At 55.9% G+C, this 57,671-nt stretch carries 51 protein-coding genes (1 of these 51 running past the window's edge); 33 read left to right on the top strand and 18 right to left on the bottom strand.

Annotated features, from left to right (window positions below):
• The 8 genes from ACTRXA_RS08300 to ACTRXA_RS08265 form a co-directional block, all read left to right on the top strand.
• Nucleotides 1–1,351, top strand: partial view of a hypothetical protein gene (locus ACTRXA_RS08300; protein WP_442426744.1) — the 3' portion only. It extends 386 nt beyond the left edge of the window; 1,351 of the gene's 1,737 nt are visible here — the last part of the coding sequence; its start codon lies off the left edge, out of view; its stop codon occupies nt 1,349–1,351.
• A gap of 14 nt (nt 1,352–1,365) precedes the next feature.
• The gene (locus ACTRXA_RS08295) at nt 1,366–3,645 is read left to right on the top strand and encodes a YfhO family protein (protein ID WP_442426743.1); all 2,280 of its coding nucleotides are present in this window, start codon (nt 1,366–1,368) and stop codon (nt 3,643–3,645) included.
• Between the two features lie 125 nt (nt 3,646–3,770).
• Nucleotides 3,771–5,981, top strand: a complete 2,211-nt coding sequence (locus tag ACTRXA_RS08290) for a YfhO family protein (protein ID WP_442426742.1) — start codon at nt 3,771–3,773, stop codon at nt 5,979–5,981.
• Between the two features lie 48 nt (nt 5,982–6,029).
• Nucleotides 6,030–7,694 carry an L-aspartate oxidase gene (gene nadB, locus ACTRXA_RS08285; protein WP_442426741.1) on the top strand — a complete coding sequence of 555 codons (1,665 nt, stop codon included), beginning with the start codon at nt 6,030–6,032 and terminating at the stop codon, nt 7,692–7,694.
• Nucleotides 7,691–10,156, top strand: coding sequence for a DNA translocase FtsK (locus ACTRXA_RS08280; protein ID WP_442426740.1), 2,466 nt, complete (start codon nt 7,691–7,693; stop codon nt 10,154–10,156). Before nadB ends, ACTRXA_RS08280 begins: the two co-directional genes overlap by 4 nt.
• Nucleotides 10,089–11,042 carry an aspartyl protease family protein gene (locus ACTRXA_RS08275; RefSeq protein ID WP_442426739.1) on the top strand — a complete coding sequence of 318 codons (954 nt, stop codon included), beginning with the start codon at nt 10,089–10,091 and terminating at the stop codon, nt 11,040–11,042. Before ACTRXA_RS08280 ends, ACTRXA_RS08275 begins: the two co-directional genes overlap by 68 nt.
• 2 nt (nt 11,043–11,044) lie before the next feature.
• On the top strand, nt 11,045–11,845 hold the full coding sequence (locus ACTRXA_RS08270) for a hypothetical protein (protein ID WP_442426738.1): 801 nt from the start codon (nt 11,045–11,047) through the stop codon (nt 11,843–11,845).
• Nucleotides 11,846–11,977: 132 nt separating this feature from the next.
• Nucleotides 11,978–12,646: a lysophospholipid acyltransferase family protein gene (locus ACTRXA_RS08265; RefSeq protein WP_442426737.1), complete on the top strand. Its 669-nt coding sequence runs from the start codon at nt 11,978–11,980 to the stop codon at nt 12,644–12,646.
• Here the strand turns inward: ACTRXA_RS08265 and ACTRXA_RS08260 are convergent.
• The 5 genes from ACTRXA_RS08260 to ACTRXA_RS08240 form a co-directional block, all read right to left on the bottom strand.
• Complete coding sequence (locus ACTRXA_RS08260; protein WP_442426736.1) at nt 12,615–14,513, bottom strand: hypothetical protein; 1,899 nt, start codon at nt 14,511–14,513, stop codon at nt 12,615–12,617. The genes ACTRXA_RS08265 and ACTRXA_RS08260 overlap by 32 nt on opposite strands.
• A 4-nt stretch (nt 14,514–14,517) precedes the next feature.
• Nucleotides 14,518–16,356 carry a glycosyltransferase family 39 protein gene (locus ACTRXA_RS08255; RefSeq protein ID WP_442426735.1) on the bottom strand — a complete coding sequence of 613 codons (1,839 nt, stop codon included), beginning with the start codon at nt 16,354–16,356 and terminating at the stop codon, nt 14,518–14,520.
• A gap of 7 nt (nt 16,357–16,363) precedes the next feature.
• Entirely contained in the window at nt 16,364–18,262 is a 1,899-nt protein-coding gene (locus ACTRXA_RS08250; protein WP_442426734.1) for a hypothetical protein, read from the bottom strand.
• Nucleotides 18,259–19,815, bottom strand: a complete 1,557-nt coding sequence (locus ACTRXA_RS08245) for a hypothetical protein (RefSeq protein ID WP_442426733.1) — start codon at nt 19,813–19,815, stop codon at nt 18,259–18,261. Before ACTRXA_RS08245 ends, ACTRXA_RS08250 begins: the two co-directional genes overlap by 4 nt.
• A gap of 329 nt (nt 19,816–20,144) precedes the next feature.
• The gene (locus ACTRXA_RS08240) at nt 20,145–21,722 is read right to left on the bottom strand and encodes a hypothetical protein (RefSeq protein WP_442426732.1); all 1,578 of its coding nucleotides are present in this window, start codon (nt 21,720–21,722) and stop codon (nt 20,145–20,147) included.
• Nucleotides 21,723–22,312: 590 nt separating this feature from the next.
• On the opposite strand from ACTRXA_RS08240, the gene ACTRXA_RS08235 reads away from it, so the two are divergent.
• Both ACTRXA_RS08235 and ACTRXA_RS08230 read left to right on the top strand, forming a co-directional pair.
• Nucleotides 22,313–22,819, top strand: coding sequence for a gamma carbonic anhydrase family protein (locus ACTRXA_RS08235; RefSeq protein WP_442426731.1), 507 nt, complete (start codon nt 22,313–22,315; stop codon nt 22,817–22,819).
• 25 nt (nt 22,820–22,844) lie between these two features.
• A complete protein-coding gene (locus ACTRXA_RS08230; RefSeq protein WP_442426730.1) occupies nt 22,845–23,720 on the top strand; it encodes an MTAP family purine nucleoside phosphorylase in 876 nt (291 codons plus the stop codon).
• 16 nt (nt 23,721–23,736) lie between these two features.
• Here ACTRXA_RS08230 and ACTRXA_RS08225 read toward each other — a convergent pair whose 3' ends face one another.
• Nucleotides 23,737–25,305 carry a hypothetical protein gene (locus ACTRXA_RS08225; protein WP_442426729.1) on the bottom strand — a complete coding sequence of 523 codons (1,569 nt, stop codon included), beginning with the start codon at nt 25,303–25,305 and terminating at the stop codon, nt 23,737–23,739.
• A 164-nt stretch (nt 25,306–25,469) separates the two neighbouring features.
• Here ACTRXA_RS08225 and ACTRXA_RS08220 point away from each other — a divergent pair, with 164 nt between their 5' ends.
• Together ACTRXA_RS08220 and ACTRXA_RS08215 are read left to right on the top strand one after the other, a co-directional pair.
• Nucleotides 25,470–26,006, top strand: coding sequence for a YchJ family metal-binding protein (locus ACTRXA_RS08220; RefSeq protein WP_442426728.1), 537 nt, complete (start codon nt 25,470–25,472; stop codon nt 26,004–26,006).
• A gap of 17 nt (nt 26,007–26,023) precedes the next feature.
• Nucleotides 26,024–26,221: a hypothetical protein gene (locus ACTRXA_RS08215; protein WP_442426727.1), complete on the top strand. Its 198-nt coding sequence runs from the start codon at nt 26,024–26,026 to the stop codon at nt 26,219–26,221.
• Between the two features lie 32 nt (nt 26,222–26,253).
• On the opposite strand, the gene ACTRXA_RS08210 is transcribed toward ACTRXA_RS08215, so the two are convergent.
• Nucleotides 26,254–26,427 (bottom strand): hypothetical protein, encoded by a 174-nt coding sequence (locus tag ACTRXA_RS08210; protein ID WP_442426726.1) that lies wholly within the window; start codon nt 26,425–26,427, stop codon nt 26,254–26,256.
• A 456-nt stretch (nt 26,428–26,883) separates the two neighbouring features.
• Here ACTRXA_RS08210 and ACTRXA_RS08205 point away from each other — a divergent pair, with 456 nt between their 5' ends.
• From ACTRXA_RS08205 to ACTRXA_RS08185, 5 genes are all read left to right on the top strand, one after another.
• On the top strand, nt 26,884–27,819 hold the full coding sequence (locus tag ACTRXA_RS08205; RefSeq protein ID WP_442426725.1) for a hypothetical protein: 936 nt from the start codon (nt 26,884–26,886) through the stop codon (nt 27,817–27,819).
• 161 nt (nt 27,820–27,980) lie between these two features.
• Nucleotides 27,981–28,382, top strand: a complete 402-nt coding sequence (bamE, locus tag ACTRXA_RS08200) for an outer membrane protein assembly factor BamE domain-containing protein (protein WP_442426724.1) — start codon at nt 27,981–27,983, stop codon at nt 28,380–28,382.
• Nucleotides 28,357–28,977 carry a hypothetical protein gene (locus ACTRXA_RS08195; RefSeq protein WP_442426723.1) on the top strand — a complete coding sequence of 207 codons (621 nt, stop codon included), beginning with the start codon at nt 28,357–28,359 and terminating at the stop codon, nt 28,975–28,977. Before bamE ends, ACTRXA_RS08195 begins: the two co-directional genes overlap by 26 nt.
• 13 nt (nt 28,978–28,990) lie before the next feature.
• Nucleotides 28,991–29,425 carry a hypothetical protein gene (locus ACTRXA_RS08190; RefSeq protein ID WP_442426722.1) on the top strand — a complete coding sequence of 145 codons (435 nt, stop codon included), beginning with the start codon at nt 28,991–28,993 and terminating at the stop codon, nt 29,423–29,425.
• A gap of 10 nt (nt 29,426–29,435) precedes the next feature.
• Nucleotides 29,436–29,990: a hypothetical protein gene (locus ACTRXA_RS08185; RefSeq protein ID WP_442426721.1), complete on the top strand. Its 555-nt coding sequence runs from the start codon at nt 29,436–29,438 to the stop codon at nt 29,988–29,990.
• 40 nt (nt 29,991–30,030) lie between these two features.
• Here the strand turns inward: ACTRXA_RS08185 and ACTRXA_RS08180 are convergent, their stop codons facing one another.
• Nucleotides 30,031–30,870 (bottom strand): formylglycine-generating enzyme family protein, encoded by an 840-nt coding sequence (locus ACTRXA_RS08180; protein ID WP_442426720.1) that lies wholly within the window; start codon nt 30,868–30,870, stop codon nt 30,031–30,033.
• A gap of 187 nt (nt 30,871–31,057) precedes the next feature.
• Here ACTRXA_RS08180 and ACTRXA_RS08175 point away from each other — a divergent pair, with 187 nt between their 5' ends.
• Both ACTRXA_RS08175 and ACTRXA_RS08170 read left to right on the top strand, forming a co-directional pair.
• Nucleotides 31,058–31,426, top strand: coding sequence for an STAS/SEC14 domain-containing protein (locus ACTRXA_RS08175; RefSeq protein ID WP_442426719.1), 369 nt, complete (start codon nt 31,058–31,060; stop codon nt 31,424–31,426).
• Nucleotides 31,427–31,448: 22 nt separating this feature from the next.
• Nucleotides 31,449–31,655: a DUF2905 domain-containing protein gene (locus tag ACTRXA_RS08170; RefSeq protein ID WP_442426718.1), complete on the top strand. Its 207-nt coding sequence runs from the start codon at nt 31,449–31,451 to the stop codon at nt 31,653–31,655.
• A gap of 42 nt (nt 31,656–31,697) precedes the next feature.
• Here ACTRXA_RS08170 and ACTRXA_RS08165 read toward each other — a convergent pair whose 3' ends face one another.
• The gene (locus ACTRXA_RS08165) at nt 31,698–31,988 is read right to left on the bottom strand and encodes a coiled coil domain-containing protein (RefSeq protein ID WP_442426717.1); all 291 of its coding nucleotides are present in this window, start codon (nt 31,986–31,988) and stop codon (nt 31,698–31,700) included.
• A 261-nt stretch (nt 31,989–32,249) separates the two neighbouring features.
• Between ACTRXA_RS08165 and ACTRXA_RS08160 the strand changes: the two genes are divergently transcribed.
• A complete protein-coding gene (locus ACTRXA_RS08160; protein WP_442426716.1) occupies nt 32,250–32,843 on the top strand; it encodes a class I SAM-dependent methyltransferase in 594 nt (197 codons plus the stop codon).
• Between the two features lie 660 nt (nt 32,844–33,503).
• Here the strand turns inward: ACTRXA_RS08160 and ACTRXA_RS08155 are convergent.
• Complete coding sequence (locus ACTRXA_RS08155) at nt 33,504–34,493, bottom strand: amidoligase family protein (protein ID WP_442426715.1); 990 nt, start codon at nt 34,491–34,493, stop codon at nt 33,504–33,506.
• Nucleotides 34,494–34,776: 283 nt separating this feature from the next.
• Between ACTRXA_RS08155 and ACTRXA_RS08150 the strand changes: the two genes are divergently transcribed.
• On the top strand, nt 34,777–35,154 hold the full coding sequence (locus ACTRXA_RS08150; RefSeq protein ID WP_442426714.1) for a hypothetical protein: 378 nt from the start codon (nt 34,777–34,779) through the stop codon (nt 35,152–35,154).
• A gap of 23 nt (nt 35,155–35,177) precedes the next feature.
• Here ACTRXA_RS08150 and ACTRXA_RS08145 read toward each other — a convergent pair whose 3' ends face one another.
• Complete coding sequence (locus ACTRXA_RS08145) at nt 35,178–36,026, bottom strand: chlorite dismutase family protein (RefSeq protein ID WP_442426713.1); 849 nt, start codon at nt 36,024–36,026, stop codon at nt 35,178–35,180.
• Nucleotides 36,027–36,056: 30 nt separating this feature from the next.
• Entirely contained in the window at nt 36,057–36,386 is a 330-nt protein-coding gene (locus ACTRXA_RS08140) for a YnfA family protein (RefSeq protein WP_442426712.1), read from the bottom strand.
• Nucleotides 36,387–36,509: 123 nt separating this feature from the next.
• On the opposite strand from ACTRXA_RS08140, the gene ACTRXA_RS08135 reads away from it, so the two are divergent.
• Entirely contained in the window at nt 36,510–38,318 is a 1,809-nt protein-coding gene (locus tag ACTRXA_RS08135; RefSeq protein WP_442426711.1) for an OPT family oligopeptide transporter, read from the top strand.
• Between the two features lie 205 nt (nt 38,319–38,523).
• Nucleotides 38,524–40,221: a sensor domain-containing protein gene (locus tag ACTRXA_RS08130; protein ID WP_442426710.1), complete on the top strand. Its 1,698-nt coding sequence runs from the start codon at nt 38,524–38,526 to the stop codon at nt 40,219–40,221.
• Between the two features lie 9 nt (nt 40,222–40,230).
• On the opposite strand, the gene nhaA is transcribed toward ACTRXA_RS08130, so the two are convergent.
• Entirely contained in the window at nt 40,231–41,454 is a 1,224-nt protein-coding gene (gene nhaA / locus ACTRXA_RS08125) for a Na+/H+ antiporter NhaA (protein ID WP_442426709.1), read from the bottom strand.
• Between the two features lie 253 nt (nt 41,455–41,707).
• Here nhaA and ACTRXA_RS08120 point away from each other — a divergent pair, with 253 nt between their 5' ends.
• From ACTRXA_RS08120 to ACTRXA_RS08110, 3 genes are all read left to right on the top strand, one after another.
• Entirely contained in the window at nt 41,708–42,427 is a 720-nt protein-coding gene (locus ACTRXA_RS08120; protein WP_442426708.1) for a tetratricopeptide repeat protein, read from the top strand.
• Nucleotides 42,428–42,478: 51 nt separating this feature from the next.
• Nucleotides 42,479–42,676: a hypothetical protein gene (locus tag ACTRXA_RS08115; protein ID WP_442426707.1), complete on the top strand. Its 198-nt coding sequence runs from the start codon at nt 42,479–42,481 to the stop codon at nt 42,674–42,676.
• Nucleotides 42,677–42,831: 155 nt separating this feature from the next.
• Nucleotides 42,832–44,016 (top strand): TerC/Alx family metal homeostasis membrane protein, encoded by a 1,185-nt coding sequence (locus ACTRXA_RS08110; protein WP_442426706.1) that lies wholly within the window; start codon nt 42,832–42,834, stop codon nt 44,014–44,016.
• Between the two features lie 138 nt (nt 44,017–44,154).
• On the opposite strand, the gene ACTRXA_RS08105 is transcribed toward ACTRXA_RS08110, so the two are convergent.
• On the bottom strand, nt 44,155–44,370 hold the full coding sequence (locus ACTRXA_RS08105) for a dodecin family protein (RefSeq protein ID WP_442426974.1): 216 nt from the start codon (nt 44,368–44,370) through the stop codon (nt 44,155–44,157).
• A gap of 35 nt (nt 44,371–44,405) precedes the next feature.
• A complete protein-coding gene (locus ACTRXA_RS08100) occupies nt 44,406–44,882 on the bottom strand; it encodes a hypothetical protein (protein WP_442426705.1) in 477 nt (158 codons plus the stop codon).
• 418 nt (nt 44,883–45,300) lie between these two features.
• Here ACTRXA_RS08100 and ACTRXA_RS08095 point away from each other — a divergent pair, with 418 nt between their 5' ends.
• The 3 genes from ACTRXA_RS08095 (at nt 45,301) to ACTRXA_RS08085 (ending at nt 48,928) form a co-directional block, all read left to right on the top strand.
• On the top strand, nt 45,301–48,165 hold the full coding sequence (locus ACTRXA_RS08095; protein WP_442426704.1) for a cbb3-type cytochrome c oxidase subunit I: 2,865 nt from the start codon (nt 45,301–45,303) through the stop codon (nt 48,163–48,165).
• A 60-nt stretch (nt 48,166–48,225) separates the two neighbouring features.
• On the top strand, nt 48,226–48,426 hold the full coding sequence (locus tag ACTRXA_RS08090) for a hypothetical protein (RefSeq protein WP_442426703.1): 201 nt from the start codon (nt 48,226–48,228) through the stop codon (nt 48,424–48,426).
• 307 nt (nt 48,427–48,733) lie between these two features.
• Nucleotides 48,734–48,928: a hypothetical protein gene (locus ACTRXA_RS08085; protein WP_442426702.1), complete on the top strand. Its 195-nt coding sequence runs from the start codon at nt 48,734–48,736 to the stop codon at nt 48,926–48,928.
• A gap of 66 nt (nt 48,929–48,994) precedes the next feature.
• Here ACTRXA_RS08085 and ACTRXA_RS08080 read toward each other — a convergent pair whose 3' ends face one another.
• On the bottom strand, nt 48,995–50,644 hold the full coding sequence (locus tag ACTRXA_RS08080; RefSeq protein WP_442426701.1) for an acetolactate synthase large subunit: 1,650 nt from the start codon (nt 50,642–50,644) through the stop codon (nt 48,995–48,997).
• Nucleotides 50,645–50,829: 185 nt separating this feature from the next.
• Nucleotides 50,830–51,600, bottom strand: coding sequence for a tetratricopeptide repeat protein (locus ACTRXA_RS08075; RefSeq protein ID WP_442426700.1), 771 nt, complete (start codon nt 51,598–51,600; stop codon nt 50,830–50,832).
• Between the two features lie 392 nt (nt 51,601–51,992).
• On the opposite strand from ACTRXA_RS08075, the gene ACTRXA_RS08070 reads away from it, so the two are divergent.
• Entirely contained in the window at nt 51,993–52,598 is a 606-nt protein-coding gene (locus ACTRXA_RS08070; protein WP_442426699.1) for a class I SAM-dependent methyltransferase, read from the top strand.
• Nucleotides 52,599–52,879: 281 nt separating this feature from the next.
• A complete protein-coding gene (locus ACTRXA_RS08065) occupies nt 52,880–53,080 on the top strand; it encodes a cold-shock protein (protein ID WP_442426698.1) in 201 nt (66 codons plus the stop codon).
• A 57-nt stretch (nt 53,081–53,137) separates the two neighbouring features.
• Here the strand turns inward: ACTRXA_RS08065 and ACTRXA_RS08060 are convergent, their stop codons facing one another.
• A complete protein-coding gene (locus ACTRXA_RS08060; RefSeq protein WP_442426697.1) occupies nt 53,138–53,704 on the bottom strand; it encodes a heme-binding beta-barrel domain-containing protein in 567 nt (188 codons plus the stop codon).
• A 375-nt stretch (nt 53,705–54,079) separates the two neighbouring features.
• On the opposite strand from ACTRXA_RS08060, the gene ACTRXA_RS08055 reads away from it, so the two are divergent.
• Entirely contained in the window at nt 54,080–56,770 is a 2,691-nt protein-coding gene (locus ACTRXA_RS08055) for a cation-translocating P-type ATPase (RefSeq protein ID WP_442426696.1), read from the top strand.
• A gap of 54 nt (nt 56,771–56,824) precedes the next feature.
• The coding region (locus ACTRXA_RS08050; RefSeq protein ID WP_442426695.1) for a hypothetical protein at nt 56,825–57,671 on the top strand (847 nt) is incomplete at its 3' end.

The following is a 57,671-nucleotide window of genomic DNA, read 5'->3' as shown; positions in this document are numbered from 1 at the left end:
TTTGTTCGCGGTCCATCCGGTGCACGTGGAGTCGGTGGCGTGGGCCACCAGCCGCAAGGACACGCTGTCCCTTTTCCTGGCGCTGCTATCCATGCTGGTTTACTGGATCGGGGCAGGGAAGGGCGCCCGAAAGTATGCGGTTTGCGCTGCGGGATCGATTGTCTTTTTGATGCTGGGCATGATGACCAAGCCAACGGTGGCGGTGGTCCCCGGGATGATCCTGTTTGCGGATCTGCTTTTGGGGCGCCGTCCGTTTCCCCGGAAACGCATCGTCGGGTTTCAAACCGTCGCATGGGGTGCGGTTCTGGTTTTCGTTGCCGCGACGTATTCGATGACCGTCGGCATCGCCGTCAAGGAAACCATCCACTTCACACCCCTTCAACACGTCAGCCTGTTTTTCGATTTGTATGCTTATTTTATTAAAATCATTCTTTTCCCGGTGAACCTGTGCGCCCTGTACCTGATCGAAGTGAAAGACCGTTTCGATCCATTGACTCTGGTGTTGTTCATTCCCGGGTTGCTGTTTCTGGTCGGTTGGATGCTGGTGGAAATCAAACGGTGCGTTGTGGACGCCGACCGGGCCCGGCGGTATGGCCCGGAAGTGTGGGGGGCGGTGGTGTTTTTTGCCGGACTCCTGCCCTACACCAACATCATGCCGCGCACCATTTATCTGGCCGACCGCTACCTGTATCTGCCGTCCATCGGCTTCTGTTTGATTGCGGCGTCCATTCTGCTTCGCATCCCTGTGGTGCGGTTGCGCCTGGCAGGCATTATAATGGTGGTGGTGCTGTACGGCGCGTTGACCGTGGAACGCGTCCCGGTGTGGCAAAACAGCGTCACCCTTTGGTCAGACGTCACGAAAAAGACGGATATGGGGGCAGACCGCCAGCACGTCCTCATGGCGCGGGCTTATGGGTTCGAAGGGCAGTGGGACAAGGCGGTTCTGGAATACGCACAGGTGAACCTGTCGGCAGAACCGGATCCCGGGTTGTGGATGGACGTGGCGAAAGCCTACGTCACCGTCAACCGGCTTGAATCTGCGCGGGACGTACTCGACCGGCTGGCGCGGGCCTGCCCGCATTACCCCATCCCGGGTTTGCGCCTTGTCGCACTCGACATCGAACAAAACCGGCTGCAGGCGGCAAGGCAACGCATGCGGGCTTTGACCGAACGTTTGATCGGGGAGGAACGCGCTCTTTTGCATTCCGTCTTTCGCTTGCGTGCAGAAGGGCGAACGGAACCCATGTGGCATGCGTTCTCGCGGCTGGACCAACGTATTGAACAACGCATCGCTCCTCGAAAACCTGTATTGTTGAGCCAATGCGGCAAGCGGCTTCTGCAAAGTGATTGAAGAGGACTCATTGCATGGACGATAAAAATAACGAAGGGTTCCGGAGACACGCTCTCCCCCTCCTGCTGCTTGCGGGCGTGATGGTCTGGTATTTCCTGCCGGTGTTGTCCCTGGGCCATACGTTTTTTTTTCGCGATGTGATGAAATTTGGGTTGCCTGAGAAATGGTTTCAATGGCACACCTATCTGCAGGGCGCCATGCCCTACTGGAATCCCACCATCTTCAACGGCGTGCCATTCTTTCCGCTGTTGCATCCCAACGCCGCGTACCCGCTGAATATTCTGTTGTTCACGGGTGACTTTCCTTACGGGTTCAACCTGTTCGTCGTGGTGCACCACGCTGTTCTGGTGTTTTCCGTGTACGCGTTGATGCGCTTCTGGGGGATGTCGGCGGCGGCCGCCACGGCCTCGGCGTTTGTGGCGGGACTGGGTGGCTACTTCCTTTCCATCGTTTCCCTGGGCAATCAGCTGGTGTCCACCGTATGGACACCGCTGGTTCTGCTGGCGGTGCAGAAATACCTTATGCGGCCGCACTGGGGATGGCTGACGGCGGCGGTGATTTTTGTGGTTATGCAGATCCTGGGCGGCAGTCCGGAAAGTTGCGTGATGTCCACACTGATGGTGTATTTCGCCTGCGTCTTCATCACTCCCGGGCGTGGCACGCACTGGAAACGTCCCACGCTCACGGTGGCGGGGTTGTCATTGACGGCGATTGCGCTCACGGCGTTTCAACTGGTTCCAACGTACCGCGTCATTCAGCGATCCGTTCGCGCATGGGACCTGGACCCGGCGTTCAACACGAAGTGGTCGCTGGAACCGGAAACCCTGCGTCACCTTTTCGCCGCGCGGGATTTCGACACGTTCATGACGGCATCGTCGCTGGAGGCGGTGCCGTACTTTCCCTCGGTGTACATGGGTGTCATTCCGGCTCTGGCCCTGGTGTCGGCGGCGGTCCTGGTCCGCCGACGGGAAGTGATTTTCTGGACAGCCGTGTTTTTCACGGGACTTTTCTTTGCTCTCGGCGGAAACAATCCGGTTTACACACAACTGTTGCCTTTCAATCCGCTTCTGCAGATGTTCCGGTACCCGGAGAAATTTTTCTTTTTCTCCGCGTTCGCGATGACGTTCCTGACCGGGTATTTCATCGATCACCTGTTCCAGGCCAGGGCGCGCCATCGTTTGTCTCCTTTCATCCTTGCCTGTGTGATCTTCGGCACGGTGCTTGCCTCTGTGGCGGTGTATGCGGACGACGACCGCACCGTTCTTTCCGCAGGCGTGTTTGCGGCGGTGGTGGCGCTTGCGGTGATGGTGTTTACGGGGCGCATGGAACCTCGCTGGGGCCGGGCCTTGCTGGTGCTCGTGGTGTTCATCGACTTATGGACGGCACACAGCCGGCTGGTGCCTTTTATCGACAAAAAGCTCGTCACTCAACTGCCCGAAGTGATGGCGGGTCTGCCGGAACCGCCGCCTCTTTACCGGGTGTACACCGGGGCTCTGGACCGCGAACGGTTCCGTTCCAAGAACCTGTTCCCGCAGGCACCCAACCTTGTATTGAGCCATATCCTCGAAAAAGAAACCGCCAGTCCCAATCTCGGTACCGTGTTCGGCCTGCAATACGCTGATGGATTGATGGCCATCGAACTGGAGAACGTGTGGTTGTGGACGCAGATGTTCCGAAAGTCTTCCATGGAAAAGAAGCAACGCATGCTGGAGCGGAACAACGTGCGCTACTGGGTCGCCGGGGGGGACCTGTTTGGACCGGAAAGCCGGTCACGCCGTTTTGGTTCGGATTCCGTCCGTGAATTTCAAAATGCCCTGCCGCGCGCCTTTCTCGTGCCTGCCATGCGGCAGGGGCCGGAAATCAAACTCATCAACACGTTTTTCGCGAAAGACTTCGATCCACGCAAGGAAGTTCTGCTCGACCAGCCCGTGGATTTTCAGCCGTCGGAACGATTCGACGGCACGGTGCAGTCGATCGAGTATTCACCCAACCACGTCACCGTACGCACACGGCAGGAGGGCAACGGGTTCCTGGTCCTGCTCGATTCGTACTTTCCCGGCTGGACGGTGCACGTGGATGGCAAACCCGCACCCCTTCTCCGCGCCTACCATTTCTTTCGAGCGGTGCCATTGGAATCGGGCATGCATCTTCTGCAATTCAAGTACGTACCTGAAGGGTTGGTTGAAGGACAGGCCGTTACCTTTCTCATGATTGTGATTTCCCTTGCGGTTTTGCTGGTGCGAGCATTTGCACGCCTTCCGGTCAACCGATGGGATTCCCTTAAAACTTCCTGAGCCCAAAGGGTTCGATGACGACTCCAAACTCATCACTCCTGTCCCGGATACAAAGCGGCCTCGGGTTGTTGTTGCTCGGGGGCGGGCTACTGCTTTTTTTCTGGCCCATGTTGTTTCAGGGGAAGATGCCGTTCGACCGCGACTTCACCCTGGTGACCTATCCCGTCAAGCATCACTTGCATCAGGCGTACCAGCAGGGAACGCTTCCGTTCTGGAATCCCAACGTACACATGGGCACACCCTACTTTGCGGAATTGCATCCGGGGGTGTTCTATCCACCCAGCCTTTTTTTCTTTATTGAAGATTTTTCCATCGCCCTCAATCTGTACTACATTTTCCATTTCGTCATACTGGCCGTGGGGACGTACCTGCTGCTGCGCCGGTGGGGAGTCTCGCGGACGGGTGCCGTGGCATCGGCGTGGACTGCGGCACTCAGCGGATTCATTTTTTCTTCGACCTATCTGAGCAACCTGTTTCTCGGGGCGGTGTGGTTGCCCATTCTGTTCTGGGCATTTGAAAAATTCCGTGCCACGTGCCGGGCGCGCTGGTTTGTGCTCACTGCGTTTCTGGTTGCCTGCCAGACGCTTGCCGCCTGCCCGGAAATCAACATTTTCACCTGCGGTCTTTTGGGATTGTGGACGTTATTTGTGCCCGCAGAACGGGGACATCCCGGTTCCGGGTGGCGCCTGCCGGCTTTAAGGCACATGGGCATGCTGTTGCTGGCGGTGGTTTTGGGGCTTGGCATCATTGCCGTCCAGCTTCTGCCGACGTACCAGTTGATGCAGCACAGCCACCGCACCGACGGCATCGATTACACCTTTCATACGGAATGGTCCCTGAGTCCGGCCACGTTCGAGACGTTTTTCCTGCCGCACGCGGCGCAGGCGAACATGACCCGGAACGTGATTCCCGTGGAGCAGAGCGGGTTTCTGGAAAGCGTGTACCTGGGTGTCTTCGCACCCGTGTTCATTCTGGTGGGCATTGGGTTCTGGCGGGACAGGCGCGTCTTGTTCTGGCTGGTGATGTTTGCGGTGGGACTGTTTCTCGCTTTCGGCAAATACAACCCGTTGTATGCGTGGGTGTATCAAGGGGTGCCGGGCCTGGACCGGTTCCGTTACCCGGAAAAGTATTTTTATGTTTCCGCCATGGCTTCGGTGTTTCTGGTGGGGCTGGTCTGGGACCGGTTGGTGGCCGCCACCACGAAACGCAGCCTGGGCGAAAAATTCGTTCCCGGCGCGGTGCTGATCTCTGCCGCGGCAGTGGTCAATACGGCGCTGGCGCCGGAGGTGCGGGATGCAGCGCCCTCCCTGCTCATCCTGTTCGCCTTTGGCATCACGCACACGCTGTTCTATTTTCGCAAGGTCGGCATCGGGTTGTTCAGGGCGGTTTTTCTTGGTTCGCTGTTCCTCGATCTGGTAGTGCGAAATTTCGGCCTCTTCCCGCTGATCGACAAAGAATATTATTTGAACCAACCGGTGATGGCTTCCACCATCCAGTCCGATCCGGAACCGTACCGCCTGTATTCGGGGCGGGTGATGGAAAACCCGGACCGATTCCGCCTGCCCAACGGACCCACCCGCCTTGCGGCGCTCATTGCCATGAAGGAATACATGTACCCGTTTCTCGGCACCGTGTATGGCATGCAGTACGCCGACGGCATGCCGGGACTGGCGATGGGACTGAAGGACCACTTCCTGTGGTACCGGGCGCTCCTGCACGCCAAACCGGAAACACGGTTCCGCATTCTCAAGCGCAGCAACGTGAAGTACTGGATCGACGTCGATCGGCTCACGGCCTACGTCGATGGCATTCCGCTGATTCTGCCGGACCGTCTGCACGTGTTCGATGACTCCCTGCCGCGTGCCTTCTGGGTGCCGCGTGCCCGGCAGGTGTCGGATGAACGTTTGCTGGGTCTTTATTACGACCCGGGATTCGATCCGTTGCGTGAGGTGCTGTTGACCCAGGCGCCTCCGCTGAAAAATGTTCCCGCCTCCACCGGCTGGGTGAAGTCCCTGAAGTATGCCCCCAACCGCGTCACCGTGCGCACCCAGCAGACGGGCAACGGTTACCTGGTCCTGCTCGATTCGTGGATGCCCGGCTGGCGGGTGACGGTCGACGGCGAACCGGGAATCGTGATTCGAGCGAACCGGTTTTACCGCGCCGTGCCGCTGGGCCCGGGGCCGCACCGGGTCGAATTCACGTTCACGCCCGCCGGGTGGCGGGAGGGACTCGTCGTCAGCGCCGTTTCCACAGCAATCCTCGTTCTGGGGGCACTCTGGCTGCGCCGCCGGAACCGGTCGGTTTCAACCCAGCAACAAGTCCAAAAGCCACTGTAAAATCAACATCTTATTGATTTTTCGGGGTTTTGGCGGTACAATTTCTCCATGAGAATCACGCGCGATTTCATCGTCGTGGGCAGTGGCCTTGCCGGGCTCACTTTCGCCCTCAAAATTTCCGAGTTCGGTTCGGTGGCGCTCATCACCAAGGACGCGCTGGACGAATCGGCGACCAAGTACGCGCAGGGCGGCATTGCGTCCGTCATGGCGGCGGATGACTCGGTTGACCTGCACGTCGCCGACACGCTGGAAGCGGGGCGCGGCCTGTGCCGCAAGGACGTGGTGCGCTGCATCGTGCAGGAAGGCCCCACTTTGGTGCGCGAACTGGTGAATCTGGGTGCGCGTTTCACCCGCACGCCGGAAGATGCCTATCATCTCACGCGTGAAGGCGGCCACTCCAAGCACCGTATCCTGCACGCCGATGACATGACCGGCTGGGAAATCGAGCGTACGCTGATCGAAGCCATCAAGGGCCGGAAGAACATCGACGTCTATACCTACCACATGGCGGTGGACCTGATCACCCGCGCCAACCTGGACGCGTCCGTCAACCCCGGCAGCGCGGAGGACGAAGCGCTGGGTCTGTACGCTCTCAACGAGCACACGGGCGAGGTGAATACGTTTCTCGGCAAGGGTGTTCTGCTTGCCACCGGCGGGGCGGGGAAGGTGTATCTCTACACTTCCAACCCGGATACGGCGACCGGCGACGGCGTGGCGGTGGCCTACCGAGCGGGGGCGAAGGTCGCCAACATGGAGTTCTTCCAGTTCCACCCCACGTGCCTGTTTCACCCGCAGGCGAAATCGTTTTTGATTTCCGAGGCGGTGCGCGGGGAAGGCGGCATCCTGCGCCTCAAGAACGGTGAGACTTTCATGGAAAAGTATCACCCGCTTGGATGCCTTGCGCCACGCGATGTGGTGGCGCGCGCCATCGACTACGAAATGAAAAAGAGCGGCGACGACTGTGTGTACCTCGACGTAACGCACCTCGAGGGTTACCTGACGCGCGAGCGCTTTCCGAACATTTACAAGACCTGCATGGATTTCGGGTTCGACATGACACACGAACCCCTGCCGGTGGTGCCGGCGGCGCATTACATGTGCGGCGGGGTGATCGCCGACCTCAACGGCCAGACCAACATCCGCCGCCTGTTCGTCTCGGGCGAGGTCGGGTATTCCGGCCTGCACGGTGCCAACCGGCTGGCGAGCAATTCGTTGCTGGAAGGGCTGGTGCTGTCGCACCGTGCGGTTTTCAAGGCGCGGGAGTTGCTCGCGGAGTCGCAGGAGAGGAACGCGTTGCAGGAAGAGATTCCGGAGTGGGACCCGGGCGACGCCGTTGAGAGCGACGAGTCGGTCGTGGTGTCGCACAACTGGGATGAAATCCGCCGCCTCATGTGGAACTACGTCGGCATCGTGCGCACGGACAAGCGCCTGCACCGGGCGCACCGCCGCATCTCCATGTTGCTGGAGGAGATTCAGGAATATTACTGGAGTTTCAATATCACCAGGGACACGCTGGAGTTGCGCAACATCGCCATCACCGCGCGCCTGATCATTGAAGGCGCGTTGAAGCGCAAGGAAAGCAGGGGCCTGCATTACAACCTGGATTACCCCGAACCGGACGAGACCCGGTTGCCGGTGGAGACGTTGTTGCAGGACACGACCCAGCGTCTGTTGAGCCAAACACGAACCCGGAAACGAGCCAACCCGTCATGAGTGGAACCCAAAACAACAAACCCGAATCGAAAATTCTGTCGCAGGAAGCGGCCGCGTCCACGCGCCTGCACCCCTTGCGCGATGTGTTCGGCGTGATGCTGATCGGATTCACCGTCTTCGCGCTGTATTCGCTGCTCACTTACACGCCGAAGGACCCGTCTCTTCACAGCCAGGTGATCCAGGCGGTGGAGGTGGAGAACAACGGTGGGATCGTCGGTGCGTACCTGGCCGACCTTTTGGTGCAAACCTTCGGCACCGGGGCCTTCGTGTTTCCGTTGATCACGTTCATCGTGAGCTGGGGGCTCATCCGCGGCAGGGAGTTTTCCCGCTGGCCCGCCATGTTGAGCTTCGGCTTCCTGTTCTGGGTGGTGTTGTGCGGCCTGCTCACCATGAGTTTCGATCCTGATCCTTATTTCGGTCATGCTACCGTATCGGGCGGCGTGGCGGGAGGATACATTTCTTCCTACCTGGTCTTGTGGCTGAATGCGTGGGGCGCGCGTCTGGTGCTGGTAACGATGATGTTCATCGCGATCATGGGAATGGTGGGCGTGCCGATGGACACGATGATTCGTGGCACCGGCAACCTGTTCCGCTTTGCGGTCCGCATGGCGCTGAAAGGATGCACGCAACTGCTGGCGCTGGGCGGGACCTTGATTGCGCTGGTGCAGGAAGGTGCGAAAGGATTATGGCGGTTCCTGAAAATGATCCGCAAAACCATGCGCGACAACCGGCCGAAACTGAGTGAGCCGGTCATTGTGTCCAGCGATGCTTTTGTGCCAAACGAAATCATGACCCCGATCTCCAAACAGCCGGAGCCATCGCCGACCCGCTCCAAAAAGAAAAAGAATGAGGAGCCGGAAGAAAAATCCGCGTTCGCGATGCAGGAGGATTTTCCCTTCGTTCATGAGACAGGCGATTACCGTGTGCCGCCGGTGGATCTTCTGGACGAGCCCGTCCACATCAAGAACGTGGAAAAACTGCGCGAAGAGATCATGCTGAATTCGACCATCCTCGAGCGCAAGCTTTCGGACTTCGGCATCGCGGGAAAGGTGGTGCAGGTTCTGCCGGGCCCGGTGATCACGCTTTACGAATACGAACCCGCGCCGGGGGTGAAGGTGAGCCGCATCCTGTCCTTGACCGACGACCTTGCACTCGCCATGCGCGCACCCAGTGTCCGCATTCTTGCCCCGGTACCCGGAAAGTCGGTGGTGGGGATTGAACTGCCGAACCCGAAACGCGACACGGTGCCCATAAAAGAGATCATTCAGTCGGACGCGTTCCAGAATTCGCCGTCGAAGCTCACCCTGGCGGTGGGCAAGGACAATATTGGTGTGCCCATGGTGCAGGACCTGGCACAGGTACCGCACCTGTTGATTGCGGGTTCGACCGGGTCCGGCAAGTCTGTCGGCATCAACTCCATGATCATCAGCCTCCTTCTCAATGCCAATCCGGAGGAAGTGAAGATGATCATGATTGATCCGAAGATGCTGGAGCTTTCCATGTATGACGGTATCCCGCATCTCATAGCGCCGGTGGTGACCAATCCGAAAAAGGCCGCGGCGGCCCTGCAGTGGGCGGTGGCAGAGATGGAGCGACGCTACAAGATGATGGCGGAAAAAGGCGTGCGCAACATCACCGGCTACAACGAACTTGTTGCGAAACTGGAGCGCCAGCGCGAGGAAGAGGAGCGAAAAAATAAAAAAGCGAAAAAGAAAACGGCCCCGGTGGAAGAAGCGTTTCTCGAAGAGAATATGGATGAGAATGCGGAAACCGAAAAGGAAGCCGAACCGGAGGTGCTCCAGAAGCTGCCTTATGTCGTGATCATCATTGATGAGCTGGCGGACCTCATGATGGTGGCGTCGAAAGGGGTGGAGGATTCGCTGACGCGCCTGGCCCAGATGGCGCGCGCCGCGGGCATTCATTTGATCGTGGCGACGCAACGGCCATCGGTGGACGTGCTGACAGGCATCATCAAGGCCAACTTTCCGGCGCGTATTTCGTTTCAGGTGACGTCGCGTGTCGACTCACGCACCATTCTGGACAGTGTCGGCGCGGAGAAACTGCTGGGTAAGGGAGACATGCTGTTTCTGCCTCCGGGGACATCGCGGCTCAAGCGCATACACGGTTGCATGGTGAGCGATGAAGAGATCAATCGCATCCTGAAATTCATCAAGGACCAGCCGAAGGAAGCGGAGTTGCGCGAAGACGTGTTCGAGGAAGTGGTGGAAGCGGAGAAACAGCGCGCCGAAGAGGAAGAGGAATTTGACGAGCTGTATGACGATGCAGTGGCGATCGTAGCCAAGGAAAAGCAGGCGTCGATTTCCATGCTCCAGCGGCGCCTTCGGGTGGGCTACAACCGTGCGGCGCGAATGATTGAGATAATGGAGCGCGAAGGTGTGGTGGGACCCTCCGACGGCATCAAACCCCGGGAAGTGTATGTCAAACCAATTCCTTTCGATTAAGCCCAGAACAGGCGTCGTGCTGGCAACTGTCCTGGCTTTGGCCGGATGGCTGGCCATGAGTTTTTCTCCACCTGATGCGGTTGCCAAGATTTACAAATGGCGCGACGATAAAGGCAAACTGCACTTCACCGACAACCCTTCAAAAATTCCCCTGAAATACCGGGAAGAACAGAAAATCCAAACTTACGAAGCCCCTCCAGAATCTTCCAACCCTGTGAAACTGAAAGTTCCGGAGCCGGTCTCGAAAAACCACGTAGTTCCACTGACTCCCATCGGAAACGGCAATTATATTGTTGAGGTGATGATCAACGGCCGGATACCGGGTAGATTTGTTGTGGATACGGGCGCGTCCAGCGTCACTCTTTCAGAAGAATTGGGACGCAAGGTGCATCGAAACCTTGGGGCCTTGCCCAAGCTGCAGGTCCAGACAGGGGGCGGCATGGTGGATTCTCCTTTACTCCTTCTCCGGTCTCTTAAGGTTGGAAGTGCCAAAGTGGAAAATGTGGAAGCCAATGTGAATCCGTTTTTGGGGGAAGGGTTTGACGGCCTTCTGGGCATGAGCTTTCTTGGTGATTTCCAGGTCCGGGTGGACAGTACGGACGATGCGTTGATTCTCGACCCGCTGGGAAAAAAGGGGGAGGCCACCTGGGGGGGGAAGCCGGCAATATGGTGGCAACGCAGGTATGAGGCGTATATCAGCAAAATGCTGGGCTATCGAATGATGGCAGAAAGAAACAAGAACGATTTCCGCGCCAGGAACAATTTCAATAAGCTGTCTCAATTTTATGAAGAACTGTATCAGTCGCTGGACAAGCGGGCCACCCGGGTGGACCTTCCTAAGGAATTTCGCATGGATCCAAAGAACATGCGCGTTCAGCTCCCTTGATTATGAATGGCGACCCCGAAATTCCCTCTCCCTCCATTTCTCTCATTGGTGAAAACGAATTTTATGTTTGCGTACTGCTCGGAGCCAGCAACCTGGCCCGGGGTTACAGCGCGCTTGCATATTATCTGTCCAGGAACCTGAAGCCGGAAGCGGTGAAAATTTATGCGGCCTGTGGGCCGGGTCGCGGCTATGGTTGCTGGGGAGGGATGTTCAACATTTCGTACCCGCCTATTGCCGAAAGCCCGTTGTTCGAACGATTGGGAAAACAGGTCCGGGATGGAAAACGAGTGGTTGCCCTGATTACAGATATTGGGAATGATTTGTTATACGGAATGGATGGGGACTCCTTGATTTCGACCATGAAAAACCTGTTTGAGCGGTTGGAGAATCTGAATGCGGAAATTTACGCAACCACTCTGCCGGTTTATTTTGAGGGAAATGTGCCTGCAATCGTGTACTATCCCATCCGAACTTTTTTATACCCCAAATCCCGCATCTCCCGCCAAGAAGCCATTGACGGGGTGAGGCGGGTCAACGCTTTTTTAAAAGAATATAAAAGCCCTCACTTTCATTTGATTCCCCCTTTGGACGACTACCTGGGATTGGACCACGTACATTTTGGGTTGGTCCGTTCGGCGGAGGTGTGGAATCGTATAGGTGAATGTCTGCTTGACGGATTGGGGAGGCGACCGCACCGCCCGATTCGTTTTCCCAGAATGCTGCTTTCGTACAAGGATTGTTTTATCCGTCTGGTGTTCATGGAAATGTTTAAATGCATACGTCGCTCCAAAAACCTGTTTTAAAGGAATTTTATGCCTTTCCTGCGTATGGGATATCGCCTTGTCCTGATAACTTCAGTGGTCGTACTCTCTTTCTTGACATCCATCGTATTGTGGCTCTTGTTTCGTAATAATCAGAAATCTCATTGCAAGTGGGTGGGATGGTTTGCCCGTTTCTGGGGCCGCCGGGCCTGTGCTGCTATCGGGCTGAGTTATACCGTGGAGGGGGATCTCAATATTCCTCCGGGATCGATGATCGTTGCCAATCATGTGGGGGCAGTGGATATTTTTTTGATGGCGGCCAACTTCAAATTGTTTTTTGTTTCCAAAGCGGAGGTGAACGGCTGGCCGGTGGTGGGACAGATGGCACAGTTGGGAAAAACCATTTTTGTTGATCGAAGCCGCCGCCACCAGGTGACGGGCATGATCGACAGCATCCGGGAGCGCATGCGCGATGGCTTCAATGTTGCCTGGTTTCCAGAGGGGAGTGTGACCAAGGGGGATGATGTGTATCCGTTCAAACCATCCGCATTTGAGGCGGCGGTGCAGGAAAAAAGGCCAGTGGTTCCGGTGTTGATCCGTTACGAGGGGGGAGGAGAGCCCTACGTGGCCAGTTGGACGGGAACTCTGGGTGAGCACATGATCCGGGTGTTGAAGTCCAAGGGATTGCGGGCAAAAGTCCGTGTGTTTCCCCCGATCCCGCCTGCAAAAACAAGGCAGGAGCTTTCCCGGGCGAGCCACGATCTCTTATATCAGGCGTTCCACAAAAACCCCCAGGAAAACAACTCCCATATCACTGAAGTGGGTGCGTCTTCCGAATATTAGAGTTTCCTTCCGAATCTTTAAGTCTGAGAACTTGAACTCCAAATCGATTACTTTGAAACGGTGTGCCCCCAAACTGCCGGATGGGAGTGTACCGGGCTTCAATCCATTTCTTTAGTCCGCTGGCATAGTCTTTTCCAAAAACGGGGCTTCCGAAAATGGTGAAGTCGATGTTGACGTATACCACATAGTCGGGGGGGCGTTGCTCCAATAGTTGGATCATTGCAGGATCGCCACGAATGATCCATACCAGGGGATTGAAGATTGTGTCGCGTGTGGGGAACCGGCGACGGAGCAGGTAGTTGATCATCATGGAATCGGGTACGGATAAAATGGTCTCGTGGTGCTTCACTTCTTTTTCCAAAAAATTCAATGCATGGCTCAGGATCTCCGCCCGGTCGAGCGGGGTTCCGTCAAAACGAACCGCGTTGGGCGGGAAATCGTAGATCATGTCCGCCCCGTTACCCACGGGATAAGTTTTGATCTGGTATTGGTTGTACGAGATGCTGGTCCAGATGAGTACCGTCACCGCAACCAGCCCGTAAGTTCCGCAACGAAAAACCCAGGCGGTTTTGTTCCCGGATTCTATTAATTTCGGAAGGAAGTGTAGAAGCCCGGTGACCATGACCAGCGTGGCAGGAAGGGCCAGTACAAATCCCAGATGGGATGTATTCAAGTTGAAAAACACTTTCAGGGTGAGGACCAGGGCAAATACGCCCAGCATGAAAAAGGAAAGAGGCTGTCCTCTTTTCTGGAGGGAAGGAAGGTTTTTGATAAGGAAAATGCTCAATCCAAGACAAAGAATCACCAGAATGACCGGAAAGGACCGTGGAAGATGCCGCCAGGGAATCTGCGGATATAAAAGGATCAGTCCCGTGGCAACCGCCAGCCCAAAGTACAGCCCCGCACGGGGTGAGTTCTTGCCGCGTTTCTCCAGCCACAAATTGAAACCGATCAGGAATGCGAGCAGGAGTGCGTATACCAGAAGATGGAAGGAAATTTTAAGCAGGTTGGCTTCCAGAAACATCGTGCCCGAAACAAATCTGTAATAAAACAGAGAATGGATATTCAAGTTGAGCCCATGAATCCATTGGCTGAAAAGGTGATGTGCGGCTTCCTCCATCGGCATTTTAAAAGCGAAATAGAAAAAGAAAAAAAGAGGAAACACAAAGATGGGGCCGACAACCAGAACGATCCTCAGGAGGGTTTTCCGCACCGGTTCAACCCTCCCGCGTAAATCCATGAGAAGGGTTATCCCCACGGCGGAAAAAGCGGCGGCAAACATTTCCGCTTTGGTCAAAAACACCAGTCCCAGCAAAAGCCCGACTCCCAAAAGACGGGCTGGTTCGCGGGATTCCAAATAGCGCCCGCACTGGTAAAGGGAGACGCACCCCAGCATGAATCCATAAGTCAGGTCATAAACATAAGGGCAGATAAAGTTCAGCAGCCCCATTCCCCAATAATAGGCAAAAGCGAAGGCCAGAACAAAAGTGACACCGGCGAGGGTGGCGCAGATGGAGTCGCTGATCTGCCTCATCCAGTAAAAAAGAAACAAGGAAAACCCGTAAACCAAAACCAGGTTGGCGAGGGCGAGGTGAATCATGCCCGGCCCAAGGAAAGCAAATAAGGCGGCGTTGATATACGATGCCAGGGGGCCGTGAAAATACACAACGTCACGATAGAGAACCTGCCCTTCGGAAAGCATCCAGGGGACATACAACTGCTGGCCAAAGTCCATGATCACATCGGGCCAGCGACGCCAGCTGACCCACGTCATGAAAACGTACGAAAGTGTGATGAGCAGCGGCCCCAGGACGTTCCATTGAACCTGGATGAGTCTGGTGGAAGGGCTGGATTGGTTGAAGGCCATAGGTTCAGGACTTTTTTGGAGGTAAACGTTTCAGGATACGGACGCCAAATTCCCTCCCTTCAAAGGGCGTTGCCCCGATCTGGCGAATCAGAAGGTAATCGCGTTGAATCCATTCCATCACAGAGCGGGCATAGTCGGTACCGAAATGCCGTTGACCGAACCATTGGTAATCCGCATGCACCAGGAGAATATGGGAAGGCTGGGCGGACTGCAACCGGGCCAATACTTTGTTTCCATCCTGAGTGCGCATGGTGAGAGGACTGAACAATGTGTCTCTGGTTGGAAAGGGCTTGCGTAAAAGGTAATTGAAAATCATGGCGTCGGGAAGAGTGAGCAGGTCAGTTTCTTCCCCCAATTCTTTTTTCAGCAGTTCCAGTGTTTCGTTAACAATGAGACCACGAGAAAATATCCGTCCGTCCGGGTATTGCACAAGGGGCTGAAAATCGAAAATCCGGTCCACTCCTTCCCCAACGGGATAAGTTTTGTTCTGGTAGGCAAATAAACTGTTCATGCCGATGACAGCAATGAAATACAGAACAGCGGTAATGGAAACGGATCGAATTATAGCGGAGTCACCGGAGATCCGTTCCGCCATGCGGGGCAGAGAATGCAAAGCAAAGAAAAGAATGACCAGAGTGGCGGGCATCGCCAGGGCAAACCCCAAGTCGGTGAGACGCAGATTGTAAAATGCCTTGAATGTGAGAGTCAGGGAAAAAACAATAAGAGTAAGAAAAATGATTCTACGCCGGGTGATCTGAATTAGCCGCTGTTCCCGCCCGATTCGAATGGCCAGGTAAAAACCTGTAATGAATAAAATGATTGGAAAGGCGCGGGAGATTTCCAGCCAGGGAATGGTGTCCGTGAGAGCCCAGAGAGCCGCCAGGGTTAACAATCCAAAAAGGAGCCCGGTCCACTTATGATTGGTTCCATTGCGGGAAAAAATATGATTGAGATAACTAACCAGCCCACCGAGGCAAATAAAAACCAATGCGTGCAAACCCATGCGCTTCAGGTTGTCTTCAAGGTGCATCCAGCCCAGGGTGAATTGATAATAGGGCATTGTGCGGATGACGGGATCCGAGGCATTCAGGTACTGACCCAATATATGGGAGAAGGCGCGGGTCACCGGCATGAAAAAAGAAAAATAAAGCGCAAAGGCCAGAATGGGTAAAAGGGAACACCCCGCAAAAACCGCAGCGTTAAGCAAAATGATTTTTGAATGCAAGCGGCGTTGCGACCAGAAAATAAAAAGACCTCCACCCAGACTGAGAGAGACGGCGAGAAACACCTCGACCTTGGTGAGAAAAACCAGCCCAAGCAACACTCCGAGGCCGCAAAGGGTTTGGAGACGCGGCGATTTCAGATAGCGGTAAAATAGAAACAGGGTAAAAATCCCGAGCAGGATGCCATGCGTGAGATCGTATGTATAGGGTGCGATGAAATTGAAACTGCCGAATCCCATATGATGTGCGAAGACAAAAACGGTAATAAATGACAGGCAAATGAGGGTTGCGTTTAGACGATTGCTGAAATAGTGGCAAAGCCGAAAAATAAGAAAAGAGACAAGCGATACCAAAGCCAAATTGAACAGGGCCAGTTGCAGGATTCCAGGCCCGAATATCAGAAAAACAAGCGTGTGGATATAAGAAGACAGGGGGCCATGAAAATAAGCGATATCGCGATAAAGGACGTGGCCCTGCGACAACGCCCAGGGGACATATGCCTGCTGACCGAAGTCCACCAGGAGGTCCGGCCAGCGTTGCCAGCTAATCAACATCCATGCGATCAAAACAGAACCGATCGGCAGGCCTCCTGTATACCAAAATTGAAGTCTTTGGGTCATTTGATTTTCAGGAAGAAGATCCGTTTGGAGACTCTTTCATTTTATATACCAAGGCACCGAACCCACTCTTGGTAAATGGAACTGCGCCAATTTTCTTCTCACGAGAGTAGTTATCAACAATCCACTGATAAACGGTTTGGGCAAAATCCTCTCCGAAATGTTCCATTCCCCATTCTGGATATTGCCGCTCAACCAAAACGATATAATCCGGGGGGTTGGCTTTCAATTGCTCCAGCAGGGGCGTGTCGCCTCCGATCAGTATCCAGGTCAGTGGATTGACTAAAAATCCTTTGATGGGATCCTTGTGCCGGGTGAGGTAATTGATCATGACCGCATCGGGAAACACCGCGACCGTGGCATCGGGTTCTAAATTCTCTTCCATGTATTCAAGCAGGTACCGGGTTACGATCGGTTCCATGTAGGGACGCCCGAAATGAGGTCGGCTGTTTGGGGCGTATTCATAAAAGCGGTCGACTCCCTCGCCGACAGGGATCACTTTTTTGGAATAATACAGGTAAGAGTCGTAAACCATGACGTAAAGGTAAACCGCAAAAAGAGACGCTGTGGCCATAGTATAAAAACATATGGATACGTTTCCCCTTCGTATCCAATCTGGAAGGAGATCGGTCACGAGTATGATCACCATGAGGGATGCGGGGAACGTGAGAGCGAAACCATAATGATAAATCACCGTGTTGAAAAAAATCTTGGACAGCAAAAACAGGGAAAATAAAGTAAGTACCAGAAGAAAAATATATTTTTGTTGCTCCTTTTCAGAAAGTGATCGTGATTTGATATGCCAGACGATAGCAATAAAAATACCGATCATGATGAAGGGCAGGGGATTCAAAATCCATTTCCACGGAATGGACCAGAAAAAATACCAGGCAAGCAGGGGAATTAAAATCGCGGTTGGCAAACCAAACCGCCAATCATTCCTGCCTGATTTGTCCAGTTTCTGATTGATGTAAACGAGTCCGCTCACTACAAGAACAAAGACCATTAAATACATAAACATGAAAATCAGATTGCGGCCAAGCGCATTGGTTCCCATGAGTAACTTGTAGTAAGGAAGGTTCTTGACCTGCGGATTCAACGAATATTCAATGGGAAGGAGCAAATTGGAAAAGGCATCGGAAAGAGGCATCAGGGTAGCGAAATAACAGAGGACCAGAGTGGCGGGAAGAAAAAAGGCTGCTGAAAGGGCAAACAGGTTCATGGCAATGCGTCGTCCATCCATCCTGTGAAAACGGAACACGATTCCCAAACCTGCCGCACCCGCCAGTCCGAGCGCAAACATCACTTCAATTTTGGTCAGCAAAGTCAGTCCGGAAAGAAATCCAATCGCCAAAAGCCTTTTGGTGGTAGGGAACCTGATGTATTCCAGAAAAACAGCCAACGTGAGGAAAGCCAGCAGAATTCCATGGGTCAGATCGTACGAGTAGGGCTGAATGAAATTGAAGTTGGCCAGGTAACGGTGATGACCAAGAGCATGAATTACGAGAAACAGGAGGGCGCCCAGGGTCGCAGTCCACGGACTGCTAATAGAATTCACCATGCGATAAAGCACAATGGTGAGTATGATTGTCAGCCCGATATTGAAAAGAGAAAGATAAAGGGCTCCAGGACCCGCGAGTTTGAAAATCAGGGCATGAATATAGGGAGACAGCACCCCGAAAACGTAAAAAAGATCGCGGTATAAAACTTCTCCTTCAGCGATGCGCCAGGGAATGTATAGCTGGTTGCCAAAATCGATCAGCACATCGGCCCACCTTTGCCAACTCAGCCAGAGCATGAGCCCCCCACCGATAAAAACAAGCAACGGTCCGACCCACGCCATGACTGTTTGAAAACGTTCCGGCGGGTTTTGGGTATTGGGAGGGGGATGAGGGAAAGCCGAATTCATGAATTTCCCCTTTGCCTGTAAATTTGAATCCCGAATCCAGATACAGTGAAGGGTTCTGCACCGATCTGTTTGATCAAACTGTAATTCTCCTGAATCCAGCGATTGATGAACACGCCGTAATCCCTGCCGAAGAGAGGGAGGTCAAATTCGAAATAACTTCGGTCAACCATTACAATATAATCAGGAGGTTCGTTCCTTAGCAGACGCAATAAATAATCATCTTTTTCAAACAAAACCCAGGTGACTGGGTTCAACAGGAAACCCCTGGCAGGATCACGATGGCGTGAAAGGTAATTAAAAATGACGGCATCCGGCATCACCGTCATGGTGGCATCTGGAGGAATTTCCTTTTCGATATATTCCAATGCAAATTTCGTGAGCATGCCTTTCACGTAGGGTTTGCCTCCCTCAATCCGGCTCATCGGATGGTAATCGTACACGAGATCCGGACCCTTTCCGACGGCCAGTTGCTTTTTGTTGAAGAACAGATAAGAGTCGAAACACATCGCTCCCACGTAAAGAATGACCAACACGGATGCAGTAAAACGGTAGGTATATTGCGGACCCCAATACTTTTGCAAAGCTTCCGGTAAAATGTGGGTCAGCGCGATCACGGTCACCAGGGCTGCCGGGACAGACAGGGCGAATCCATAATGCATGATGACAACTCGAAAAAACACCTTGAGGAGGAGGGCAAGGGCAAACACTGTCAGGACAAACAATCCCGCATCTCGAAAAAAACGACGGTTGGGTTGAAAATTTTTGTGAAGCTGGAAGATTAAAAATACGCCGACAATAAGCATCAATAAAGGCAGAGGCTTTAAAAAATACCGCCAGGGAATTTGCTGGAACCCGGCAAGAACAGCCCCGGCAAGCATTGCTGAAAGGATCAGCGCCGGTTTCCAGGTGTTTTTGTTTTGCTTATTGAGAAGCCGGTTACAGGTCAGAAGACCGGCCAGAATGACTGCCAGCATGCCGGTGTATAAAAAAATCTGGTACAGGTTGTGACCCAGAAAAGCGATGCCTTTCATTTTCTTGAAATAGAAAAAATCATGGACCTCCGGAGCGAGGGCCAGTTTCCACGGCAGGATTAAGCTGTGCCATGCTTCGGCAGAGGACATGTGCAGGGAAAAAAATATGAAAAACACACTCAAGGGTGTCAAAGAGGCAATCAGGAATATCAATACATGACGCGCTACGGCTTTTTTCGACATGCGGTGAGCGCACACTGCCAGAACCAGGCCCGTTGGTACAGCCAGACCCGCCGCCAGCATGACTTCGATTTTGGTCAGCAGCACCAATCCCAGCAACAGGCCAATGACGAGGACCCGGTTTGAAGTCGGCCGTTCGAGGTATTTGAGTACCTGGAACAAAGTACAGAAGCTAAGGAAAATTCCGTGTGTCAGGTCATAGGAATAGGGCTGGATGAAATTGTAGTTTCCCAGATATTTGTGCTGACCCAACGCGTGCACCAAAAGAAATACAAGGGATGCCAAAGTTGCCGTCCACGGATTGGAAAGACGAAGCACCAGGCTGTAGATGAGGACGGTCAACACCGCTGTGAGGAATATGTTGAACAGGCTGAGAAAATGGGCCCCTGGACCCAGAAGAGAAAACAAACCTGCGTGCAGGTAGGAAGAGAGTGGGCCGAACACATAAAAAAGGTCCCGATAGAGCACGTCTCCTTCCGCGATGCGCCAGGGAACATATAACTGGTTTCCATAATCGACCAGCAGGTCCGCCCACCGGCGCCATCCCCACGCGATCATTCCCGCACCAGCCAGAAACACGGGAATCAGTCCGGCATACCGGGCCAGCCCGGTGGATGCCCGGTCGTCTCTCACCGTGTGGGTCGGCTTCAATTTGGTGTCCTGTGAGATCGTCACGATGGATTTGCGGTGATTGCGGATGAATGCTTCATAATCCGGACCCCGTAGCCCTTCCCGCTAAACGGCAATTCTCCAAACAGCGCGTCTTGCTGATAATTTGCCATCACCCACGCATACAGATCCCGCGCATAGTCCCGGCCAAAGTAGGGCGCACCCAGCCAGGAGTGGTCCATCTCCACGAATACGATGTAAGGGGGCGGACGGGATTGAAGTCGTTTGAGGTAAGACTCTTCCCCGAAAAAATGTACTTCCGGAGGGGTAAAGAAAATAAATGGAAACGGATTCGGATGACGCGACAGGTAGTTCAACATGTTGCCGGCAGGAAAAACAGGGAATCCCGCCTGCGGATCCATTTCTTCCCGGATGTAATCCAGGGCCTGGTTCACGATTTCTCCCCGTGGATTTAAAAAAGGGTAGTACTCCATTATTGTGTCGGACCCGGAACCGACTGGATAGTTTTTCAACGGATACAGCTTGTACGACATATTTCCATGGACCATGATAAAAACAAGGATCAATGCCGCATAAGCCAGTCGTGCAAAAGGTAAACGGTTCGTCCCCGTGGGCAACCGTGCCGGTAAATCATGTACGGCAAAACGGAGAAACAATAAAAAGGCGGGAAGCGCCAGCGCAAAACCGTAATGATACACGTGCACGTTGAATACGATCTTGAGCATCAGCATGAATGCATATACGCAAAAAACGAGCACGAAAAGATAGCGTCCGCGCTCCGCCGGGGAAGCCTGGATTAGCCGCCGGGCCTGGAAAAGCCCGTAAATCAATACGAAAATGGGGAGAGGGCGACCCAGCTCCATCCACGAAAAGAAGGGCCAACCAGCTGCTAACGCCAGCAGAAGGAGCAACACCGCTGCGGTGACTGCGGTCACGATGAGTGATTTCGCGCGGTGCAGCACTCGATGCATGCCCCCCACCATTGCCAGCACCGCGATCCATCCCAGCGCATAACCCAATCCCTTCACCAGGTTTCCGGACAGGTCGTCCATCCCGCGCATCCACTGGTAAAGGGGAAGGGTGCGCGTGAACGGGTCCAGCACATGCAACCAGGGACCGATCAAACCCTCAAAGGCCCTTTCCGCAGGCATCCTCAATGAAAAATAAACCCAGAACAGAAAGGGTGCCGCGAGAAACGAGAGGGCCCAGACCAGAACCTTGAATATTTTGATGCGGGAAGGTTCCTCCCGAAAGTAAAGCGCCAGTGGCAGGCCGACGATCATTGCGGCAAACAAAGCGAGGAAGGCCTCCGGCTTGGTGAGGAAGACCAGGCCGGTGAGAAAGCCCAGCGCTATAAGAATCCGAACTGAAGGTCGCTCCACATACGAATGAAACAGGAACAGCGTGACGAACCCGAGAAAAACACCGTGCGTCAATTCGTAATTGTAAGGTGCAACGAAGTTGAAATTACCACCGCCCTGATACTGCGCTAAAGCAAAAACAACGACAAAAGACAAAGTGCAAAGCGAGGCGGTCAGCGCATCCGCAATACGCCGAAACAAAATAAATATCACACCCGAGAGCACCGCTATCAGTAAAAGGTTGAACCACACCAGCACCCGGAAACTCGTTCCGAACATCAAAAACAATAGAGCGTGCGCGTGACTGGATAGCGGGCCATACAGGTAAAACAGGTCGCGGTAGAAAACGCGGCCTTCGGCGATCTGCCAGGGAATATAAAGCTGTGCGCCGTAATCGATCATCAGGTCCGGCCACCTGAGCCATCCGATGGATACCATGAAAACACCGGAGGCCGTCACCAGAAGAGGGCCCCACACGTTGGCCCGTTGTTCCAGAACACGGTCCCAGGAAGAGCGCTCCATATGAGGCGGGCTTCCGAGGGGGTTCTTTTCCGGAATTCCGGAAGTCCCTTCGGCGACACCGTCGGATGAATTGGAGATCGATTCGGTTTTCAATGCCGGATATATATAATGTATAGATTCCAGAAAAAGGCGACCCAGGTGGCCGGAATGGGTGCCGCCGCAACCCCTCAAGGAATTGGAATAACAGGTGTTTCCTTAAATATCAGGTTAAGGGTATACTACCCGAATTGCAACCGGCCCTCTTCGGTCCTGCCGGAACCCCGGAAACCAAACCAGCTTAAAAAAACGAAAGATACACGAAGCCAAATACGAGTCGGAACCCTATCATGATCCAAACTTTCATCGACAAAACACCTCAAGTACATTCCTCCGCGTGGGTTGCGGACAACGCCCGGGTGATCGGCGATGTCGTCATCGGCGAATCCAGCAGTGTCTGGTTCAACGCTACCGTCCGCGGGGACATCAATCACATCCGCATCGGCAAGCGCACCAACATTCAGGATGGATGCGTCCTTCATGTCGCCCGCAAAACCCTGCCGCTCATCATCGGTGACGAAGTGACCGTCGGCCACAATGCGGTTCTGCATGCCTGCACCATCCAGAACCAGTGCCTGATCGGCATGAGCGCAACGGTCATGGACGGTGCGGAGATCGGCGAGAACAGCATCGTCGGTGCCGGCGCGCTGGTGACCCCCGGTACCAAAATCCCGCCGCGAAGCCTTGCCGTCGGTTCCCCGGCGCGGGTCAAGCGCGAGTTGACGGACGAGGAAATCCGCAGCATCCGCGAGTCCGCTGCGCATTACGTTGCGGACCTCGAACATTATTTCGAGTGACCGGCTTCTTCCAAGGTGAAAGCCCATGCAAGCTAACCTCGCAGTCATCGGTGGCAGTGGCGCTTATCACCTGTTGACCCGGAACCTGCTGGGCGAGGAAGTTTCCTGTTCATCGAAATCCACTCCGTTCGGCGAAAGCGCCCCCCTGCATGAGTTCCGTTTCGGCGAAACAACGTTTCTGTTTCTGTCCCGGCATGGAGAGACCGACTACTCCCTCACCGCCCCGTTTGTCAATTACCGCGCCAACATTTACGCGCTGAAAGAATGCGGGGTGCAACGCATCATTGCGTGGAGCGGGCCCGGTATCATCAACCGTGCCTACCGTCCCGGCGAGTTCGTCCTGCCTCACGATGTGATCGACGAAACCCGGAACCGCGAATCCACGTTTTTCAAGGGACGGGGAGTGGGATTCATCCGTCAAAGCCATCCCTTCTGTCCGGAGGTGCGCGACGCTCTGCACGAAAGCATGCATCTCTCGGGCGTGACCCACCACGATAAAGCCGTGTACGTGTGCACGCAGGGACCGCGACTGGAATCGCCCGCCGAAATCAAAAAGTTCCGCATCGTGGGCGCGGACCTCGTCGGCATGACGCTCTGTCCGGAGGCGTTTCTGGCGCGCGAGTTGGAGATGTGTTACGCCCCGGTCTGTTACCTCACCAATTACGCGGAGGGGGTGGTCGAGCGTGATTTCAAAAAAGGGGAACTGTTTGAAGGCATGCAAAGCAGTGAAGAAAAAACGCAGGTGGAGGCGGCGGTGCAGCGTTTTCCATCAATCATTGCCGGTGGGTTCACCCAATTGATGGATCGCGTCCCGCAGTGCAACTGCCCGCATGCTCTCAAGCGTTACCGCGACAAGGGGATGATCGGCGACGACTGGCGCGAATGGGTGGGCCCGCCCTGATGCCTCCCCTGTTCGTTCAAGGGAATCGCAGGGATGCCGGATCCGGGTTGTATTTCAATATTTGATTCCGGTGTTTGTAATAAGCCGAATGCCACGGCAGGCCGGTGCGCACAAAAACCCGTGCACGGGGCCCTTCAAATATCTTCACCCAGCCCGGGGTCTTTTCCAGTTCCCGGTTCTCTTTGCCGGTCAGTATGAGGTCGTGTGGATAAAATTTCAGAAAATACTGCCAGCCCTGCCAGCCTTTATGAAACACCATGTTCTGCCTGACCAGCTTCGGCTCGTACACCGTCCAGTAACGTCCGTCACTCGAAACTTTTGAATGCGGCAGGTGGAAAATAACGTACTGGCCCCAGTTGGTCGGCACCAGGATATTGCCATGGATGCGATTCTCTTTCAGGAAGCGCACGGCATGGATCGGAAAGTATCCCGGGTCCACCTTCAATTCGAATCCCGTGCGCTTGAGTTTGAACGCCTGCACGTTCACTTGGAACGCCGCGAAGGCAATGATGATCACCGCCAGCAGGGCATGCGCCAGGCGCGGCAGGGCAGGGGAGAAAGAGGTGCGGGAACGGATCCGGTCCATGATCGCCGCAAGCTGCAGGGGCAGGTAAGGGGTCATCAGCAGCCCCGTCAATACCGTGTGGCGTACGTGCTTGATGCCGAAGTAAACCCCGAACAGAATGATGGCCACCTCCCACCAGCGTTTGGGAACAGGAGTTAGCAAGGTCGCCACAAACAGCAGGACCAGGATTTTAAAATGCAGGTGACTGGCATCGAACAGGTTGAGAGCGTACCATTCCGTAACGTCGCGCGCCTGCGGAATGGTTTTTAGGAAAAAGGTGAGCAGGTCGATGCCGTAGGGATTGACCAGCATCGCCAGGCAGGACCCGACCCACGCGGCCAGCAGATACTTCCAGTTCGATCCCCCGGTGAACGCGTTGCGTATCGTTTCCACCGCCACGATCATCGAGAAGATGCCGAGCCCGGCCACCACGCCGCCGTGGCAGTTCACCCACAACACGAACACGGGGGGAATGAGGACCAGCGCGCTCCGGTTGCCATCGAAAAAATCATAAACAAGGTACAGGAGGACCGGCAGAAAAAAATACGTGGCCAGTTGCGGGCGCATGGCGAAACCGAACGCCAGCACATGCGTCAGCAAAATGAAATGAAGCGCGTAAGCGAGAAGGTTGTTCGACCGTGAAAGGTAAAGGTCGGACAGAATGTGGATGATCGACAGGCCCAGCACGAGGCGGAACATCAACAGGCCGGAGGAACCCCACGCATCGTACAGCAGGTAGAACACCACCTCCATCAGCCATTCGTGGTTGATCCACGGACCTTTGGATGTGTAGGCGTACGGGTCGGTGAGGGGAATTTGCCCGGAGTTCCAGATCTCGCCGCCGTAGGTGATGTGGCCGAACAGGTCCGGGTCCGCGTACACGAAGGTGAACGCGTTCAACGCATACGCGTAAACGAGGAACTGAACGAGAGGACGATAGAATCGGGAGTAATCCATTGCCGGTGTGTTTCGATTCGGGTTTTCGATCGACAGGCTGTCACGGTTCGTCCGGTGCACCACGCCGTCGGTTTCGGGCGACGGCGCTTTATCTTACCGGAAACATCGCCCTGAAAACACCATCGATTCTGATTTCAATCCATGTCCGCAAGCATGTACACTAAGCGCAAAATTCTGGACCATAACCGGCGGGCGACCGCCTTGGGATTGCATCCCGGGAGACACCGATGAAAGACTGCCCCTGCGGGCTCGATTCCCCTTACACCGACTGCTGTGGCCGGCTGATCCGCGGATCGGGCTACGCCGACACCGCCGAAGACCTGATGCGCGCCCGCTACAGCGCGTTCGTCATGAAGGAATGGAAATTCCTCGTCAATACGTTGTGCGCTGAAGAGCGGGCGGACAAATCGCCCAGGGATTTTGAAGAGGGGCTGGGTCCGGTGACGTGGCGCCGGCTGGAAGTCTACGGTTCGCGAAAAGGTGGCATCGCCGACGTCATCGGCAGCGTCGAGTACGTCGCGCACTTCACCGAAGACGGCGAGGAGAAATCCCTGCACGAGACCGCCTCTTTTTTAAAAGAACAGGGGAGTTGGGTTTACAGCGAGGCCGGATCGAAATCGCACGTGCACGCCGAGGGACAGAGTTGCGGCCACGAACCCGCCGAACCGAAAAAACCGTTTGTGCGCGACCAGCCGAAAGTGGGGCGGAACGATCCGTGTCCCTGCGGCAGTGGAAAGAAGTACAAGAAGTGTTGCGGCAAGTGAATAAAACGGGGTGAGCGATGCCCGGATTCGGTTGGAACATTCCCCTGCCTTACATCACCGGCGTGGTGTTCCTGGTTTTTCTGCTGGCGTTCGCCGTGTCGCCGTTCAGTCCGCGCTGGGAAAACATCCTGTTCAAAACCGGCGCCACCCTGTTCTGGGCCGTCCTTGCCTTGTGGGCCATCAAGGGAATCCTGCACGCCTTCTTACAGAATTGAACGCCGGATTTTGTTCGGGCGTTTAACAGACCTTATTTGCGCTGCGCGAGTTCTTCCGGCAGGCGGTCGAATCGACGCCGGGCGCGTTCAAATTTTTCCTGCTGGACCGCGATGCGGTTCAATAAATCCTGCCGCGCCTGGAGTTCTTTCAGCTGATCGATCAGGTAGCCCAGGCGATCGGGTGCGGGTTCGTACCGAAACGTCATGACACTTCACTCCCCCCTTGAAGGGCAAGGTTTCGAGATGGGAGGCGGGGAGCCTCCATATGCGCCGGAAATTATAGCATGATGTTGAAAAATAAGGAGTTATATTGTTTACAGGCCGTTTTTTCGGGGATCCTATTTGGCTTTGAAATGGAGATGTTGTGTAAGAGGTTATGGTTCAAGGAGATGGTGGGGGGTCATTCGAAAAAGGCAGGCAGGGCGCGGTGTTCAGGTCACCCCCACCGGAAAATCTTTGTTGGAAAAGGAGGATTCCAGACCCGTGCGAAAACCGTTAAGCGGAATCCGTTTGAAAATGATTTCGATTGTTATCGGCAGTTCTAAAATGAATGTTCTCCTCCCCTCATGGGATTAAAAAAATTTATGCTAACCTCGATCCCATTTTAATCGAACGCATCTCAATTCAATCTGGAAACTGAAATTAATACGTGCGGGAATGAAATGAAACGGAAAATATTTGCATTGGCGGGACTGCTATTGGGAATGACCGTGTTTGGTACCGCCCACGCCGCATCGCTGGATGTGCCGCACCCGCGTTACGGTTTGAGCGTCGGTAATTCGGAGACCTTCCACGGCCTGCGGTTCAACCTCGCCGACGAGAACGTGCAGACGGTTCGCGGCATGAACTTCACCGTGTTCAACTGGAACGCTCACTACGAACAGCCGTACACGCTGACCGCCGACCGCATCGACGGCCTCGCTTTTGGATTGATGGGGCCGCGCGCCCGCGTGATCAACGGCCTCGCCCTCGGGTGCTGGCTGACGAACGTGGACACCATGCACGGAATCAACATCGCGCCCATTCACGTGATCGGCGATACCACCACGGGCTTCACCTTCAGCCTCGTGCACACGCTGAGAAAAATGAACGGCATTGGCATCGGCATGGTGACCAACATCGAAAAGGAATCGAACGGCATCCTCATCGGCCTGCTGTATCTCACCTCTCCGAAAGTCAACGGGCTGGTGATCCAGGGCCTGTTCAGCGGCAAGGTGCAGGAGATACGGGGTGTCTCGCTGGAGTGGGGCAGTCTTGCTTTCCTCGCTTCCGGGATCCTCGCCGGGCTGGCCGTGGGCCCGGCTCCAGAGGCGACGGCCTCGCCTTCGTTTTCCCCGGTGGGATCGAAAAAACTGACGGGCCTGATGATCGGCGGCTACAACCTGGTCGAGGAACAGCAGGGGATCCTGCTGGGCCTGTTCGGCAACAGCATCAAGAAGGGTTCGGGAATGCAGATCGGCACGCTGTTCAACACGGCGGAAACATTCGACGGAGTTCAGATCGGTTTCATCAACCACATCGAGGAAAACCCGTTCCTGTTCCGCTGGATGCCGGGCATCAATTTCCACTTCGGTGGCGGCGACGAGGAAACCGAGTGACCCGGCTTCGCTTCTCCCTTCTTTTTCTTTGACCCATCACCACTTTTTTGAGTTGAAAATACGGAAATTGCATGACTGATTGCGTTTTCCGGGAACATTAAGCGCTCTGGTTTTTGGAATTCCTGATATTATTTGGATGAATTTTGAATTGGGAGTCTGTCATGAATTGGAAACGCGTAATGGCAACGGTGGCGGTGAGCGTCCTGGTTTTTTCCGGCTGTGCGACCTCCGGCGGGCAGGACCAGGGAAACGTGAAGCAAATGACCATCGGCACCGTGCAGAGCGAAATCAAGATGGGCATGTCGGCGGCGCAGGTGGCGGAAGCGCTGGGTTCGCCCAACATCGTCACCACCGACGAAAAGCGGCGCGAGGTGTGGATTTACGACAAGGTGTCCTCCAACCGGGTGGACACCAGCAGTTCGGCTTACGGGACGCTCATTATTCTGGGCGGGAGCACCCGTTCCGGTTCCAGCACGAGCACGCAAAAGACCATGACCATCATCATCAAGTTCGATGAAAACAAAATGGTGCGGGACTTTGCCTACAACTTCACGCAGTTCTGATTCCGGTCTTCCCCGCCGCGCCCGGCTCTGGTGGGTGCTGATGGTCTGCGCGGTGACGGGAAGCGGTTGCGTCACTAGGGTCGAGGATCCGGCGACGCTGTTCACCCTCACCCCCGAAAGCGCCCAGCACCGCGCCCTGCAAACCCGCTACTTTGAAACCACGGACGAGCAGGCTCTTCTGTCCGCCTCCGCGGCGGTGCTGCAGGACCTCGGCTTTCAGATCCAGGAAAGCGTGCGCGACCTCGCCCTTCTGCGCGCGTCGAAGGAACGCAGCGCCTACGAATACGGGCAGGATATCTCAAAGTTTTTCGTTGCTGTGGCGGGGGTTTTTGGTCAGACCATCATCCTGATTCCCATCGACCTGCACCAGAAGATCGGCGCGACGCTGGCAATGCGCCCCGCAGACGAGCAGGGGAAAAAGTATTCGGTGCGCATCACCTTTTACCGTGTCATCTGGGAAAGCGACGGCCAAAGCGGCGATCATTACATCCCTCCCGGCAGCCAGCGGATGGAGATGATCCACGACGCAGATATTTACCAGCAGTTCTTCGCCAAACTATCCAAGAGCGTGTTTCTGGAAGCTCATAAAATTTAAAATGGGAGCCTCTATGCGCCGACACACTGCCTTGTTTTCACTGGTCTCGTTGTTGCTGATCCTTTCGGCCTGCGGACCCCGCGCCGTGCCCACGGAATTGCTGGCGCCTTCCGCCCAGCAGTTGAAACTGCGCAGTTTCCAGACTCGGAGTTTTGAAGTCAAAGACCGGCAGGAAGCCGTGCGGGGGGTGATCGCGGCGTTGCAGGACCTGGGCTTCATCGTCGAGCGGGCGAACGGTCCCCTGGGACTCGTCACTGCCGGCAAGTTCGCCGAACCCAGCTACGTGGACCTGATTGAACTCACCGTCACCGTGCGACCGAAAACCGAAACGCAGATGGAGTTCCGCGTGAACGCGGTGTTCAACACCAAGCCTATCGAGGATCCCAAGGTGTACCAGAACTTTTTCACCGTCCTGCAACGGGTCTTGTTCGCCACCCCACAGGGATGACAGGTTGAAAATGCACTCGATTCCAAAACACCGCGTGCTTTCAATGATGCTTGCGGCGTTTGTGTTTTCCGGATGCTCCATGTACTCGGTGGAGAGGCAGTGGAACTCCAAAAGCCAGATCCTGATGTCGGAGGCCAGCCAGGTGAAACTGCGCGCACAGCAGACGCAGGTGTTCGACACAACGGACCTGGATGCGGTGATGCAGGCGGTGGTCGCCACCCTGCAGGACCTGGACTTCACGCTGGAGGTGGCGGACCCGGAGCTGGGCGTGTTCTCGGCGAGCAAACTGCACCACGACGGCAACGACGGTTACAAGGATGTTTCCTACACCCTGTATGACGGGGATGAGCTGTTGATGTTCGCGCGGAACTACCGGACGTGGGGCCCCTTCCAGCACCGCCGCGACCTGGTGCGGTTCACGGTCACCGTTCGGCCGAAAAGCGCCTCGCAGCTCATGGTCCGTGCCAGTATGCAGTACGACCTGCGCGCGGTCGAAGATCCCGCCATCTACCAGAGATTTTTCAAATCGCTCCGCCAGTCGATGTTCCTCTTCTCCAATCAATAGCGGAACGTTTGCACCCTTTCTTCCCGTCCAGAAAAAAGTTTCAGCGTGAGCGTGCGCACCGGAATCCTGTGAAGGGAAGCCGTTCTTCCGGGTCGGCGGGGGTGCGGTCGGCGGGACGCACGCCGGTGGAATAATTAACCCACGATCCGCCGCGCATGATTTTCATGCCGTCCCCGCCGGAAACCCGTGGATTGCGACGCGACCCTTCCCGGTAGGCGTCGTAGGCGTAGTCGTCCTGCACCCACTCGTACACATTGCCCGCCATGTCGAACAGACCGTAACCGTTCGGCGGAAACGATCCGGGAGGGGCGGTGTGCCGGTACCCATCCTCGAACTGTTTTTCATTCCAGCGTTCGTCGCAGGCGGCATCGCAGAAATTGGCTTTTCCCGACTCCATGCGGTTGCCCCAGGGATAGATGGTATTGACGCCGCCCTTCGCCGCCTTTTCCCACTCCGCCTCGGTGGGCAGGCGTTTGCCCAATTTGCGGCAATACGTATCTGCTTCTTTCCAGGTGACGTTTTCCACGGGCAGGTTGTCGCCTTTGAACTTCGACGGGTTGCTTCCCATCACCCTGCGATACTCGTCCTGAGTCACTTCATGGATGTCGATCTCGAAGGCATCGAGGTGGATGCGGCGGGGCGGGGCTTCGTCGCGGAACCATTTTCCCTTGCAGGGATCGTTGTGCTCGACGCACAGCCGGTAACCGATCTGCGGCTTGGCTCCCTGCACAAACTCGCCGGCCGGGATGAGGGCCGTGCCGGGAAAAGTCGGCGCGTCCGCCAATGCGGCAGGCGGGGAAACGGGCATGCCCAGGACCAGCAGAGCCGCGCCCGCCAGCAGAAACCGTTGGTTTAAAGGGAGTGTTTTCCTGATATGCATACGCTCTGGAACGGTGTTGGGTGCAGGGTTCGAAGCCAAGCCAGACAAGTGAATATTATACCCGTTGCACGCGGGCGGAAAAACCGGAACAAATTCTGCGCAAACTGCATCTAAACTTATGGAAACCCTCGAACGGAAAAGGCAAGAAGGCGTCGGTCGGGTTTTCTTGGGGAAAGGAGAGGGTGTCATGATTGCGGTCGAAAAACTGGGTGACAACCGCGTTTCGCTGACGTTGCCGGAAAGAATCGAGGCCAGCGATTTTCTCGCCGCGGCGCCGGAGGTGGACGGACTCATCGAACGGTACGGACGCATCCGCCTGCTGCTCAACCTGGCTTCGCTTCGCCGCTGGGACGGCTGGCAGGCGCTCCGGGAACACATCGCGTTTGTACGCGCGCATCATCAGCATATCCAGCGCATCGCGGTGGTGGTGGGTCCCTTCTGGCAAAGAGTCGCCGTGCGGGTGATGCGCGTCATACTCCACGCCCGGGTGCGCATGTTTGAAACGACGGAACTGGATGCGGCGCGCGCCTGGTTGCAGGAAGACGGCGTGAAATAATGAAAAGTCCGGCAACACGGTTATGAACGCGCAACGGATATTGATCGTTGCGGGCGTGGTGTTGCTCGTGGTGGGGTTGCTCTGGCCGTGGATCGGCAAACTGGGACTCGGCCGCCTGCCCGGAGACATCACCCTCCGCCGCGACAACTTCAGTATTTACTTTCCGATCACTACCTGCATTGTGCTGAGCGTGGTGGCGACGTTGATCTTCTGGCTGTTCCGCAAGTGATCCGCCGCGTCAGGTTGCTCGCCTGCGGCGAGGCGCGGGCACTCAGCCTTTGAAACGCGACCACGCCGACTCGACACCCGATTTCAAGTCGTCCCATGACTTGTCGAGACCGGTCTTCAAATCCTCCCACGCGCCTTCGCCGGCGGTCTGCACATCCGTGAGCTTAGCCTGCACGTCTGCTTTTTTCTTCCTCATCGCTTCCACCTCATCCAGGTACTTAACCTGCGCTTTGGCCTCTGCCTGATTGGCCTTCGCTTTCAGCTTGTCGATGTCCGCAGAGACTTCATCCAGTTTGGACTGCATCCAGTTGATGTATTCTTCCTTCTTGCCCATAAGTACCTCCTTTTTTATTTTTCATTATACGTTTCTGTAACTTGAGATGCAGGAAACTCATGCCGCGTTGCATAACTTGGGAATTGAAAGTACCTGAAATTGCTTGTTCAATATGAGGTGATATTGTTGTCTTGCGGATCTGCCGTTTTCACAATTGACCGCGGGCGCGGTCGGGAATTAATGTAAGAGACTACGTAATTTTAAGGGAGGTGGACGATGGAGTTGCAAAAGAGGGGACCGGTGTCTTTCACGTGGCGGTGGATGGGTTTGGCTGTTCTGGTGCTTGGGCTGGTGGCGTGCGGCCATTCGCATTCACACGGCGGCAAGCGTTACTGGAGTGCGGACCGCGACCAGTGGCAGAAACCGGAAGCGGTTATCGCCGCCCTTCAACTGCAACCCGGCATGGTCGTCGCCGATCTCGGTTCCGGCACCGGTTACTTCACGCACCGCCTGGCCGGCGCGGTGGGCGCAGGGGGACGGGTGTATGCCGTCGACATCGACCGCGACCTGCTGGCGGAGGTGGGCCTGCTCGCCCGCAAGAAAAACCTGGGCAACATCCAACTGGTGCGCGCGGCCAAATACGATCCCCAGCTTCCCGAACCTGTGGACGTGATTTTTTCCTCGAACGTTTACCACCACCTCGAAGACCGGGCCGCGTACTTTGAGAACGCGAAGAAGTATCTGAAACCCGGCGGGCGGGTGGCGATCCTCGATTTCCGCGAAGGCGCGTTCCGTCACTTCACGCGGCGGGCGACGGTGGTTGAGGAGTTCGAACTGGCGGGATACGCGCTGGTGAAAGAACACACCTTCCTGCCGCGGCAGAATTTTCTGGTTTTCGAGCCGCAAGCCCCTTAACGCTGTTCCCATTCCGGGTTCACCGGGTCCGCTTCTCCGGGAAAACTACCTGACAGGCGAGCCCGGATCGCGCCCGGTTTTGAGTCCGTTTGTATTCCGCATTGGGAAATAATCCCTTTTCCTTCCTGAGAAGACCAGAAACTCCATAGAATTCAAAGCCAAAAAAAATTAAAAAAATCGGTTGACAATAAGCCCGCTTATGTTATGATTATGATAATGATTTTCAAAATCATAGCTGAAGGACTTCAGGCATCCATTTAGCTGAATTTTGAAACCTCAATTTACCGCGTTACCGGGTCCGTGTGAGGAGGGACCGGGGGCTGTGATTCCCGACTGGGGTTGGGAGTTAAGGAAAGGTTGATGGTTCCTCGGCCATTCCCAGCTCCTGGTCCTTGACCCGGCTTGAAGGCAAACCTCCCTTGGTTTGTTGCAGTAGGTTCAAACGCATTGGTTCTTGCGCGGCCCGGCGGGCCGTCTTCCCCCGCCGGTCGCGTCTGGAAAGAGGGGGTCGTTTCCACTTTCTCAAAACAGGCTTACCCCTCCCGTGGAAACGGCACCCTCTTCTCCCAACTCTTCTTTCCGATTCCAATTCACCCCTGACCTCGGCAATCAAAACGTCACCCGGAATATTTCTAATAGAAATTCATCGCCCGGCGCTATTCAGGTTTTGAGAAAGTCGGGAACTTTTTCCGCCCACTTGCCTTTGAACAGTTTGCCCGCATGTTCGATGTAGGCGCGGCTCATTTCCTCCAGCCGCGCGGTATCTTCTGCCAGTTCTTCCACTTTCACCCACAGGTTCCAGTGGTGGGCGATGGACCACTCGGGGTCGTTCAGGCGGCAGTCGGGAAGGCGAAAATGAAACGTGGGGCGGGGTTTGGTCAATTCATCGGTGACCAGTTGCTGCATCAGGTCTTCATTGATGTGGGAAAGCAGGGGAAACAAATCCAGTTCGCGGTTGCGCGTGTCGTTGAATTTCACGTAATCGCGGATGAATGATTCTTCATCGGGCTGGTATTCCGGATTCAGCACTTTCAGTATGTACGGTTCCTGAAACGCGCGGATGTAGGGCGACAGCTTGCGCGCGAGGTCGATGCCCATTTGTTCGTGCAGCCATTCGGCGAGAAGCAGGTAGGCGCGAAGCACATTCAGGATCCACGTGCAATCCTGGACGGCCACTTCGGGATTCAGGTGCATGCCGAACGCGTAGAAAACGCCCTCGTCGGTGCCCTTCACCTTGAGCTTGCGCAGTTCCGCGACCAGCTGTTCGAGTTTTCCAAGACGGTCGAGAGGAATGGGGGGCGTCACCAGTTCGTACGGGACGACGTGTTTCATGACATCGCCCACCGCTTCCAGGATGTCATCGAACAATTCCTGCGGCAGCAGTTCGTCGATGAGGGGCACCTCCTCCTTGTTGGGCCGTTCCCAGTGCACGTACTGGGTGTCGAGCTCGATGGTGAACGTGCCAAGGGTCGTGTCGCGGATTTTGAACAGGTGGGGGTCGATGCGGTCGATGGTTCCCGGATAGATGCGTTGTACGAGTTCGGCCAGCTGGCGGCCGTCTTCCGCGGCGAATTCCAGCTCGATTCCCACCGTACGCATTTCGCCCTTCGCATTGCGCGGTTCCGGGGGCATGCGGTATTCGGTTTCCATGGCTGCCTCCGTTCAGGGCCTTCACCTTTCACGAAACGAATGGAAGCGAAAGGAAAGGAAGATTTCAAAAAATTATGGTGTCCTTATTATAATACGCGAACCCGGGCCTGTAAAAAGACAGGGTCTGGATTTCCCTTCCAGTTTGGGCCGAAGTCGCGTCGGATGTTCACGGAAAAACATGGCCGCCCCGGAGCGTGTTCCGTTTTACGGGGTGGTAAAATGGGTTTCCGTCTATATAATGTACAATTTTTCCAATTAGAGCGGGTTCTTCGGAAAACTTTTCATGACACACAAACACCCTGCGCCCATCGTTACGATATGCATGCTGGTATTCATTCTCCTGGCCGGGTGCGAAAAACCGCCCGCGCAGCCGCTGATCCTGCCGGCGGGAGCCGAGCCCTCGTCGTTCATGTTCAATGAGCGCGGTACCGATTATTTTCACAAGGGCAACTACAGCGAGGCGGTGATCGCGTTCCTTCAGGCGAAGGCGGCCGACCCGCACGCGGGGGAGATCCATTTCAACATCGCGCTCTGCCGCCACATGATGGGACAGAAAGACAAGGTGCGGGATTCGCTGAAGCTTGCAAAAAGGTATGCGCGTGACAATCCTGAAATCCTGAAATCCCCGTTTTACCTGCAATACATGAAAGGGGAGGGGTGAGGCCGCAACCCCAGGCACTCCCGTCAGTCCCTTAAAATTTCGCCTATCCCCTGCACCCGCGTTCCGTAGACGATGGGCGCCTCCTCCACGAATTTCCATTCCGGATTCCATTCCGTGTTGCGCAGACCTTCCAGCAGGGCATCGAACGCCTCGCGGTCGCGGTCGGCGTATTCGAAGTAGGTGACGAAGTCCGACTCGCCGTCGATGAAGCGCGACTGGTACAGCTTGCGGAAAATTTTCTGTATGTAGCGGAAGCCGATTTCATTGTGCCCCTCGTGGGCGGAGCCGAAGCGCTCCGGGTGCCGGAAGAAATACGATTCCCGTTTTTCCTGGGTCATCCCCCACCATTCTTTCGATTTGGAAAGCGGAAACACCACGGCGTTGGGTTGCTCAAAACCGGAGCCGCGTTGCGGCGCGTTCTGTTGCAACCGCTCCAGCGTCTCGGCGTCGGTGTAACGCAACTCGGAGGTGACGCCGTAGATGATTTTCAAGTCCAGCCGGTGCCCGGCGGCTTCGCGAAATGCCTGGTAAAAACGTTCGATCTTCTTCCGGTCCATCGACTCCACGCGGATCACTCCCAGCGGTTCGGGGGTGAACGGTTTGCCGTACAGCGTGTACCATACGGTTTTGATGTAGAGGATGTTTTCCGGTCCCGATTGCTCCGGTAAAAAATCGTTGGCGAACAGCTCGCCCGCCTGTTTGGTGAGGGCAGCCAGATCCCGTTTCCATTCTTCCGTCAACTCTGCCCCGGATTTGGGAAACAGGTAAATGAATCCGCCCCACTGACCCTGCGCTGCGGATGCGGTCGTCGAGACGAGCAGGAGGAAAAGCAAAGCGAATATTGAAAAGGCTTTGGGAACACGAAGAGACATATTGCCTCCATAAAAGGAAACCATTCAAGATTAAATGGAAGGGCGCGGTCCGAACAGGATCAGGGCCGCCCCGGCCAGGCACACCAGCGCGCCCAGGACATCCCACCGGTCGGGGCGCTGGCCTTCGATGCACCACAGCCACAGCAGGGAAGCGGCGATGTACACTCCGCCGTATGCCGCGTAGGCGCGTCCGGCGAAGGGGCTTTCGATGCGCGTGAGCAGGAAGGCGAACGCGATCAGCGACAGGAGGCCGGGGATCGTCCAGAAGCCACTGCGGTCGAGACGCAACCACGCCCAGAAGGCGAAACAACCGCCGATCTCCGCCACCGCCGCCGTGATGTAATACGCAAACGCGTGCATGATGTCTCACCGCCCAGCTTACGGCGCCAACTCCAAAGGTTAATCGTGTTGTGAAAGGAACCGGTTTCCATGATACCAATACGCGGGTTTGGGCCCAAACAGCGTTTTCATTTAGAATGAGAAATGGCTTCACTCCAGAATGAATTCCATCCCACCCCGGACACCCCGCAACTGACCGTGCGTGCCGTCGTCACCGGCATGACCCTGGGGGCTTTGCTGGTTCCCTGCAACGTGTATAGCGGTTTGAAGATCGGCTGGTCGTTCAACATGTCCATCACCGCCGTGTTGCTGAGCCTCGCCTTCTGGCGGTTCGGTGAAAAGGTGGCGGGCTCCCGACCGTGGGGCATTTACGAAAACAACATCAACCAGACCGCCGCTTCGGCGGGGGCGTCGATCGTGTCCGCCGGGCTGGTCGCGCCCATTCCGGCGCTGGCGCTGTTGACCGGCGAGCGGCTCGCGTGGAGCGTGCTTGCGGTGTGGACCTTCGCCATCAGCGCGCTGGGGCTGGTGATGGCGGTGGGACTGAGGCGGCAGATGCTGCTGGCGGAAAAACTTCCTTTTCCCGCCGGGGTGGCGACGGCGGAGGTTCTGCGCGACATTTATTCGCACGGCAAAGAAGCGACCCTGCGCCTTCAAATGCTGACGGCGAGCGCGGTTGTGGCCGCGGTGGTGAAAGTGCTGGAGACCACCACTTCCCTGGTTGGCCGGGTTGGATTGCCCGCGTCGTTCGGCTGGTCCGCCTCGGGCGCACTCAAGGCGGCGGGCTACCAGCAGGTCACATGGAAGAACCTCGGTTTCGTGTTCGATCCATCCCTGCTCATGGTCGGGTTCGGGGCGATCGTCGGTGTGCGTGTTGGATTGTCCCTGCTAATGGGTGCGGTTTTGGCGTGGGGCGTGCTGGGGCCATGGGCCCTTTCCCGCGGCTGGGCGCAGGCGGGGCCAAATGAAGCCGGCGCTTTCTGGTTCGCCGACATGGTGCCTTGGCTTCTGTGGCCGGGGGTGACGCTCATGGTGACCGCGTCGCTGACCTCCTTTGCCATTGCTTCCATCCGGGCCCTGCGTCACCGAAAGGAGAAACAGGTGGGGGATGAAATCGGCGACATGGCGCGGGGCGAGACCTGGCGAGGTTTTCGGGTGGGGCTGGTGCTTGCGATGGGACTGGTTGTGGTGGCGCAGGTGACGTTGTTCGGTATCACCCCGTTGATGGCGGCGGTGGCGGTGGTGCTGACGTTTTTTCTGGCGATCGTATCCGCCCGGGTGAGTGGTGAAACCGGAATCCCGCCCATCGGCGCGCTGGGCAAGGTGACGCAGTTGACCTTTGGTGTGCTGTCCCCCGCCAACGCCACCACCAACCTGATGTCAGCCAATGTCACCGGCGGGGCGGCGGGGCAGTGTTCCGACCTTCTGCACGATCTGAAAACGGGTTTGTTGATCCACGCTTCGCCGCGACTGCAGAGCGTCGCCCAGGTGTTCGGCATCCTGGCCGGATCGTTGGCAGGCACGGCCGCCTATTTGTTTCTCATTCCCGATCCGCAGGCCATGTTGCTCACCGCTGAATGGCCTGCCCCCGCAGTGGCCACATGGAAGGCGGTGGCGGAAGTGTTTCAGCAGGGGCTGGGGGCACTGCCTGCGGGATCGGTCCCGGCCATGGCGGTGGCCGGAGGAGCGGGGTTGTTCCTGGCTTTTGGCGAACGGTTTCTTCCAGCGGATCTCCACCGATGGTTGCCAAGCGCGGCCAGCCTCGGGCTGGCTTTCATCATTCCCCCGTGGATTTCCCTATCCATGTTCATGGGGGGACTGCTTTCGTGGGGACTCGCCTGCCGGGTTCCCGAATGGCACCGTCGGTTTATGGTGGTGCTGGCGGCCGGCCTGGTTGCGGGGGAAAGTCTGGCCGGGGTGGTCCACGCCCTCATTCAATTGATATCGACCTGATAATAAGTATCGAATTCAAACAAATTTCTATTAAGCTTCTATTGAAAATGATTATCATTATCTGTTATCCTATAAGTACAGTTTTACTAATATATTGAAAACTCAAACCGATAAGAAGGTTGCTCGTATGCTCCCGCTCCCCGGCTCCAATCGTTCAAGCAGAAACAGTCAAATTGTTCTTTATGAACCCTTAAAGAGAAACTGCATGACATTTCCTTCCGGATTTGCACAAATTCCGCAGATGGTCGCCATCATGGAAAACCTGGTGGAAGGGGTGATATTGACCGATGCAAAAGGGTTCATTCTGTGGACTAATTTTACGGTTCAGCAATTGCTGGATTTTTCCTCCTCGGAGCTTTCGGGTCGCAACATCCGGTCCCTGTTCGCCACCCCCACGATGGATTTCTGGGACATGCAGTTCAGTTATGAGGACGAGGACCCGGAACTCGCCTCCTTGCAAACAGGCACCTGCGAGATTCGCGGAATCGGCCGCACCGGTTCCCTGATTCCCCTCAGCTTGAAAATGGCACAGCTGGAACAGGGAACGGAACCGGGTCTGATGTTTGTGGTGCAGGACCTGTCTGAGAAGAAAAAAGCGGAAGAGACCATCAAGCACCTTGCCTATTACGATTCCCTCACCGGCCTGCCGAACCGCGAATTGTTCTGCGACCGGTTGATCCAGGCGCTGGCGCATTCGCAGCGGCACCGCGAACTGCTGGCACTGATGCTGGTGGATTTGGACGGGTTTCGGTCCGTCAACGACACCTATGGGGAGGATATGAGCAATCGCGTTCTGACGCAGGTTTCACACCGTATCAGCAACACCCTGCCTGAAGACAATTCCCTTGCTCGCCTGAACGGGGATCGTTTCGGCCTGATTGTGCCACAGATCCAGAAAGCCGATGCCATGCACATCGGGCAACAACTGCTTGCGGCTTTTACCAAACCGTTTCCGTGCATGGACAAGGAAATCTTTGTCACCGGTTCGATCGGGATTGCGCTGTACCCGCACGACGGAGTCACGGCTCCCAGTCTCATCAAGAATGCGGAGATCGCCATGTCGCAGGCCAAGCGTTCGGGCAAGAACACCTATTTCTTTTTCGATCCGCGCATGGAGGAAAAGGCCAGTTCGCGCATGGAACTGGCGGGGTCCATTCGACGCGGGCTCAAGCAGAACGAATTCGAAGTGTTTTACCAGCCGCAAATCGATTTCCAGAGTGGCCGCCTGACAAGCACGGAGGCGTTGATCCGCTGGCGGCATCCCCAACTGGGCTGGGTTCCGCCGTCGACGTTCATTCCGCTGGCGGAGGAGACGGGGCTGATCCTCGACATCGGCGAATGGGTGTTGTCGCAGGCCTGTTCCCAGAACAAGAAATGGCAGACGATGGGACTGGGCAATCCGCGCATTGCGGTGAACCTTTCGGCCTGTCAGTTCCAGCAGGAAGGCCTGGCCCAGAATATTTCGTTTTTGCTCGATAACCTGGACATGAAATCGAGCACGCTGGAGGTGGAACTCACGGAAAGCACGTTTCTCGAGAACCCGGAAAAGGGAATGAAAATCATCGACGAGTTTCGCAACATGGGAGTGACGGTTTCCATCGACGACTTTGGTACGGGGTACTCGTCCCTCAGTTACATCAAAACGATCACCCCGGGCGTGCTGAAGATCGACCAGTCGTTTATCAATGAAGTCATCAATCCGACCAACAAGGCAATCGTGCAGGCCATCGTCACCATGGCAAAATCGCTGGAGATCGAAACCATCGCGGAAGGCGTCGAAACGCAGGAACAATTCGACATCCTGCGCGACATGGGTTGCGATAAATACCAGGGTTATTACTACTCCCCGCCCGTTCCCGCCGATGGCATGACGCAGATCATGATGCAGGATATGAAAAACTGAAACCGCCCTTCACCCTACTATTTTCTTTAACCGGTCAACAAGGCCGGAACCGGTTTTTCCCTTCTGCCTGAGGACCCCGTTTAACAGCGCGGCTCCGATCAGCCCCGAAACAAGCGACCCCGCCAGAATACCCAACCGCACATCGCTCCTGTCATCCAGTCCTCCCAATGAGAACGCCAGCGACCCGATAAAGAGGCTCATGGTGAAACCGATTCCGCAAAGGAAGGAAACCCCCAGTATCTGCGGCCACGTGACCTTTCCCGGAAGGGAAATCCAGCCCATCCGTGTTGCCACCCAGCTGAACCCGACGATACCCAGCGGCTTGCCGGCAATCAAACCCGCAAGGATCCCGAGTGTGACCGGCCGAAGCAGGCTTTCGGGTCCGAGGCCCTGCAGGGGAAGTCCCGAATTGACAAAGGCAAACAAAAGCAGGATGAAATAATTCACCCCGGGTTCCAGCTTACGTTCCAGCCAGAGACTGGGAGGGGTGCGGTTTTTCTTTTTGATGTTCTGGGGAATGGTGAACGCGATCATCACACCCGCCAGGGTGGCATGCACTCCGGATTTAAGCAGAAACAGCCAGAGCAGGAAGCCGACGATCATGTAAGGCCACAGGCGAAGGACCCCCGCCCGATTGAAGAGAACCAGGATGAAAAAAGTTCCGGCGGCCAACAGGATATTTAAGAGCGAAAGGTTTCCCGTATAAAACAGGGCGATGATGACGATCGCCCCGAGGTCGTCAAGAACCGCCAGCGACAGAAGGAACATTTTCAGATCGGAAGAGACCCGATTGCCAAAAAGGCTGAGGACGCCCAGCGCGAAGGCGATGTCGGTCGCCGTGGGAATGGCCCAGCCTTTCAGGGCGATGGGGTGTTCCCAGTTGATCCATGCATAAAGCATTCCCGGCACCGCCATGCCCCCGACCGCGGCAACGGCGGGAAACAGGAACTGCGACGGGGCGCCATGCCCTTCACCCAGGGTTTCACGTTTGATCTCCAATCCAATCAACAGAAAGAAAACCGCCATCAAGCCGTCGTTCACCCAGATGCGAAGGGGTTTGGAAACCACCAGATCGTCAACGCGGATTTCCACCAATGTTTCAATGAAGTCGTTGTAGGAAACGTGAAAAGGCGAATTTGCCAGGCCAATGGCGAAGATGGCCGCCAGACACAAAAGAACCCCTTCGTGCGCTTCCCACTTTATGAAACGTTTCCACAATTGTTTGATGACCACTATTCGTTCCCCTCAGACGGTACATGCCTTATTTATGATTATAGACGCCAAACCCTTTATTGCGAAAGGGAAGGGATATTGAACACGCTGCTTTGGAAAAATTTCTGCGAACTTGAATTGGTTTTTATTAAAGAAGTTTTGACGATTTTGAAGATGATTCTTAAAACTGATCCTGTCATGGGTTTGACAAATCAGACATCCATTTTATTTTTAGTTCCAAAAGGGAATGACGAATCGAAAGGAGGTTTTCCTCGTGCATTGCATACATAAGAAATGTTTTTCAATTATGGGACTGCTGGTGGTCTCTCTCATGCTGGCGGGTGCAACGGAAGGCCGCTACCAGGAGGGAATCCAGTTTTTGAATTTCAACGATTACCAAAAAGCCCATGACATCCTGAAACCGTTGGCAGAGGAAGGCCACATGCGGGCGCAGACACAGGTCGCGCATCTGTACCGCAATGGCCTGGGTGTCGAACAGGACTACACGCTTGCCCGCCGCTGGTATCTGAAAGCCGCGCGGCAGGGTGGTGCGGAAGCCCGTTTCCATCTTGGCAAGATGTATTTTGAAGGCGAGGGCGTGGCCAGGGATTTTCGCAGCGCCTTCAAATGGTTCGAGCTTGCCGCCCAGAAGGGAAACGCCACGGCACAGTACCGTCTGGGTGCGATGTACGAATTGTCACAGGGCGTGATCCAGAATTACGCAAAAGCCGCGTACTGGTATCAGCAGGCAGCCAGCCAGGGCATGCCGCAGGCCCAGTTCATGCTGGCCGACCTGCACTACAAGGGTCAGGGTGTGCCGCAGGACCTGGTCCTGGCCCATATGTGGGTGAACCTTGCCGTCAACACTTCGCGTCCGGCCGACAAGGATTACAACGATATGGTTCTCTTGCGCGACAAACTGGAGCGTCTGATGAGCGCCAATCAGATCCGTACTGCGCAGAACAAGATGGATGCGTGGCAGCCGGTAAATTAAATTACGTATCAACCACGCCCGTTTTTGAAATCCTGTAAGGAGGTGTTTTTGATGATTCAGGGCATTGTGGACAAGACGACGTGTTGTGAATGCAACGCACCGATCACCAACTGGTCGGTCAGGTGTTCCAACTGCGGAGAAATGTTTCCAGCCGGCAACATGCATGTCATGATGGCCCGCGGTTTTGGAATCATTCTTGCCGTAGCGCTGGTCGCAGCCGTCACCATGGAATTGTTGCAGAGATTTTGACCCAGGTGCGCGTTGGTATCAGCGGTACCTGTTATCTGTATATACAGAGCCGGTTTCCCTTCCGGGAACCGGCTCTTTTTTTATGTCCCGCAACAGGATTTGAACGCTAGACTGAAATCCTGAATAACTGGGAAACCAACCGAAACGAGGCGTGCATGGTGGGTGTGTGGATTGGATTTGTGGTGATGATCTTGTTCCTGCTGGTCCTGGACCTGGGAGTGATCCACAAAAAACACCGGGAGATGCCGGTGAAGGAGGCGCTGGCGTGGGTTGCGTTCTGGGTGGTGCTGGCGCTGGCGTTCAACGTATTCATTTACTTTCTGTATGAATACCAGCTTTTCGGCGCGACGGCGCTCATGGAAGACCACAGCGGACGCAAGGCGGCACTCAAATTTTTTACCGGATACCTGGTTGAAAAGTCGCTCAGCGTGGAGAACATCTTTATTTTTCTCCTCATTTTCCAGTATTTCCACATTCCTCTCAAATATCATCACCGGGTATTGTTCTGGGGCATTCTCCTTGCAGTGGTTCTGCGCGGCATGATGATCGGATTCGGCGTCTCCCTTCTTAACCGGTTTGACTGGATGTTTTACGTATTTGGCGGCCTCCTGATAATCACCGCTGCCCGTATGCCTTTGGCGGAAAGAGGGAGCATCGACCCGGACCACAACCCGCTCGTGCGATTTGTGAGGGTGTTGATTCCGGTCACCATGCGACTTGAGAAGGAAAGGTTTTTCGTTCGACAGGACGGGCGGTGGATGGCCACGCCTCTGTTTATCGCGCACATACTGGTGGAATCCTCCGATGTCGTTTTCGCGGTCCATTCAATACCCGCCATCCTGTCCATCACGCGGGACACCTTTCTCGTGTACACGTCGAACATATTCGCCATTCTCGGATTGCGGTCGATGTACTTCGCGGTGGCGGCCGTGACGCGGTTCCGCTATCTCAATATCTGCCTTTTGTTCATCCTCGGTTTCATCGGCGTCAAGATGATCCTCACACACCACTTTCCTGTTCCGGTGGAAGTGTCGCTGGGCGTGATTGCAGGCATATTGGGCCTGGGGGCGTTGATGTCTTATGCAGATTTGCGGGGAGGGGAAACAGGAACGTTCGAAACGATTTCAGAGGGAGTGCGGACCGTGGCACGCCTGACAGAACGGGGAGGACGTCGGCTGGTGGTCTTCGTCGTGGGAATGACCGTGTTGTTTGTGGGCGTGATATTGATCTTCACACCGGGTCCCGCCTTGGTGGTGATCCCTGCAGGGCTGGCCATCCTTGCCATGGAGTTTGCGTGGGCGCGCTGGCTGTTGAAGAAAATCAAAAAAACGCTTCAATGATTTTCCGGGCAAGCTCCCGCCCGGTTGGAGGGAAAAATTGAACCGCCAACGGGATAAAAAATAAAAACCGGCCCCTGAATGAGACCGGTTTTTATAACTCGTTGTTTTGCCGGATTGCGAACGGGTGGGAATAAGCGATCAGCCCTTCCCGTGGTACTTGAAAGAAAGCGCCACCTTCGCCCGGTAGGTGGCCACCTTGCCATTCTCGATTTTCATATCGAGTTCCTTGATCTCCGCCACGCGAAGATCTTCCAGGCTGTGACTTGCCGTTTCCACCGCTTTTTTGGCGGCGTCCTCCCAGGACTTTTCACTCGTTCCAATCAGTTCGATGATTTTGTAAACGCTGTTCGGCATCATTGACCTCCCAGATCAGGGCCAATAAACCGGCTTCATTCCGTTTCCCATTCAAGAATGCTGCCGTCTTCGGCAATCTTCACTTCGTTTTCCTTGCCGTCTTTTACGAATTCCACTTCGTAAAACATGTGTCCATCCTCGATTTCCTTGACCAGCTCTTTCACTTCCGTCCTGTCGGTCAGGCGGGTGACGGTGGCTCGAACCGCTTCAGGAAGATCTTCCAGTTTGACGCCTTGTTCCCATTCCTTGACCGTACCTTTTTCCGTTACCTTGAGTTCCGCCAGTTCCACGCCGGTCCTGTAATGAACAATGTAAAGGTGCTGACCTTCCTTATGTTTTACATTGATGGATTGTATGTCATTTCCGGAAGTGTGGGTTTGGATGACGCTTCGGGCCGGTTCGGGAACTTCGTCCAGGGTGACGGTTTTCTTTCCGTGCAACAGGCCGCACCCGGAGAATCCAATCAGCAGGGAAGAAAAAACAATAGCCGCGGTCAGTTTCCAGTGTTTCATGAAAGCCTCCTTTTCCGGATTTTGATTCATGTCGTTTCTTATTTAGATTCCCTACTATAAAAATCGATTCTTTTGCCTGAAATTTCCACTAAATTTCAAAACAGGGGAGAAGGCGCCCGTTCCTCTTTCCCATCGCATCTTGGTGCGGCCCGATCAGGCATCAAATAAAATTTTTTCAATGCGCAGGCGAAGCTGCATTACATTTTGTGTGAGTTTTTCCGGCACTTCGGAACAACCTTTGTTTTCGGTCTTTTACGGGAGGTTGCGGTCGCTGCTGTCCGAGAGCGGTCCCGTTTTTCTGGCCGGGTACCGGTTGACGGGTTTTCCAGAGAGGAACTAAGTTGGTTGTATGACGTTTTACACGTTTTCCCGGTAATAGTTGAATAAACGGTTTGTTTCAACGAAAGGGATCGGTTTTATGGATAGCGACCAACTTGTCAACAAACCCCTGGTGAAGTCCTGGGGATGGTGGGGCCTGATCTGGCTCACGATATTCCCCTTCATCGGGGTTTTTGTTTCGATCAAATTCCACAATCCTGAATTCCTGGGGGAGACGCCCTGGTTCACCTTCGGCCGCATGCGGCCGGTTCATGTGAATGGAGTCATCTTCGGGGCGTTTTCAACCCTGTTCATCGCGCTCATGTATTACGCCGTGCCGCGCCTTTGCGGTCGCCGTATTTACAGGGAAGAGTGGGGGCACTGGCTGTTGTGGTTGTGGAATGCGTTTCTCATACTGGGCACCGGATCGTTTCTGCTCGGTCACAACATGGGGTTCGAAGCCGGCGAGTTCACCTGGCCGTTCAACCTGCTGCGATTCTTTGTGCTTGGCATGGTGACGGTGCAGGTGCTGGGCACGGTGTTTCAACGACGCGAGCCGCGCTTTTACGTGTCGCTCTGGTACATCACCGCGGCTTTCGTGTGGACCGTGTTCAATCTCGTGCTGGGTAACGTCGTGTTGCCGTACGGTCCGTTCACCGGTGTGGACAGCGCCGCCATGCACGGGCTTTATATCCACTACATCGTCGGTCTGTGGCTGACTCCGGCGGGACTCGCCATTATTTACTACTTCCTGCCGCTTGCAGCAAAGCAGTCGCTGTTCAGTCACAAGCTGTCGCTGCTGGGATTCTGGTCGCTCGCGCTGTTTTATCCCTTTGTGGGTACGCATCATTACCTGTTCAGCCCGATCCCTTACTGGACGCAGACCATCTCCATCGTCACCAGCATGCTGTTGATCATTCCCGTGTGGACGGTGATCGTGAACTTTTTCGGAACCGTTCGCGGAAGATGGGGGCAGGTGCTGGGCGGCACGGACGCCGATGCCTACGCGGGCAAGTTTCTCATTCTTGGTGCGGTGTACTACCTGTTCGGGTGTTTCCAGGGATCCGTGGAAGCGCTCCGCAGAATGCAGGAGCTCACGCACTTCAACGATTTCGTCATCGCGCATTCGCACCTCACCGTGTTCGGTTCAATGGTGGTGTGGGTGGTCGGCGGCATGTATTACGTCTGGCCGCGTCTCACTGGAAAGCAGTTGTGGAGCCCGAAGCTGGCAAGCTGGCATCTGTGGCTGACCATCGGCGGATTCAGCGTGATGGCGGTCGGCCTCACGGCGCAGGGCTTCGTTCAAGGTTCCATGCTGGAGCACGGCGCGAACTTCGTCGATACCATCAACGAAATGAAACCGTGGTGGGTGGCGCGCACGCTGGGCGGCCTTTCCATGGACATTGCCATCCTGCTCATGCTCATCAACTTTTATAAAACCGCGCAGACGGGAGTCGCCGTGGAATCCATGGCCGCCATCGAGCAAACCGGTGAGAAGGTGCCGATGGCCCCGCTCAAAAAGGGCGGAAACTGGCTGGAGACGCCTTCCGGCGTCGTGGTCGGTGCAGGCATCTTCCTGTTCGGCCTTGCCGTCGGCACGCAGGGCATCGCGCCGTACGTGACGAACAAACAACAGCGCGCGCAGGTGACCGATGTGGTGGCCGATGCGAAGATCAACGTGCCGTCCTACACGCCGCTGGAGGAACGCGGGCGCGAGGTGTACATCCGTGAAGGGTGCTGGTACTGCCATTCGCAGTACGTGCGCCCGGTGACGGGTGAGAATTTTCGCTGGGGTCCGGTGTCGCAGAATGGCGAATACGTGCACGACCTGCCGCACCTGTTCAGCACGCGGCGGATCGGTCCCGATCTCACCCGCGTCGGCCGGCGTTACAGCGACGGCTGGCACGCGGCGCACCACTGGGACCCGCAGGCGGTGAAGAAGGATTCCATCATGCCGCGTTTCCCGTGGCTGTTCGAGGAGCCGGAAAAGGAAGGCGAAGCGCCGAAGCTGAACAAGGACGGCAAGGCGCTGGTCGCGTATATCCAGAGGCTGGGCACCGCCATCGGCGACTGGCGGGAGAACTTCGTATCCACCAACCTGTCCGTCGGTGCCAGCGTGAACCCCGGCAGTCACATTCAAAAAGACCTTCTGCCTTTGGGAAAAAAGATATATGAAAACCGCTGCTCCGGCTGTCATGGGGACGAAGGCGACGGCAACGGCCCGTCGGCCAGGTTCCTCGATCCCAAACCGCGGGACTTCACCCTGGGCATTTTCAAGTTCCACTCCACGCCGGGCCAGAACGCTCTGCCCACGGATGGAGATCTGTTCAAAACCATCACGCACGGATTGTGGGGTACGGGCATGCCACCGTGGCACAACCTGACCCAGAACGAACGGCTGGCGGTCATCCAGTACATCAAAACCTTTTCCGACCGTTGGGAGAAAGAAGAGGTGAAGGATCCCATCGCCGTTCCCCGGGAGACACCGGTGACGCTTGCGTCCATTGACAACGGGGGCAAGCTGTATGTCAAGAACTGCCAGTCCTGCCACGGTGCCGAGGGATTGGGCAACGGACCGCTCGCCGAGGTCCTGAATGACGCATGGGGATTTCCCATCCAGCCCGCCAATTTCACTCTGCCCGCCGGGGAGGAAGGCGGTGTGAAGCTGGGACACGACAGCCGGCACCTGTTCCGCACCATCATGAACGGGGTCGGTGGCGACCCCATGCCCGCGTTTCAGGGTGCGCTCAATGCCAAACAGGTGTGGGACATCGTGCACTTCGTTCAGTCCCTGCGCGTCCAAACCTATGAAGACCGTCTGCTGGCGGTCGGGGTGGACCCCGAGGCGCTGGAGGACGCTCGCCGGAACATCTGGGCGATGATGTCCAACGCGGCAAACCAGGGCCGGTTGCAGGAGAAGGTGGTGGAATTGACCGAAATCAGTGATACCAGGCTGGGCGGCTGATTTCTTCCGGATCGCGGGAGCGGACCGAAATTTATTTTCAGGGTGTCATTGGAGACGTTGATGATGGAAAACAAAACCGGACAAACCGGCCGGCAGGCCACCGAAAGCAAAAGCGGGTTGGATGCGGAGTACTCCTACCAGACCGCAGGCATCCGTGAGCGGCATGGATATGTTCCCGTTTGGCTGATCCTGGTGTGTGTCGGCCTGCTGGTCTGGGGCGGATACTATTTATGGACCTACTGGACCCCGCCTGTGGGTTGACGCGGGATTCCGATTCCCCGCCCGGGGACCGGGTGCGTGCCGGGGGCTCTTTTATTTGCCATAATGGGCGACCGATGGCAGCCCGGCAAATGGCCTCCAAAAGGTGCAAAGCCTGTGTTATAATAAGGAACAAAACAGAGTGTAGATGGTTTGACACAGGCAGAAGGTGGCGCCCGCCGGAGTCCCGGAAAAAACAAAAAGCCTTATAAAACAAAGGTTTGAGTGCCGGCCATCCCGAACGATGGCCTTTTTTGTGCCTCGCTCCCCTTTCCGGGCCCTCCTGCCGCACCCAAAAGGATATCGGTCCATGCATGAAGTAAAGGTATTTGACAGCTCAGGAAACCTGAAGAAAGTGATCTCCGTAAACTCCCTGCGGAAACGCTCGGCGCAACTGATCGAAAAGCCGTCCATGTTCCGCAAAAACAACAAACCCGGCAAAGCGCAGAAAGCCCCCGCCAAAGCGGTTCAGACGAAAACGACGAAAACCCGCAAAAAAGCCTGAAGCCGCCGGCTGCGGTCCGGCACCGTCCAAACGTTTTCATGACGGTGCCGTGTTTTCCCGCGGAGGTCATTCCTGCAACGCCGCGGTTTTGGTTTTGATCTCCTCGATCAGGTCCTTTTCATCCTCGGAATAATCGACCGGCACCTCCACCAGGTGGATGCCCGGCGTGTCCAGGCATTCCTTCAACACCAGCGACAACTCTTCCGCCCGCTTCACCCGGTGCCCGGTGGCTCCATGGGCCTCGGCAAATTTGCAGAAGTCCGGGTTGGTGTAATCCATACCGAACGCGGGGAATCCGAGTCCGGTCTGCTTCCACTTGATCATACCGTACGCGTTGTCGCACAGCACCACGACCACCAGGTCCAGCTTCAGCCGCACGGCGGTTTCCAGTTCCTGTGCGTTCATCATGAAGCCGCCGTCACCGCAAATGGCCATCACCTTGCGATCCGGAAACACCATGCGCGCCGCCATGGCCGAAGGCAGTCCCGCGCCCATGCTGGCCAGCGCGTTGTCGAGAAGCAGGGTGTTGAGTCCGTATGCCTTGTAATTGCGCGCGAACCAGATTTTGTACAGGCCGTTGTCGAGGGCGAGTATGCCGTCGTCCGGCATGATGCGGCGGATTTCGCCGACGAGGTATTCCGGTCCCACTGGAAACCGTTTCAGCGCGGATTTTTCCTCGATATGCTGTTCCAACTCCTGCTTCACCTTTTCATAAAAACTGAAGTCCCAGTGCGCGGCAGGGCTCACCTGTTCGCGCAGGCGTTCGATGCTGTCGGCGATGTCGCCCACCACATCGAGTTGCGGAAAGTACACCTCGTCCACGTTGGACGAAAAGAAATTGACGTGGATGACCTGGGTGGCGCCGCTGGCGTGCATGAAGAACGGCGGTTTTTCGATGACGTCGTGGCCGACGTTGAGGATGAGATCCGCCTGCTCGATGGCGCAGTGCAAATAGTCCTTGTGTGAAAGCGCGGCGGTGCCGAGAAATTTCGGATGCCGTTCGTCCACCACGCCCTTGCCCATCTGCGTGTTGAAAAAATAGATGCCCGTGTGATCGACGAACTGCTTGAGCGCCTGACTGGTTCGGTAACGGTTGGCGCCCGCGCCGATGAGCACCAAAGGCCGTTTCGCCTGCATGAGCATTCCGGCGGCCTGCTCGATGGCGAGTTCATCCGCGTGGGGTCGGCGCACGGCCTGGACCGGATACGGCTGGGAGGTGCACTCTTCTTCGGCGATGTCTTCCGGCAGTTCGATGTGCACCGCGCCAGGGCGTTCTTCCTGCGCCAGCCGCACCGACTCGCGCACGATGACGGGAATGCTGTTGCCATGGACCACCTGCCGCGTGGACTTGGTCAGCGGCCGCATCATGGCGATGGCGTCGACGATCTGGAACCGTCCCTGCTTGCTTTTCTTGATCGGTTTCTGGCCGGAGATCATGAGCATGGGCATCGCGCCCAATTGGGCGTATGCACCGGCGGTCACCAAATTGGTCACGCCGGGCCCGAGCGTCGACAGACAAACCCCCACCCGGCCGGTCAGCCGGCCATAGGTGGCGGCCATGAATCCTGCCGCCTGCTCATGGCGGGTGAGGATGAACTGGATGTTGGATTGACGCAGGGATTCCATCAGGTTCAGCGTTTCCTCGCCGGGCACGCCGAATATGGCTTCGACGCCTTCCTGTTCGAGAGCACGCACAAACAGATCGGATGCTTTCATGAACGGCCTCCTTGGGGTGGCCTCCGTTGGCCGGCCGGTTCGGGGGTAGCTGCAACCGGAGCCATTCCGGACCGGGAGCGCGGAGGTGTCTTTCTATTTGGATGAAGGCAGGCCGTAATTAGGTTTGTACAATTTGAATGTTTGCCGGCGGCGCAGGCGGAACCACCGGGACCCGGAAATAGGAATCAGCCGGTAACGAGGTTTTGTGGATCGCTTGCGGATTGGGGACAGGGGCTGTCGGATTGTGGAGCCGCTTTTTGAGGTTCGGAGCTCTGGGGTTCGGAGGGAGCGGTTTCTTCCTGTTCCAGTTTCTGTTCGAGCGTGAATTTCAATGTATCCAGTTTCGCTTTTCGTGCCACATTCAAGGCCTTGGTGAAATAGCTCTTCGCTTCGCTGTGATTACCCTGCGCTTCGCAAATCATACCGAGGTTGTTCCAGGTCTGGGCGAGAAGAGGATGGTCCTCCGCGCAGATCACCCGGAAACCGCCCAGTGCTTTTTGGATATAGGTAAGCGCCTGGTCGAGATCGCCCTTGCGGTACCACACCATCCCAAGGCTCTTGCAGGTCAACGCGACCGAGGGATGGAATTCGCTGTAATGCCGCAGGCTGATATTCAAAGCCTCCTGGTGGCATTCGATGGCGTGGTCGTAATCTCCCTGATCCACGCAGGCGGCGGCCATCTGGTTCCAGGTGTTGGTCAAATGAACATGGGTTTCTCCGAGATTCCGTATCTGGCTGTCCTTGGTCTTTGCGAACTGGGTCAGCGCTTGTTTCGGGTCGCCTCTTTCCATCCAAAGTTGGCCCAGCCGGAACCACGTGGCGGCAACAACCGGATGGTTTTCGCCCAATTGTGTCAGGTGCGATTCAAGAAATTGTTCGAGAAATTGAATGGCTTCCTCATACCGGCCCTGCTTATGAGCCGCTTTGCCTTTTTCAAGCAGTTGGTTGGAAAACATTTCCTTTCCCCTCCTCAAGTTTCCTGCAGGCCGCGTTCCCGGGCGGCATTTCCTCCCATTGATTGAGCTCGGTGTCATCCGCCTGCTTGCGTAAAAAAAAAGCGCTATGCCCTAAAAAACAGGTTCAATGACGGATAAAATTAGTGTAAGGCCTTCAAATTCATAAAAAAGTTTAAATTGCATCGGACACCGGATACCGGACAGAAAGGTTTGGATTTCCATATTTTAGAAATAGAAACTTTTTATAAGAACAGTTTAAGTCTTCGACGCGAAACATTTGTGGTGGGGTCGAAACCCTGATTCAAGGCAGGGTGGATTGCGGCCTCACATGTGATCTGTATAATGAATTTCTGACCAAAATTGTATTTTCAATTCAAACCCCACAATCGGACATGATGAAAACCAACAATGGCCGCCCAAAATTGAACGGGGGGTTTCTGTTTTTTCGTGAATTTTTAAAACACCCTTTGCAGATCGGGTCGATCGTTCCCAGTTCCCGATACCTGGAGCAACGCATTCTGGAACGGTGTCGGATCGCGACAGCAGGGACCGTCGTGGAACTGGGAGCGGGCACCGGTGGGACCACCCGGGCCATCCTGCGTGCCATGCCCCGGGATGCCACCCTGCTCAGCATCGAAGTCAACGACCGCTTTCACCGTGCGCTCAACCAGATCCAGGACGACCGCCTCATTGCCCACCAGGGACGGGCGGAGGAACTGGAAAACATCCTGCAAACGTATGGACTGGATACGCCGGATGTGGTGGTGTCGGGCATTCCGTTCAGCACCATGAGCCCGGAACATGGCAGCCGGGTTCTGGCCACCGTTGCGGACAACCTGGCTCCCAAAGGCCGGTTTGTGGCTTACCAGGTGAGCCGGCGCGTAGCCAGGCTGTCGCGACCCCATTTCGGGCGGGCCCGGGCGGCGGTGGAATGGCGCAACCTGCCCCCCATGCGCGTTTTTCACTGGGAAAAGAAGCTGGATGAGGAATCCGCTTGAACTCTTTTTTTAGATATCTTTTGCCAAAAAAGCGTGTTACCGTGGAAAGGACAATGTGGGTTGACGCAAGTCAACGGGTAGCAGGATTCTCGGAATCCGCGCTCGGGGTGAGGTAGAGTTTAAGACAGGAAGTTTTCTACGCGGCCATCCCTCGGGATGGTTTTTTTGTAACCGCAGGCTGTCCATGAAGCACCCTTGAATGAACAACCCCAATAAAAATCGGGGCGCTACGCGCCGAACCTCACCGGCAAGGCGTACGCACCAACAGGAGAAGCAAGAGTATGTCTAAAGGCACTGTAAAGTGGTTTAATGAAAGCAAAGGTTATGGTTTCATCGAGTCCGAAGATGGCAAAGATTATTTTGTTCATTTTTCGGAGATTCAAGGGGACGGCTTCAAGACGCTGACCGACGGTCAGGCGGTGGATTTCGAAGCGGGTCAGAGCCCGAAAGGCCCGCAGGCCACCAAGGTTCAGCCGAGGTAACATAACGAACCACTTTCGAACCGGCGGGGCCTTTCGCCCCGCCGGTTTTTTTTTCCCTCACAGCTCGACGCGGGTCAGCGTGTTCTTGTCGATATGGTGAAACAACTCGCTCTGACCCTTGATCTGGATCTGCGTGTCCTCCTCGTAGCTCCAGTTGTCGTTATCGTGCACCACCACCTTCAATTCGTACCGCACGGTTTTGAACTCCTCGTCCAAAAATAGGTTGGAGCAGATGCCGTAGGTGGGTGATCCGACCTCTGCCACCATCTCGAAGGACCTGGCATCCGGCACCGCCGTGCCCCCGGCCAGCACGCTGATCCCGCGGGGAATGGTGAAACAGCGCAGCACCTGTTTGGCTCTCCCGTCCCACATCCAGTAACCACGTTCTTCATGAAACGGACTGGTTTCCTCCAGCCGCCAGGCCGTGGTGGCGTAGCGCAGGCCAAACAGAATTTGTTCGTGGTTGGTGACGGGGGTCATCGGTTCGAAGGTGATGCGTTCGCGGAACAGGTTTTTTTCCACGCCGCGGTCGTCGGAAGGTGCGGTGTCGTCTCCCTTCGTGCCTTCCCAGGTTCCCGCAAGCGGTGCCAGCGGACCCAGGTGCTCTAAAATCGGGTCGGTCATGGGCCATCTCCTCACAATTTGAATGACAGTTCGGATTTCGTTTCCGGATGACTGGTTTGCGTCAAATTTACAATCAATTGACCGCGGGTGACAGTTAAAAATGCTTCCTGGTTTCACCGCAGGGAATCCGGAAAGGGTTCAGGTGCAATCGAGTTCACCCAACCGGTTGCTGGAACCAGGGGGACGTTTCTATGCAAACTTTGGAATTGAATCCCGTCGGGAAATGCAGTTATCTGTAAGCATCTCCTGTTGGCAAGGCTGTGTGAGGGACCTTCTGCGGCAGGCGGATGGAAGCAGAGGCCGGTTGCTAGCCGATCTCCGGCATGCGTTTCAAATCAAAGCCGGAGAAATTAAAATTTTGATTGGGAGGCTTTTGTGGATACACCTGCCCAGCCCGCGCATGCGCTGGATGTTGACGGTGCGTATCAACGATTCCGTTCTTCTCCAAAGGGCCTTGCCTCCGAAGATGCCGCGTCCCGCCTGCAGCAATACGGGCGCAATGTCCTGCCTGCCAAACCCCCTCCGACCGCCCTCGAAATTTTCCTCCGCCAGTTTCTCAATCCCCTGATTTATGTCCTCCTCGTGGCCGCAGTGGTTTCCATTTTACTTGGAGTTTACACGGACGCCCTTTTCATAGGGGCTGTGCTTTTGATCAACGCCATCATTGGCACGGTACAGGAATACGGCGCGGAGAAAAGTGCGCTGGCTTTAAAAAGAATGAGCGCTTCCAGGGCACTGGTGGAGCGGGACAACGAGGTGTTTGAAGTGGATGCGGAGAACCTGGTGCCGGGGGACGTGGTGTTGCTCGAATCGGGCAGGAAGGTTCCCGCCGACCTGCGCCTGATCCACACCTATTCGTTTGAAATCGACGAATCCCTGTTGACGGGGGAGTCGCTGCCCATCGGCAAAGACCAAGGTGCGGTGCTTGCCGCCAACACGCCGCTCGCCGACCGGAAGAACATGGCCTTCACGGGATCGATGGTCACCCGCGGGCGTGGCCGGGGCCTGGTGGTTGCCACGGGTTACAAGACCGAGCTGGGCAAGATCGCGGGTTCCCTGGCAACGGGGGTGTCCGCCAAGCCGCCGCTTTTGATCCGCATGGAAGCGTTCACAAAAAACATCGCGGTGGCCCTGCTGTTGATCACCCTGATGATGGCCACGTACCTGCTTCTGATGGGGCAGGGCTGGTTTGATGTTCTGATGTTCAGCGTGGCCCTTGCGGTATCGGCCATTCCGGAAGGATTGCCTGTCGCGCTGACCGTGGCGCTTGCCATCGCCAGCCGGCGCATGGCGAAACGCAACGTCATCGTGCGCAAACTCCCGGCGGTGGAATCGCTGGGATCGTGCAATTTTGTCGCGACCGACAAGACCGGAACGCTGACGGTCAATCAAATGACCGTCAAACTGATCGTCCTGCCCGGCCTGTCGCCTTTCCCGGTTGAGGGAAGCGGGCTGACCCCGGAAGGGGCGGTCGGGTCGGCGGAGGGCCTAAATCCCGCCCTGCAGTCCAAACTCCTCGCGCCTTTGGTTACGGCGGGGGCCCTTTGCAATGACGCGGAACTGCTTCACAAAAATGGAGCCTGGGGAGGGTATGGGGATGCCGTTGACCTGGCGTTTCTGGTTCTTGCCTACAAATCCGGGATCAATCCCAACAGCCTTCAGGACCGGTTCGAACTGGTCCGGGAAATTCCTTTCGAACCCGAAAACCAGTATGCCGCCACCCTGCACAAGGGTCCGGATGAGGGATGCATCTCCGTCAAAGGGGCTTATGAAAAAATCCTGCCGATGTGTGCCACCATGATCACCCAGGACGGGGAATGCCCGGTCGATGCCCCGGCGGTGGTTGAGCAGGCCGAACACCTGGCGGAGGCCGGTTACCGGGTGCTGGCTCTGGCGGGAAAATCGGGCCCGGACACGGACTCGCCTCTGGTCGACCGGATGCAGGGACTCACTTTCATGGGACTGGTGGGGATGATCGACCCGTTGCGACCGGAAGCGGCGGACGCGGTTGCGGCCTGCCGGAAGGCGGGAATCGATGTGGCCATGGTCACCGGCGACCATCCCAAGACGGCGCTGGCCATCGCCCGGGAACTGGGGTTGGCCGGCACCATGGAAGACGTCGTCTCGGGTGTGAAGCTGAAAGAAGTCCAGGACCCGGAAGAAAAAGCGGCGCTGATCAACAGGGCCCGCGTCTTCGCCCGCGTCGAACCCCAGCAGAAACTGGAGATCGTGCGGCACCTGCTGGACCTGGGGCGGTTCGTCGCCGTCACGGGGGATGGTGCGAACGACGCCCCGGCTCTCAAGGCGGCGAATGTGGGCATCGCCATGGGCAAAACCGGCACCGACGTGGCGAAGGAAACTTCGGATTTGATCCTCACCGACGATCGGTTCGCGTCCATCGTGGCCGGGATCGAAGAAGGGCGCATTGCCTACGCCAACGTTCGCAAGGTGGTGTACCTGCTGGTCGCCACCGGCGCGGCGGAAATCCTGATGTTCTCCCTCAGCCTGGTGTTCAACACGCCCCTGCCCCTCACGCCGGTGCAGATCCTCTGGCTCAACCTGGTGACCAACGGAATCCAGGACGTCGGGCTGGCGTTCGAACCGGGGGAAGGGGATGAGCTGTCCCGGTCGCCCCGAAAACCGGACGAGCCCGTTTTCGACCGGTTGATGCTGGAGCGCGTCGGCCTTTCCGCCGCGGTGATGGGAGCCTTCGCGTTCTTTCATTTTTATTACATGCACCAAAACGGGGTCGATATCGAATCCAACCGCAATCTGACGTTGCTTCTCATGGTGCTTTTTGAAAACATCATGGTGGCCAACTGCAAATCGGAAACCCGGTCCGCGTTTTCCATCAACCCGATGAACAACCCGATTCTGCTGTTCGGCACGCTGGGCGCGCAGGGCATCCATATCCTGACCATGTACACGCCCGGCATTCAGGAAGTGCTGGGGGTGAAGCCGGTGTTTTTGAATCAATGGATATTTCTTTTGGCCATCGCGATGTCCATCCTGGTGGTCATGGAAATTTATAAAGGGATCCGGGCGCGCATCAAAGGGCCCCGATAAAATAAGAATCATTTTCAGGGCTCCTGAGCACGCGGACCCCGGGGTGACAACAACATGAATGCATTTTTATGGTTTTACTGGACGGCGGTCGCCAGCCTCCTGCTCTACGCAGTTCCCGCATGGAAAGCGAAGGGCGGGCGCAAGGGATTGATCACCGCCGCGGTGCTGGGTGTCCTGCTCACCGGTTACGAAGTGTTCATGACTTTCGTGTGGGGCCCGACGGTGGCCGGCCCCATACGCGTCGATATCTTCATCATCATCCTTGTGGCGCTGCTCGGCCACCTCATCGGCGCCACGTCGCTGGTGCTGACGCGGAAGCGGTCGGGTCTCGCGGGCGGTCACCTGGGGTTGCTTATCCTTCCGCTGGTGGCGCTCACCGGCGTGGGTTACGAAATATGGAGCCTGAATGAGGAATCGGACCGCCTGACCGCCAACTTCTTCGAAGCCAACCGGCTGTTGTTCGAAGCGCGCTTTCGTGATCCGCAAACCCTGCGCCGCACCTTCGGCCAACTGGAAGCGAAGAACAACCTGCTTGCCGGGCACTGGCGGCGCGAAGAAGGCAGTCCGCCGAGCCGTCTCGTCATCAATACAGAAAATGAAGTGTGGGCGTTTTACTCGTGCGGCGATACTGAATGCCTGGGCGGTGAAGGCACGGTGCAGAATGGACGCATCGCCACCACGCACGACATCCTGCCCGCGTACCTGTTTGAAGTATCGACGGTCGCGCCGGACCGCATGACGCTCGTACAAATTTCTCCCGTACGCACCACCGGCGGCGCGCCGCCGGACCTGGTATTCCTCAAGGAACCCCCGCCGCTTCAACACGCGGAAACGCAGGCGGGCGCGTTGCGGTACCTGGGAACGTACAGCAAACTGACCGAACGTGGCCGGGCGCACGTCA

The sequence above is a fragment of the Nitrospina sp. P1_D6 genome (assembly GCF_052156615.1).
Classification (GTDB): domain Bacteria; phylum Nitrospinota; class Nitrospinia; order Nitrospinales; family Nitrospinaceae; genus Nitrospina.
Note: the sequence above shows the minus strand (reverse complement) of the source record. Positions and strands in the feature narration are given on the sequence as shown.

Bases quoted from the DNA above. Each gene is read 5' to 3' on its own strand.
- ACTRXA_RS08105 (WP_442426974.1), bottom strand. From the start codon at position 44,370: ATGCCGAACAGCGTTTACAAAATCATCGAACTGATTGGAACGAGTGAA.
- ACTRXA_RS08080 (WP_442426701.1), bottom strand. From the start codon at position 50,644: ATGAAAGCATCCGATCTGTTTGTGCGTGCTCTCGAACAGGAAGGCGTC.
- ACTRXA_RS08210 (WP_442426726.1), bottom strand. From the start codon at position 26,427: ATGACGTTTCGGTACGAACCCGCACCCGATCGCCTGGGCTACCTGATC.
- nadB (WP_442426741.1), top strand. From the start codon at position 6,030: ATGAGAATCACGCGCGATTTCATCGTCGTGGGCAGTGGCCTTGCCGGG.
- ACTRXA_RS08135 (WP_442426711.1), top strand. From the start codon at position 36,510: ATGGCTTCACTCCAGAATGAATTCCATCCCACCCCGGACACCCCGCAA.
- ACTRXA_RS08085 (WP_442426702.1), top strand. From the start codon at position 48,734: ATGCATGAAGTAAAGGTATTTGACAGCTCAGGAAACCTGAAGAAAGTG.
- ACTRXA_RS08250 (WP_442426734.1), bottom strand. From the start codon at position 18,262: ATGAATTCGGCTTTCCCTCATCCCCCTCCCAATACCCAAAACCCGCCG.
- ACTRXA_RS08075 (WP_442426700.1), bottom strand. From the start codon at position 51,600: ATGTTTTCCAACCAACTGCTTGAAAAAGGCAAAGCGGCTCATAAGCAG.
- ACTRXA_RS08180 (WP_442426720.1), bottom strand. From the start codon at position 30,870: ATGCATATCAGGAAAACACTCCCTTTAAACCAACGGTTTCTGCTGGCG.
- ACTRXA_RS08065 (WP_442426698.1), top strand. From the start codon at position 52,880: ATGTCTAAAGGCACTGTAAAGTGGTTTAATGAAAGCAAAGGTTATGGT.
- ACTRXA_RS08165 (WP_442426717.1), bottom strand. From the start codon at position 31,988: ATGGGCAAGAAGGAAGAATACATCAACTGGATGCAGTCCAAACTGGAT.
- ACTRXA_RS08235 (WP_442426731.1), top strand. From the start codon at position 22,313: ATGATCCAAACTTTCATCGACAAAACACCTCAAGTACATTCCTCCGCG.
- ACTRXA_RS08145 (WP_442426713.1), bottom strand. From the start codon at position 36,026: ATGTCTCTTCGTGTTCCCAAAGCCTTTTCAATATTCGCTTTGCTTTTC.
- ACTRXA_RS08205 (WP_442426725.1), top strand. From the start codon at position 26,884: ATGAAACGGAAAATATTTGCATTGGCGGGACTGCTATTGGGAATGACC.
- ACTRXA_RS08175 (WP_442426719.1), top strand. From the start codon at position 31,058: ATGATTGCGGTCGAAAAACTGGGTGACAACCGCGTTTCGCTGACGTTG.
- ACTRXA_RS08185 (WP_442426721.1), top strand. From the start codon at position 29,436: ATGCACTCGATTCCAAAACACCGCGTGCTTTCAATGATGCTTGCGGCG.
- ACTRXA_RS08290 (WP_442426742.1), top strand. From the start codon at position 3,771: ATGCCGTTCGACCGCGACTTCACCCTGGTGACCTATCCCGTCAAGCAT.
- ACTRXA_RS08060 (WP_442426697.1), bottom strand. From the start codon at position 53,704: ATGACCGACCCGATTTTAGAGCACCTGGGTCCGCTGGCACCGCTTGCG.
- ACTRXA_RS08270 (WP_442426738.1), top strand. From the start codon at position 11,045: ATGAATGGCGACCCCGAAATTCCCTCTCCCTCCATTTCTCTCATTGGT.
- ACTRXA_RS08100 (WP_442426705.1), bottom strand. From the start codon at position 44,882: ATGAAACACTGGAAACTGACCGCGGCTATTGTTTTTTCTTCCCTGCTG.
- ACTRXA_RS08130 (WP_442426710.1), top strand. From the start codon at position 38,524: ATGACATTTCCTTCCGGATTTGCACAAATTCCGCAGATGGTCGCCATC.
- ACTRXA_RS08155 (WP_442426715.1), bottom strand. From the start codon at position 34,493: ATGGAAACCGAATACCGCATGCCCCCGGAACCGCGCAATGCGAAGGGC.
- ACTRXA_RS08150 (WP_442426714.1), top strand. From the start codon at position 34,777: ATGACACACAAACACCCTGCGCCCATCGTTACGATATGCATGCTGGTA.
- ACTRXA_RS08230 (WP_442426730.1), top strand. From the start codon at position 22,845: ATGCAAGCTAACCTCGCAGTCATCGGTGGCAGTGGCGCTTATCACCTG.
- ACTRXA_RS08280 (WP_442426740.1), top strand. From the start codon at position 7,691: ATGAGTGGAACCCAAAACAACAAACCCGAATCGAAAATTCTGTCGCAG.
- ACTRXA_RS08260 (WP_442426736.1), bottom strand. From the start codon at position 14,513: ATGGCCTTCAACCAATCCAGCCCTTCCACCAGACTCATCCAGGTTCAA.
- ACTRXA_RS08295 (WP_442426743.1), top strand. From the start codon at position 1,366: ATGGACGATAAAAATAACGAAGGGTTCCGGAGACACGCTCTCCCCCTC.
- ACTRXA_RS08170 (WP_442426718.1), top strand. From the start codon at position 31,449: ATGAACGCGCAACGGATATTGATCGTTGCGGGCGTGGTGTTGCTCGTG.
- ACTRXA_RS08070 (WP_442426699.1), top strand. From the start codon at position 51,993: ATGATGAAAACCAACAATGGCCGCCCAAAATTGAACGGGGGGTTTCTG.
- ACTRXA_RS08215 (WP_442426727.1), top strand. From the start codon at position 26,024: ATGCCCGGATTCGGTTGGAACATTCCCCTGCCTTACATCACCGGCGTG.
- ACTRXA_RS08090 (WP_442426703.1), top strand. From the start codon at position 48,226: ATGATGGAAAACAAAACCGGACAAACCGGCCGGCAGGCCACCGAAAGC.
- bamE (WP_442426724.1), top strand. From the start codon at position 27,981: ATGAATTGGAAACGCGTAATGGCAACGGTGGCGGTGAGCGTCCTGGTT.
- ACTRXA_RS08115 (WP_442426707.1), top strand. From the start codon at position 42,479: ATGATTCAGGGCATTGTGGACAAGACGACGTGTTGTGAATGCAACGCA.
- ACTRXA_RS08220 (WP_442426728.1), top strand. From the start codon at position 25,470: ATGAAAGACTGCCCCTGCGGGCTCGATTCCCCTTACACCGACTGCTGT.
- ACTRXA_RS08110 (WP_442426706.1), top strand. From the start codon at position 42,832: ATGGTGGGTGTGTGGATTGGATTTGTGGTGATGATCTTGTTCCTGCTG.
- ACTRXA_RS08255 (WP_442426735.1), bottom strand. From the start codon at position 16,356: ATGACCCAAAGACTTCAATTTTGGTATACAGGAGGCCTGCCGATCGGT.
- ACTRXA_RS08160 (WP_442426716.1), top strand. From the start codon at position 32,250: ATGGGTTTGGCTGTTCTGGTGCTTGGGCTGGTGGCGTGCGGCCATTCG.
- ACTRXA_RS08140 (WP_442426712.1), bottom strand. From the start codon at position 36,386: ATGCACGCGTTTGCGTATTACATCACGGCGGCGGTGGCGGAGATCGGC.
- ACTRXA_RS08095 (WP_442426704.1), top strand. From the start codon at position 45,301: ATGGATAGCGACCAACTTGTCAACAAACCCCTGGTGAAGTCCTGGGGA.
- ACTRXA_RS08190 (WP_442426722.1), top strand. From the start codon at position 28,991: ATGCGCCGACACACTGCCTTGTTTTCACTGGTCTCGTTGTTGCTGATC.